Below are 57,161 nucleotides of genomic sequence, written 5' to 3' on the forward strand. Positions count from 1 at the left end.
GTAGTCGGCGTGGTTGTCGGCCTCGCTGGTGTGCCCGACGCACTCGTGCACGGCGATGGCTGCCATCAGCGGTGTCATCACCACGGGCACGGCGGTGCGGGCCGGCAGCGGGCGGGCGGCCCGGACGGCGTCCAGGTCGGTGCGGAGGGAGTGCAGGCCCTCCGACAGCAGCGCCGTCCGGAGGCCGTACGGGCTGGGCGCGCGGGCGCCCCATTGGACAAGCCCCCCGCCCTCGTGCGTGACCAGGACGGCCCATCCCGTGGCGTCCGCCTCGACCGTGACCCGCATCCCGGGCAACCCCTCGCACAGCGCCGCCAGTTCGGCGGTCAGCGAGCGCGTCGTCACCGCCGTACTCATTCGGCCTTGCCGCCCCCGGCGGCAGCCGTCTGCCCGGCGGGGTCCGGCTCCGGCGCTTCGGTGCCGGCGGCGCCAAGGGTCGCCACGTCCCGTACGGCCAGCGGCAGTACGGAGGTGACGAAGACGACGGCACCGGCCACGGCCATCGCGGTGACGGCCTGCCCGGCGCCCGCCACCAGCAGACCGGCCAGCATCTGCCCGGCCGGCATCCCGACGAAGGAGGCGAAGAAGTCGAGGGCGAAGACGCGCCCGAGAAGCGCGCGCGGGACATGCCGCTGGATGGCGGTCGTCTTGAGTACGTCGAAGAACTGCACGCCCGCGCCGCCGAGCGCGAACAGCGCGACCAGCACGGGCAGGGACGAGGTCGCCGCGAACGCGAGGCAGGCGACGCCGAACAGGCTGATCGCGGCCAGCGCCCACAGGCCCGGCCGCCGGAACAGCCTCTGCGTCAGGCCCGCGACGGCCGCACCGCCGATGCCGCCGAGGGCGAACGCCGACAGGACGAACCCGTATCCGGCCGGGCCGCCGAGACGGTCGTCGGCGATCAGCGGGACCAGGACGAACCAGGGGCCCACGGCGAACAGCACATGGATGACGGCCATCGCCTCCAGTGCCATCAGCCACCGCATCCGTACGACCACCCGGATCCCGGCGACGGCCTCCGCGAACATCGACTCCTCGTCCCGGGGCGCGGGCTTTCGCCGCTCGCCGAGCCGCCGTCCGACCACCAGCAGGGTGAGCGAGGAGACGGCGAAGGTCGCTGCGTCCACCCACAGCGCGCTGCGCGGGCCGACCGCGGCCACCAGCAGGCCGGCCCCGGCCGGGCCGACGACCTGGCCGGTGTTCTTCAGCATGTTCGTGGCGGCGTTGGCCTGTTCCAGCGTCCGCTCCGGGACGAGGGATGGCACGACGGAGTCGTAGGCCGGCTGGAAGATCGACTCGCCGGCGCCCATCAGGAAGGTGATGAGGGCGAGCGCCCACAGGGGCGCCCCGTTCCCCAGCGCGATGAGCAGCAGGACGGCGGAGAGCCGGACCACGTCGCTGGACATCATCAGGCGGAGCTTGTCCATCCGGTCGGCGAGCACACCGCCCACCAGGATGAGCAGCGCGAGCGCGCCGAACCGGGAGCCGAAGACGACACCGAGCGAGAAGGCGGACTCCTCCCGGCCGAGCGCCAGGGCGACGACGGCCATGGGGAACAGCTGATCGCCGATGATGCTGACCAGCTGACCGGACCACAGCCAGCGGTAGCCGGCATGCGAAAAGGGCCCACGCCCCACGATTCCCCCCAGTGACGGATCGCCCAGGCGGTCGGCAGGCTCGCCGCGCCGGAATTCCAGCCACGTGAGGACTGTTTTCGGTCGGTGCTTTCGGGACAGTCGCTCACGTGATGGTGCCGAAGAAGCTTACGGGGCGGTGCGCGCATCTGTCACGGTGCTCATCGATTCCGCTGTCGCCGTGCTCCGGGAATTGCCGTTCATTGCCGTCCGGGGTGTGCTTCTGGAATTGTTGAATCCTGATCCACTGGCCTAAACTAATTGTTGACAGGCTCGGGAAAGGCTCTTTAGCCTCGCTGTGTCGGAAGCCCGGGATCGGGCTTCACGGGGGCATCGCCTGACGCCGCGATGCGTGACCACGGGGGCTTTACTGTGACGTCTGCCGTTCGTGCGGGGCCCTGCCACGGCGCTCCTTCCTGTTCTCTCTGATCCTTTCCTCCATTCCCGCCGCAGCGCGGTCCCTTTCCTCTCTTTCCGTGCGCCGGGTGCGCCGGCGCGGTGAGAGGCGCCCGGACCCCACGCCCGGTGGGATACGCCAGGCCGCGGCATGCCCGGGAGCAAGGAATTCCCCTGGCATCGGCGGGCCTGTGGCGCCCTGTGCCTCCCCGGGTTTCTCCGAACGTGAATTCATGCCGGAGTTCCGCCGAGGAGAAGGAAAAAACTCCGTTGTGGGGTCCGGTGTGTCCGCACGCTGTCCCTCGCCTGTCGAGAAAGGAATTGCCATGAACGAAGAGCAGATCCAGACGGACGTGAACGAGGACCTGCTGACCGAGCTGGACGGCCTGGAGGTCGTCGAGGCCGCCGAGCTCCAGGACGGCGCCGCGTTCCACGCCTTCCGCTTCGCGGTCTGACGCACGCCCGTCGCCGGCGAGCGGAGCCCCGCCCGGGACCCCGCTCGCCGGCCTCGGCGCCCGAACCGAACCCCGCCGGCCCGACGAGGAGAAGCGGTGCCTCACCGGACACCTCCCACAGCGGTGCATCTGGTCTTCCCCGGGGTGACCGAGGCCCGCCTGTTCCCCTATCTCAGCCTCCCCATGCTCGTCGCCTATCTGCGCCGGCACGGGATCGCGGCGGCCCAGAGCGACCTCAACATCGCGCTGACCCACCGGCTCCTGGAGCCCGTGGCGCTGAAGGAGCGCCTCCGGCTGGGCGGACTCGACGAGTTCGACGAGACCCTGCTGTCCTTCGCGGAACAGCAGCACGACCTGCTCCACCGGACCGTCGTCCGCAAGGAGACGACGTCGCTGCCCTGGGACGTGGGCTTCCGTCTGGTCAACAACGTCCTCGACATCATGCTGCGGGGCAGCGCGCTGACCCGCACCGTGACCAGCCTGCCCGAGGTCTTCCACCTTGCCGAGCAGCAACCGGCGGCCGACGACCTCGCCGCCCGACGGTACGACGACCTCACCCTCGCCGCGCTCCACGACCGCCCGGCCCGCGTCCTCGGCCTCTCCATCGCGTACTTCAGTCAGCTCGCGCCCGCCCTCCGCGTGGCGAGACTGGTGAAAGAGCACGCCCCCGGCACGATCGTCGTCCTCGGCGGACAGCAGCTGATGATGCGGGGCGCCGAACTCGCCGCCCGGCCCGAGACGTTCCGCCACGTCGACGCGCTCGTCACCACCCAGGGTGAAGCGGTGCTGCACCGGCTCGCCGAAGCGGTCGAGGCGGACCGCCCCCTCGACGCCGTACCGGGATTCATCACCGCGCGGGGCGGCGGCGCCCCCGCGCCGGAGCACCACCTCGCGGACAACCCGCCGCCCGACTTCGACGGCCTGCCCTTCTCGTCGTACCTCAGCCCCGAGCCGCAGCTCCCGCTCATCTCCTGCGTGGGCTGCTACTGGGGCCGCTGCACCTTCTGCTCCTACGGCAACCGCAGCCGCGGGCGCTACCAGCAGCTCACCCAGGAACAGCTCGCCGACCACGTGGAGCACAGCCTGCGCCGCACGGACGCGCGCTTCGTGGCGTTCGTCGACGAGAACTGCAACCTGCGGCTCGTCCTCGGCGCCGCCGAGCTGGTGCGGGCCCGCGGGCACACCTTCACCTGGTCGACCCGCAACCGGCTGGAGCCCCTGCTCGCCGACCGGGACTTCGTGCGGCGGATGTACGACGCGGGCTGCCGGCTGATGAGCGTCGGCTACGAGACCAACTCCCAGCGGCTGCTCGACCTCGTCGACAAAGGGGTACGGGCCGACCTGTACGAGCGGATCGTCGAACTGCTCGACGAGGTGGGCATCGTGCTGCGGCTCAGCGTCATGGGCGGGCTGCCCGGCGAGACGGCCGAGGAGGCCCGGGAGAGCCGGGAGTTCCTCGTCCGCAACTCGGCCCGGCTCGGCATCGACGCCGCCCAGATGATGATCGCCGAACCGACCTCGCTGCTCGCCTCCGAGCCCCGCCACCGCGTCGGCCTCACCCTGGCCGACGGGGACGCGCTCCAGTCCAACAGCGGCTTCAGCTACCTGGCCGGACGGCACGGCAGAGCCATCGCCTACGAGGGCACCTCGCGCGAGGAACGGGCCGACTGGCTCCGCGAGACCGTCCGCGTGGTGCTCCCCGGCAAGAACGACGAGAAACACCCGAGGTGGAAGAAGGCCGGCGGCGCACGGCCGATGGACGAACTGGTCCTGCACCCCTGGATCGTCCCGCTGGAGGGACGCCTGATCGACCTGCGCTGGCGCATGCGGTACGGCATCGGACCCGGGCACGTCACCCTCCGCTCGTCCGGCGCCGTACGACGCCTGACGGCCCGTACCGAACAGGGCCGCAGACTGCTGGGCCTGCTGAAGGAGGCGGATGTCGGTGACCACGGCTGAACCCCTGCCCCGCCCCGGCCGCACCGGCCGCCCCGCACGCCGGGGGCTGGGCGCCGGAATGGACCTGCCCTGGGGAGCCCCGATCGGCTTCGACCCGGACGAGGCGGGCCCCAACGAACGCGTCCGCAACTTCCTCGCCCGGCACGGCGGCGACTACGCCTACTACGCCTTCGCCTTCCAGCCCCGCGGACCGGTGCCGCTGCACGCCGCACACTACGTGGAGCCGTACCGGCGCCTGATGGACCAGCTCCCCGCCGGCACCCCGGTCGCCCTGCACCAGACCATGCTCAACCTCGGCACCGTCGAACCGTACGACCGCGGCCCCGTCTACGCGTTCACCAACGAACTGCACCGGCACTTCGAGTGGCAGTGGGTCGTCGAGGACCTCGGCATGTGGTCCCTGGGCGGCATCCCGATGCCCTATCCGCTGCCGCCCTACCTCGTCGAGGAGAACGTCGCCCACGTCGCCGGCGCCATCCGCGAGGCGATGCGGGAACTCGACCCGGTGCTGCGCGTGGAGTTCCCGGGCTTCACCGACGGCGTCACCGTCGTCGTCGGCGACATGGACGCCTACGACTTCTTCCGCCGGGTCGCCGAACTCAGCGGCGCCGACGTCACCCTGGACGTCGGGCACCTGATCAGCTGGCGATGGTGGCGCGGCGAACGGGGCGCCGGCCTCTACGCCGACCTGGACCGGCTGCCGCTCGACCAGTGCACCGAACTCCACCTCTCCGGCTCGGCGATCAGCCGTGACCGCTTCCTCGACCTCCACCACGGCGTGCTCCTCGACGAGCAACTGATCCTGGCGGAACGGCTCCTCGAGCTGTGCCCCCGGCTGGAGGCGGTCACCTACGAAGACCCCAACTACGACAGGACCGGCGTGCTGGTGCCCAAGAGCCTCCCCAACCTCGAACGCCTGCGGAAGGCGGTGGACCGGTGGGCGGCGGCCAACTGATGGAATTGAATCGGGCGTTCAAGCAGCGCCTCACCTACCCGAGCCCCCGGCGCACCGGCGGCGTCGACGGCGTCGCCGCCATGGACCCGGCCGCCCCGGCCGCGCTGCGCGCGGTGGACGCCGAACAGCTCGCCAGGGTCGCGCACGAACTCACCCAGGGCATCTCCCAGGGCGCCATCGGCGGCGTCCCCCTGCGCGACTACTTCGCGGACAGCCTGCGCGCGCTGTACCCGGACCGGCACAACGCCGGACAGCGCGCGGTGGCGGAGTTCCTGCGCGGCCCCCACTGCTCCGACGTCGACATGCTGGGGCTGAGCCGCGGCCGGTCGGTGACCGAGGCGTTCGGGGATTTCCTGCTCGACAAGGCCGGACCTCGCACGGACACCGCGCCGCTGATCGAGCGGGAACTGCTGGCCGCCCTGGTCAAGACCCTGGCCCGGCACCCCGAACCGGGCTATCTGATCCGCCACCCGCATGTGTGCCGCACCGGGGAGGGCTCCTGGGCCGCCTGGACGGACGGCACCCGCCCGCGGCGCGACCCGGACCGCGCGCCCGCGGCACCCGCCGTCTTCGTCGCCTGCGGCGGCCGGTACTTCGCGGGCCCGCTGAGCACCCCCCTGACCGCCGCCCTGCTGGGGGAGGCGGAACCCCGGCCGGGCTGGGTCGCCGCCCGGACCACCGGCGGACGCGGCGACGCCGTCGGCCGCGCCCGCGACGCCCTCCGGAGGAAGGGACTGATCCCGTGATCGCGCTGCACGAGGAACACGGCGAGGTCGTGGCGAGCTGGACGCGGCTGGGCTACCGGGCGGAGTCCGTCGTCTGCTTCGACCGGCACCTCGACCTCAAACCGCTCACCCGCGCGGCGGCCGCGCGGCTGACCCGTCTCACCGGTGAACACCCCGTCGAGGCCGAGAACCGCAAACTGCCCATCAGGGAGGTCGACGGCAGCTACGGCCTGGACGACTTCTACGCGGCCGGCGCCACCCTCGGCCTGGTGTCCAGACTGACCTGGGTCCGCGCCACGCGGGAAGCGGACTCCCCGGCCGCCCGGCGCCGGCTGCTCGCCGCGCTCAGCGTGATCGCCGCGGAACCCGACGCCCTCGACACCACCCGCTTCGACGAACACGGCGCGCTGCACACCCGCGTCTGCGGTCTCGACCTGGCCGTCCACACCCCGGCCAGCTTCGGCGCCACGCCCCAGGACCCGGCCAGCCGGGTCGACCTCGACCTGGACTGGTTCGCCGACGTACGCACCGGCCAGGACCACCAGCCGGACGAACTGCTGCGCCTGCTGGACCGGCACGACCTCCTCGGCAACGTCGACTCCATGACGTACTCGGTACGCAGCGGCTTCCTGCCGGAGTCCCGACGCGACCTGGCCCCGCTGCTCGCCGGGGAGCTGGGACGCGGCACACGGCAGCGCGAGCGGGACGCCCTGCCCCTGCCGCAAGCCACCTTCACCGCCCTGCGCGGCGCGGCGGACCCCCTGCCGCCGGAGCGGTACGAGGCCGAACTGGATCCGCTCGGCGCGGTCGGCACCGCCCTGCTGGGCCTGCTGCACCTGCACACCGCGGGCGACCCCGACGAGGCCGGCCGGTGCTGGCACGAGGCGGCGCACGCGGGCTGCCGCTCCTCCTGGCTGGCCTACGGCATCGGCCTGTCCCACTACGGAAGGCGGGCCTTCACGGAGGCGGGGGAGTGGTTCCGGCGCGCGACGGGGGAACGCACGGACACGATCGAGGTGAAGTCCGCCTTCCTCGCCGCCCTGTGCACCCTGCGAAGCGGCGCGTACGAGGAGGCGCACCGCACCCTCCTCGACTTCGCCCGGCGCTATCCGCTGCACGCCGACGCGACACGGCTCGCGACCGGACTCGGCGACCGTCTGGGGATCGAACGGCAGCCCTGGCTCTCGCGGCAGATCGACGCACAGGACCGGCTACTCGGGAACGGAGCGGCAGCATGAGCCCCACCACGGCGCGACGGCCGGAACCGCTGGCCGTGCTCGACGACGGCTTCTTCGACATCCACTGGAGGCGCGCGCCGGTCGTCCTGCGCGGCGCGGCCCCGGACTTCCTCGCCCCGGCACCGGGACGCGAGGAGGTCAGAGCCCTGTCCGACGCCACCACCGGGGTCCGGACGGACGGCCGCTCCATCTGGTTCCTCGAAGGGCTGCGCGAGGGACTGCCCGGCGTGGCCGAGCTGTGCGCGGCGGCCCGGGAGAAGTTCGACTGGGACGACCTGTGGTGCGACGTGTTCCTCACCGAGGGCAGCTCCTCGATCGGCTCCCACATCGACAACAGCGACAACTTCACCGTCCAGCTCGAAGGCAGCAAGCGCTGGCGACTGGCCCGGCCCACCACGCTGGACCCCGAGCAGCGACGGCTGCGCCTGCTCGGCGAACCCGGCGTGGGCGACGCCCCCATGACCGGGGACGCGCGGGAGTTCACCCTCCACCCGGGCGACGTGCTGTACATCCCGCTGCTGTGGCGGCACTGGGGCGTCTCGTCCGGCGACAGCCTCAGCGCCAGCCTGGTGGTGAACGCCAGGACCGTCTGGCAGTCCCTCCACCGCGCCCTCGGCGCCGAACTGCGCCACGAGGAGACATGGCAACGGCCGCTGCCGGTCGGACCCGGGACCGGCGCGGCCCGACGGGCACGGCTCGCCCAGGCCGTCACGGAGCTCGGCGACAGCGGCGCACTGGAACGGACCAGGAGAAAGGCGGAACGGGAAGTGGCGACACGCGCGGCACGAGGACCGGTCGACAGGCTCGACATCGACATGGCGGCGGTGAAGGGGTTCGTCGCCACGGCACCCGCACCCCCGGCGGACGGCTTCGTCCTGCCCGGTGGCGGCACCCCGGACACCGCGGCCCCGCTCAACGCGCTGCTCGCCCGCAAGAACCTGCGCGACCTGCTGAAACTGGTGCTACGGCGCTTCGCGCAGACCTCCGGCGAGACGGAACGCGAGCTGTACCAGGCCACGGTGACCGCCCTGACCACCGCGCCCGCCACCGCGTTGGAGGCGCTGCTCACCGGCCCCGACGTCAGCTCGTGGATCGCGGTGGCCAAGCAGGAGCCGGGCGAACTGCCCGTCCGTCGGCAGGAGGACCCGCTCGCCCACTGGCTCGCCTTCTTCCTGCTGCCCGAACTGGCGGCGTCCGCCGGCACGGTGCCCGTTCCGGAGATCCGCGTCCCCGCCGACCGTGACGGCGGGCTGGCCGTGCCCCGGCTGGGCCGCGCGGTCGCCGTCCGCTCGGGGACCGGCACCTGGTCGCTGACCGTCGCGGGGGACGGATCCGTCCTCGCCCGCGACGGCGCCACCACGGTCGCCCTCTCCGACGGCGGGCCGGACACGAGGTCGCTGCGACGCGTCCTGGACGGCCCCTGGATCGTGCCCTCTCCCTCCCGGTGGCTGGACCGGCATCTGCCCCCGACCGAGGTGCTGCCCTCCGTCGAACGGGCCGACGTGGCGCGTTTCCACGCCGAGTTCACCGAGGCCGCGGAACTGCTGCGCGCGGTGTGGCCCGAGGCCTGGGACGAGACCCGGGTGTGCGTGGAGCGTCTGCTGCCGATGCCGTGGGCCGGTCTGCGGCCGCACAACTACAGCATCCACGCCTTCCGCGGCCAGATCGTCAGCAGCCCACGCCCGGCACTGATGGCGGCGCAGACCATGGTGCACGAGACCGGCCACAACCGGATGAGCACCCTCATCGACCTGATGCCCCTGTGCGCCAACCCCGACGACCGCGCCATCAGCCCTGTCGTCGACGCCGACCGGCCGCTGACAGCGGTCTTCCACGGCTGCTACTCCTTCGCCCGGGAGGTCCACCTGACCGCCCTGCTGATCGACAAGGGCGTCCCCGAGGTGCCCACCACCGACATCCGCGGCTACCTGGCCCAGCGCACCGGGATCGTGCGGGCCGCCTGGACCCTGCTGCACGAGCGGGCACGACTGGAGCCGGCCGGCGCGGCGATCCTCGCGGAGGTGGAGGCCATCCTGGACCGGCTGTCGTGAGACGGGGCCGGGGCAGGGGCCATGCGAACCCGGCGCCCCGGAACCGGCGGCCCGCAGGTCGCCCCTCGCGCCGGGCCGCGCCGGTGACGTCGGGACCGAGCGTCCCCGCCGGGTGACCGCCGCCCGGGTGACCCGGCCCCCGAGGAGGCCGGGTCCGGGGGCTCAGAGCTCCGACACGAAGTACCGCTCCACCGTCATCCGGGCGTTGGCCGAGGCGCCCGCGCGGGTGCCGGTGGTCTCGCGGGCCAGGGTGTAGAAGGAGTCGACGTAGTCCGGGTCGTCGGTCCACCACGAGGTGGGCATGGCGTCGACGATCGCGTCGACCAGCGGGATGTACGCGCCCTGGTCCGTGATCGTCAGCAGGGCCGCGGCGAGTGCCTTGGCCAGCGACGAGTAGTTGGTGTCGCCGTCGTCCTCCATGAGGACGGCGTCGGCCAGGTTGTACTTGTAGTTCGACCAGTTGACCAGGATCTGGCCCGGGTGGTAGGTCGTGTTCGCGCTGTCGACGTACGGCATGGTGACCGTGTCGACGCGGACCTTGCCGTCCGTGCCGAAGCCGGTGACGAGACCGAACACCTCGGCGTCGCCCTTGAACCAGGGCTCCATGACGTCCGCCACGCTGATCGACGTGATCCGGGTCGTCCAGAAGCCGGAGGCCGCGGCCGGCGCGCCGGCGGAGCCGGAGGCCGACGCGTCCGGCCGGGACAGGCCCCGGGCGGCCAGTTCCCTGTCCATGACCTTCAGGCCCGCGGCCAGCGCCGCCTGCCCGTCGACGCCGACGACGTACACGGGCCGGTCCGGCGCCCCGGCCGCGTCCAGCTCGTGCGCCCTGCCCGCGCTGTCGTAGGCGACGACGACCTCGGCGTCCTCGGCCGGTGCCGACGCGACCAGCGGGGTGGTGCGGGCGAGGTCGGCCGCGCTCACCGACCGGCCGGCGAGGCTCACCCTCAGCAGGGACGGCACGTCCTTGCCGAGCCCCTTCGCGCGGGCGACATCCGTCTCGGCCCCGGCGAGCGTGCTCCGGAAGGCCTTCACGGACGCCGTTCGGGACGTCGCCGTCAGGGCCAGCAGGTCCACGTCCTCGTCGGCCAGCGCCGCCGCCGCGACCTGCCTGCGCCAGGCGGGCTCGGCGAGGGTACGGGCGAGTGCGCGCGCCGTCGTGTCCTCGATCGAGGCGACGGGCGAGTTCTTGGTGGAAGGGGCCGGTGCGGCGGGGGCGGCGGCCGCCCCCGCGGTTCCCTGAAGGGTGGTCAGGGCCAGCCCGCTCAGCGCGAGCGCGGTCAGAGCCGCGCGGAGCCGTCTCTCAGCGAACAACTTGTCCTCCATGCAAGGGCGTTGCCCGGGTGGGGGCATGCCGGAAGTACCACCGTGCGGCGCACGGCGGCCGTGCTCGTGCGAGTGCGGCTTCAGTGTGGAGGCTCTTCGTCTACGCGGATAGACGGCCGGACGGCGATTCATGGCCAAAGGTGATCGGGTGCCGGGAAGATTCCCGCCGCCAGACGCCGGACAGGGGCGCGGGCGAGTACCTCAGCGGCCCGCGCGGCGGATACGGAGGGGGCCGCGGGCCTCGGCCTCCGTGACGGGCTCGCCGCCCTGGGTGACCTCGACCCTGCCCTCCGCCACGAGCCGCCACGCCGCCCGGCGGGCCGGTTCCATCAGGGCGCGCCAGCCCGCGCTGTCACCGTCGTACACCGCGCGGGCGGCGTCGGACGGGCAGATCGAGGACGTGGCCGCGCGGCGCTCCAGCAGGCCGATGATGGCCTGTTCCAGCCGCCGGTCGAGCTGCCGGTCCGTCCCCGTCACGCCCTCCAGTGTGGCACCGGCCCGTCCGTCGCGGGTCGAGGGTGGGTGTGGCCGACAGCCCCCCGGGAGACGCAGGCGTACGACCCGCCGGGCGGTGCGCCGATGCCGTCCAGGTGCTCCGGCTCGCCGTCCAGGAGGACGATCTCGCAACCGCCGCACACCCCCTCGCGGCGACCGGACGGTCCCCGGGGACCGGCGTGGTTCAGGGCGTCCAGCAGGGCGTCCTCGTCCGGCGCGAACCCCTTCGGCGCCGGCCGGAACCGCTCGACGCACAGGCGGTCCGGCGGGAACACCGCTCGGAATCCCCCGTGGCGGGGACCGTGCGCCTTGACCTTGACACGGTGACAAGGTGTCCCCTGGGTGCAGGAGGTGGTTCCGATCGACCCGACCCACACGACCCCGCGCGACGCCCGCCTGACCGGTGCCCTGGGCGCCGAGGACCCGTCGGTCCGGCTCCAGGCGGCCCTGACGGCCGGTTCGGCGCCCGACCCCGGCCTGCTGGACGCCCTCGTCGAACGCTGCGCGGTCGAACCGGACTTCTTCGTACGGGACATGCTGTCCTGGGCCCTGACCCGCCTGCCGCCCGGGCCGGCCCTGGCCAGGATCCGGCGGGAACTCGACGCCGACCGCGCCCAGGCCCGCGCGCAGGCCCTGCACACGCTCTCCAAGATCGGCGACCGGAGCGCGTGGAACTGGATCCCGCGTGCGCTGCTGCACGACCGGGACGACGAGGTGGCCCGGACCGCCTGGCGGGTCACGGTCGCCCTCGCGCCGGACGACGAGGAGACCCGCGCCGACCTGGCCGGTGAACTGGTCCGGCAGCTGGGCCGCGGCGACCGGGCCGTACGGCTGAGCCTGAGCCGGGCGCTCGTCGACCTCGGGGACGTGACCCGGACGGCCCTGGAGGGGGCCGCCGCCGACCCCGACCCGGCGGTGGCCACGCACGCCGCGGCCACCGAGGTGCTCCGGCAGCGGCCGGAGACCGGCTTCGACGCGGCGGTGGACGAGGCCAGGCGGATCGTCGCTCTCGACCCGGAGAGGGCCCCGCGGCCCGCCCCGGCCCCGGCGGCCCCGGAGACCGGCCCATGCTGATCGGTGAGGTCGCCCGGCGCTCCGGGGTCAGCGCGCGGATGCTCCGGCACTACGACGCACTCGGTCTGGTGCGGCCCACCGGCCGGACCGTCGGCGGCTACCGCGAGTACTCTGCCGAGGACGTCCGCCGGATCTTCCACGTGGAGAGCCTGCGGTCCCTCGGCCTCTCGCTCCACCAGGTGGCGCAGGCGCTGCGGGACCCGGCCTTCACCCCGGCGGCCCTGGTCGGCGACCTCATCCGGTGGACGCAGGAGCGGCTGGAGCGGGAACGGGAACTGCTCGAACGGCTCCGCGCGATCGACGCCGCGGCGCCGGCCGGCTGGCAGGACGTCCTGCGCGTCGTCGAACTCATGCAGGGCCTGGACTCGCCCCACGCCGCGCGCCGGCAACAGGCCGTCCTGGCCCGGCAGGACGACGTCCCCGTGCCCGCCGAGCTGCTGGCCAAGGCCGTCCTGGCCGAGCCCGACCCGGTCGTGTCGGGCGCCCTGCGCTGGGCACTCGCCCGAACGGACGACGCCGGGGTGACGACCCTGGCCGCCGCTGTGCGCGACGGGGACCCCGAGGTCCGGCGGCGGGCCGCGCGGGCGCTCGCCGACCTGGCCGAGCTCCCCGCGGCGGCGGCCGCGCTGGAGGACGCGCTCCAGGACCCGGACCCGGCGGTCCGCCGCCCGGCCGCCCTCGCGCTGGGCCGGCGGGGCGCGACCGCGGCCGTACCCGTGCTCGTCGGCATGGTGGTCGACGGCGTCAACGACGTCGACGCGGCAGAAGTCCTCGGCGCGCTGTCCGGGGCCCCGGACAGCGCCGACCGCGTCCTGGCCGCCCTCACCGGCGAACTCGACGCCCCGGACGCCGACTCCGCGACGCGCATCCGTCTGACGCAGGCGCTGGTCGAACTGCCGGCGACCGGGACCGCCGTACGGGAGGTGCTGAACAGGCTGTCCCGGGACGACGACCCCGCCGTGGCCCGCGTCGCCGCGGCCTTCGCCGGGCTCCTCGACGAACGGTCCTGACCGCCGGACCCCGCGTCACGTCACTCCGGCGGCTCCGTCCCCGCCTGCTCCGCGACCATGTACCGCGCGTACCAGTCCGGCCAGTCGGAGTCCTCCGCGCCGGTGCGCGCCTCGTGCTCGCCGTGCGCGGCGGCGGCCCGGCGCAGGGCGCCCGCCAGGTCGTCGGCCGAGGCGTACGCCGTGGTCGCGGGGTCCAGACGGCCCGGCAGCCGGGTGGTGACCTCCTGGAGCACGTAGCCGTTCCCGTCCGGGTCGCTGAACGACAGGAAGGAGCCGTAGCTGCCGCGCTTCGGGTCGGGGCCCGGCACCCGCGCGTCCGTGCCGCCGTGGTGGAAGACGCCCCCGGCGTCGTGGAAGACCTCGCTCGGTTCGGCGCCGTTCCGTTTCAGCTCGGTGTGGGCCGCCTCGATGTCGTCGACCACCAGGTGCAGACCGCGCGCCGTGCCCGGAGCCTGCTCGGTGACGTTCGTGCCGAAGATGACCGACGCGGGTGAGCCCGGAGGGGTCACCTGCACCACCCGGAGCGAATCGTCCGTGGCGAAGTCCGCGTCGAGCCGCCAGCCCAGCGCCGTGTAGAAGTCCTTCGCCCGGTCGACGTCGGACACCGGCACCACGACGACCTCCAGTTTCATGTCCATGGTTGTGTGGCTCCCGTCTCGGAGGGCGGCGGCGCGGGGCGGACGACGGCGCGTGCGGCCGTACGCCGGTACGTCGGGCGCTCAGCGCGCGACGAGCTGCTGACCGCCGTCGATGTCGAAGGTGGCGCCGGTGAGGGCGCCGTTGGCCATGATGTGCAGCGCGAGGGAGGCGATGTCGGCCGGGCCGACGACCCGGCCGATGGGCAGCGTCCTGCGCAACTCCTCGCGACGCGCCTCCAGTTCCTCCCCCAGGAGCGAGGCGGACAGAGGCGTGTCCACGAAGCCCGCGGCGAGGAGGTTCACCCGCACCGGGGCGATCTCCACGGCAAGGTTCGCGGCCAGCGCGGGCAGGGCCGCGGTGAGCGCGCCGACCACGGCCCTGCCGGGGGCGGGACGGCGGGCACCGGTGCCGCCGATGAACAGCAGCGTCCCGCCGGGCCTGACCTTGTCCCCGGAGGCCCGCCCCGCCGCGAGCAGCATCGCCAGCCGCCCCCCGAAGTCCCGTCCGCCGGCGGTCAGGTCGAGGTCGGCGAGCGGCGTGTACGAGGGGCTGCCCGCCGTCACCAGGACGTGGTCGACCTGTCCGGGCAGGTCCCGCAGGAACCCCTCCAGACGGTCGGCGTCCATGGCGTCGAACGCGGCCGTGCTCAACGGCTCCAGTTCCTTCGCCGCCCGCTCCAGGCGGTCCGGATCGCGGGCCGTGAGGATCACGTCGCCGCCGGCCGCCCGCACCTGCCGGGCGGTCTCCAGGCCGATGCCCGAGCTGCCGCCCACGACCACGACCGTCTGCCCGGCGAACCCTCCCGGCACGGGGGCGACCGCGTTCGGCTCGTCGCTCGCTGTCACAGAAACTCACCGCCGTCCGCACGTCCGACCCGAGCCCGGGGCAGCGGGGACATACCGGCGTCATCCATGTGCTCGCTGGAGTTTCCCGACCCTTCCCGGACTCTCCGCCACGCACTGCCCGGCCCGAGACATCAGTCTGGCATCCGTCCGGCGCGGTCGCACGCGGGCCGGGCAAGGGTCCGCCCGCCCCGGATACCCGGGGCGGGCGGACCGTTCCGGCGCCGCCGCCGGACCCGTCCACGCCCGGCGAGGACGGGGGTGATTCCGTCGCGGGCCGTGTCGGTGTTGGGCCGAACGGGTGACTTGGCGTAAGAATTGGCTGGTGCAGGCATTGAGGGCGAGTCAGGTCGGGGTGAGCCGGTGAACAGCTACGACGTCACCGATGAACAGTGGGAGGGGCTCGCCCAGGTCGTGCCTTTGCGGGGGCGTGACGCCTGGCCGTCGGCGGTGGACCACCGTGCGACGCCGGAGGCGGAGACGGAGCCGCGCCGGCGTTTCGTCGTCCTGCGGGTCAACGTGTTCGGGGACGCCCGGGAGGTCGCGGAGACCCTGATGGCGGGCATCCCGGTGCTGCTGGACCTGACGGGCGCCGAGAACGAGGTCGCCAAGCGGGTGCTCGACTTCAGCACGGGCGTGGTCTTCGGCCTGGGCAGCGGCATGCACCGCGTCGACCGGAACGTGTTCCTGCTGACCCCGCCCGGCACCGAGGTGAGCGGACTGATGCAGACGGCCGGTGTCCCCGGCGCGTGAGGCACCGCGCCCGCCACGCGGCGCCGTACCCCGTTCGTAGGAAGCCCGCGAGGGTGGAACGGTTCGCCTGACGACGACGGCTCTACGGTCCCTGACATGGGCCTTTCCTCTGTCTCCGGTGCCGTGTCCGTGCCACCCCAGGGCCGTCGGGCGGGGGTCGCCGCCCCCGCACGCCCGTCCGGACCGGCTGCGCACGCCCCGGCTCCGGCGGAGCAACCCGCCGAGCAGCGTCCGGGCGCCGATCCGCCGGACCCGCCCCGGCCCCACGTCGTCGAACTGCGGCTGTCCGCGTTCGCCGGGCACCGCCGTGCCGTGGTGCCGCTCGGCCCGTGCACGTTCCTCGTGGGACCCAGCGGGTCCGGCAAGACGACCGCGCTGCGGGCGTTCGAGGCACTGGCCGGGCTCGCCGGCGGCCGTACCGTCGGGGAGGCGTTCCCCGATCCCGCGGCCTGCGTGCCGGAGCGGGCGCGCCCGGACGCCCAGCGGCGACGCGGCTTCCGTATCGGCTGCACCGCCGACGGCCCCGAGGGCCCGGTACGGCTCGACGTGGCCGTGCAGGCGGAGCCCGAACCGCGCATCGTCGGGGAACGGTTGAGCGCGGGCGGCGTCGTCCTGCTGGAGACGGCCCTGCGCGACCCGGGCCGGCGCAGTGTGCAGGCCGCCTGGCACACGGCCGGGCAGACCCCGGTGACGCGGGCCCCGCTCCCGGACGACCGGCTCGGCACCGCGCTGCTGCCGCTGCGGGTGGCCGGCACCACGGACGGGCAGCGGCGGGTCCTCGCCGCGGCCGAGCAGCTGGTGGTGGCCCTGCGCTCGGTGTTCGCCTGTGATCCCCGGCCCGAGCGGATGCGGGCCGCGGTCCCGGTCGGCTCGGGCCGGCTGCTCGGCTCCTGCGACAACCTCGCCGACGTGCTGTGGCGCACGCGCTCCGAGTGCGCCCGGCGGCACGCCCGGCTCGTCGCCGCCGCCCGCGCCGGATGCGCCGGCCCGGTGACGGACGTCGCCGCCGAACTGCTGCCGGACGGGACGGTCCGCGGACTGCTCGACCGGGGCGACGGCAACCGCACCGCGCTCGGCCGGCTCGGCCACGGGGAACTGCGCTATCTCGCGCTGTCCCTGGTGCTGCTGACCGGACCCGGCGTCCTGGAGGTCGACCCGGTGTGCGAGGTGCCCGCCGCCCTGCAGACGCTGGGCGTCCTCGCGGACGGCCTCGACCGCGGCCTGGACCCCGTGCAGCGCGCGGAGCTGACCGGGCTCGCGGCACGCATGGGGGAGCGGGGGCACATCCGGCTGGTCGCGTCGGTGAGCGACCCCTCGGGCCTGGCGGAGACCGACGGGGTGACGGTGGTACACCTGGAGCCGTGACGGAACCCCTTGATGTGGCCGGACTCCAGCGCAGGCTCGCGGAGTTCGCCGCCGCGCGCGACTGGCAGCCGTACCACACGCCGAAGAACCTCGTCTCCGCGCTCAGCGTGGAGGCGGCCGAGCTGCAGGAGATCTTCCAGTGGCTGACCCCGGAGCAGTCCGCGCGGGTCATGGAGGACGCCGACACGGCGGCCCGGGTGCGGGACGAGGTCGCGGACGTGCTGGCGTATCTGCTCCAGCTGTGCGAGGTGCTCGGCGTCGACCCGCTCGCCGCGCTGGGCGCGAAGATCGACCGGAACGAGCGGAGGTTCCCGCGCCCCGGCGAGCTGCCGGGTACCCCTGAGTGAATAGTTCCACTTTCACTCTCCGTGGCGATTCAGCGGCCCGTATCCGAAAAGTTGTCCACAGATTTCCGCCTTCCTCTGGCTTTTCGTCTCAACTCCCTTCACTCTGGGTAGTGGACAGGGGAGTTCGGAGTTCAGGTGGACGTGTGGGCAGCGCGTCCAGACGGACGGGGACTGCGATGGACGCGGTGCGGCTGATCGTGAACAGCAGGCGAGCGCTGGCGGGAAGCGGCGGCGCGCCCGACATCATGACCGAGGTGTGGCAGGCCCAGGCGCTCGCCCAGGCGATCGGCAGCCGGCTCGCCGTCTACGGCCCGCCCGAACTGCGCGGGGAGGCCATCGGGTTGACCGAGCTCGCGGGCCGCGGCTGCGGCGTCCTGGAGGTTCCGGACCTCGCGGAGGGCGCGTTACGCGCCGCCCAGCTCACCGAGTTGGGCGACGCGCGGCAGGCCCTGATGAACCTGGGCAGCCTGCTCGGCGAGGCCGGAATCGCGCTGGTCGGCGTGGCCAGCTCGGCCGACGACGAGGCGACGTACTGGCGCTGCATGGAGGCCATCGACGCCGCGGACGAATCCCGCGACCGGGTCATGGAGATGCTCCGCAGACTCGCGGACCGCGATGAGGTCCTGGCGGAACGGGAGGCGGGCTGACCCGGTGACGCCCACCGGTGCCGGCCCCCGGCAGGCTCCGTCAGACGGTTCCGCCCTCCGCCCCCGGTGACGCACTCCGTACGCCGCCCCGTCGCCTGGAGGTGGGCGTCCAGGGCCGACGGGTCGGCGTTCAGCCCCGCCATCAGTTCCTCCATCTGCTCCAGCAGCCCTTTCGGGCGACCGGTCCCCCCGCCACCCGCCGGTGGCTCGAACTCCTCGGACACGACGGCCTCCTCCGGCCCGCGGCCCCCAACGGCAGTGGGCCGGCACAGGACACCCCGGCGCCGACAGGCCGGTGAGGGAGCCGGGCGGTCCGGCTCCGGCCGAGCCGACGATCATCGTCCGGGCCGGTCGCCGGCCGGGCGCCGGACGTCCACGATGCCGACGGGATTCACCCGGCCGCGACCGGGGAGCGCGCCGGGCCCCGGGCGGCCGATGGGCGCGCGGGCGTGCAGGATGGAGACATGGATCTCCGCATCTTCACCGAGCCCCAGCAGGGGGCGACCTACGACACGCTGCTGACCGTGGCGAAGGCCACCGAGGACCTCGGGTTCGACGCCTTCTTCCGGTCCGACCATTATCTGAAGATGGGCTCCGTGGACGGGCTGCCCGGCCCCACCGACGCCTGGATCACGCTCGCCGGCCTCGCCCGCGAGACCCGGCGCATCCGCCTCGGCACCCTGATGACCGCCGGCACCTTCCGGCTGCCCGGTGTGCTCGCCATCCAGGTCGCCCAGGTCGACCAGATGTCCGGCGGACGCGTGGAATTCGGCCTGGGAGCGGGATGGTTCGAGGAGGAGCACAAGGCGTACGGCATCCCCTTCCCTAAGGAGAAGTTCGGGCGTCTGGAGGAGCAGCTCGCCATCATCACGGGGCTGTGGGAGACCAAGCTGGGCGAGACCTTCGACTTCCAGGGCGAGCACTACACGCTCACCGGCTCGCCCGCCCTGCCCAAGCCGGCCCAGGACCGGATCCCGGTGATCATCGGAGGCCATGGCGCCATCCGCACGCCGCGCCTCGCGGCCCGGTACGCCGACGAGTTCAACATGCCCTTCGCCTCGATCGAGGACTCCGAGCGTCAGTTCGGCCGGGTGCGGGAGGCCGTCCGCGAAGCCGGCCGTCGCCCCGAGGACCTCGTCTACTCGAACGCCCTCGTCGTCTGCGTCGGCAGGGACGACCAGGAGGTCGCCCGCCGCGCCGCCGCCATCGGCCGCGAGGTGGACGAGCTGAAGCTCAACGGGCTCGCCGGTTCGCCCGCCGAGGTCGTGGAGAAGATCGGCCGCTACCAGGAGGCCGGCTCGCAGCGGATCTACCTCCAGGTGCTCGACCTGCACGACCTGGACCACCTGGAGCTGATCTCCGCCGAGGTCCAGTCGCAGCTGTCGTAGCGGCCACGGACCGTCGCGTCCGCACGCCCCGGGGACCCGGTCCCCGGGGCGTCGTCGTGCGCCCGAAATTCCCGGGTGCCGCCGGCGCCCGCTCGATACGGTGTGCGTATCCGCAGTTCAGACCACTACGTCAAGGTCATCCACCGTGTTCCTGACCCTCACCACCACCGGCACCCCGGAGCGCCCGGCCACCGATCTCGGCTACCTGCTGCACAAGCATCCCGAGAAGTCCCAGGCGTTCTCCACCTCCTTCGGCACGGCCCACGTCCTCTACCCCGAGGCGGACGCCGAGCGCTGTACCGCGGCGCTGCTGCTGGAGGTCGACGCCGTGGCGCTGGTCCGGCGCGGCAAGGGCAAGGGGCGCGGCGGCGCCCCCGACGCTGCGCTCGCGCAGTACGTCAACGACCGTCCGTACGCGGCCTCCTCCCTGCTGGCCGTGGCGCTGAGCGCGGTGTTCTCCAGCGCGATGCGGGGCGTGTGCACCGCCCGCCCGGAGCTGGCCGCCCGGCCGCTGCCGCTGCGCATCGAGGTGCCGTCGCTGCCGGCGCGGGGCGGCGCCGCCCTCGTACGGCGCCTGTTCGAGCCGCTCGGCTGGGACGTCACCGCCGAGCCGGTGCCCCTGGACGAGCGGTTCCCCGAGTGGGGCGACTCGCGCTACGTCCGGCTGGTCCTGGAGTCGGCCACCCTGACCCTGGCCGAGGCCCTCAGGCACCTGTACGTGCTGCTCCCCGTCCTCGACGACGCCAAGCACTACTGGGTGTCCTCCGACGAGGTCGACAAGCTGCTGCGCGCCGGTGAGGGCTGGCTGCCGGGCCACCCCGAGCAGAAGGTGATCACCAGCCGCTACCTCTCGCGCCGCTGGTCGCTGACCCGTGAGGCGATGGAGCGGCTGGAACTGGTGCGGCTCGCGGAGGCCGACGACAGCGAGGTCGAGGACATCGACAACGCGGTCGCCGACGAGACGGAGGCCGAGGAGAGGCCGGCCCCGCTCGCCGTGCGGCGCCGCGAGGCCATCCTCGCCGCGCTGCGCGCGGCCGGTGCCACCCGTGTGCTCGACCTGGGCTGCGGGCAGGGCCAGTTGGTGCAGGCGCTGCTCAAGGACCCGGCGTACACCGAGATCGTCGGGGTCGACGTCTCCGTACGGGCGCTCACGATCGCCGGGCGCCGGCTGAAGCTGGACCGGATGGGGGAGCGGCAGGCCGCGCGGGTGAAGCTCCTCCAGGGCTCGCTCGCCTACACCGACAGCCGGCTCAAGGGGTACGACGCGGCCGTGCTCAGCGAGGTCGTCGAGCACGTCGACCCGCCCCGGCTGCCCGCCCTGGTGTACGCGGTGTTCGGGGCGGCCCGCCCCCGCACCGTCCTCGTGACCACCCCGAACGTCGAGTACAACGTCCGCTGGGAGAGCCTGCCCGCCGGGCACGTCCGGCACGGCGACCACCGCTTCGAGTGGACGCGCGAGGAGTTCCGCACGTGGGCCGCGGCCGTCGCCGAACGGCACGGCTACGGCGTGGAGTTCGTCCCGGTGGGACCCGACGACCCCGAGGTGGGGCCGCCGACGCAGATGGCCGTGTTCGCACGTGACGTGACCGACGGGAAGAAGGAGGCGAAGGCCGCATGACCGAGACCACGCAGGGGCGGGTGCTGCCCGTCACCGACCTCTCCCTCGTCGTCCTCGTCGGCGCCTCCGGCTCCGGCAAGTCGACGTTCGCCCGCCGGCACTTCAAGCCCACCGAGGTGCTCTCCTCCGACTTCTGCCGGGGCCTGGTCGCCGACGACGAGAACGACCAGAGCGCCAGCCGGGACGCCTTCGACGTCCTGCACTACATCGCGGGCAAACGCCTGGCGGCCGGCCGCCGTACGGTCGTCGACGCCACCAGCGTGCAGCAGGACGCGCGACGGCAGCTCGTCGAGCTCGCCAAGCGGTACGACGTGCTGCCCATCGCCATCGTGCTCGACGTGCCCGAGGAGGTGTGCGCCGAGCGCAACGCGGCCCGCACGGACCGCGCCGACATGCCGCGCCGCGTCGTCCAGCGGCATGTGCGCGAACTGCGCCGCTCCCTGCGGCACCTGGAGCGCGAGGGCTTCCGCAAGGTGCACGTCCTGCGGGGCGCCGAGGAGGTCGAGCACGCCACCGTCGTCACCGAGAAGCGCTTCAACGACCTCACCGACCGCACCGGGCCGTTCGACATCATCGGCGACGTGCACGGCTGCGCGTCCGAACTGGAGGCGCTGCTGGGCAAGCTGGGCTACGTGGACGGCGTGCACCCGGAGGGCCGCACCGCCGTCTTCGTCGGCGACCTCGTCGACCGCGGCCCGGACAGCCCGGGTGTCCTGCGGCGTGTGATGGGCATGGTGGAGTCGGGTGCCGCGCTGTGCGTGCCCGGCAACCATGAGAACAAGTACGGCCGTTTCCTCAAGGGCCGCAACGTCCAGCACACGCACGGACTCGCCGAGACGATCGCGCAGATGGAGGGCGAGAGCGAGGAGTTCCGCGCCGAGGTGCGGGAGTTCATCGACGGGCTCGTCAGCCACTACGTGCTCGACGGCGGCAGGCTCGTCGTCTGCCACGCCGGCCTGCCGGAGAGGTACCACGGCCGCACCTCCGGGCGGGTCCGCTCGCACGCCCTGTACGGCGACACCACCGGCGAGACCGACGAGTTCGGGCTGCCGGTGCGCTACCCGTGGGCGGAGGACTACCGGGGCCGCGCGGCCGTGGTGTACGGCCACACCCCGGTCCCCGAGGCCACATGGCTGAACAACACCATCTGCCTGGACACCGGTGCCGTCTTCGGCGGCAAGCTGACCGCGCTGCGCTGGCCGGAGCGCGAACTGGTCGACGTGCCCGCCGAGCAGGTCTGGTACGAGCCCGCCAAACCGCTGCGCACGGAGGCACCCGGCGGGCAGGACGGCCGGCCGCTCGACCTGGCGGACGTGCACGGGCGCCGCGTGGTGGAGACCCGTCACCACGGGCGGGTCGCGATCCGCGAGGAGAACGCGGCGGCGGCCCTGGAGGTCATGAGCCGCTTCGCGGTCGACCCGCGGCTGCTGCCGTACCTGCCGCCGACCATGGCGCCGACGGCGACCTCGGCGGTCGAGGGCTACCTGGAGCACCCCGCGGAGGCGTTCGCGCAGTACGCGGCGGACGGCGTCGAGCGGGTCGTGTGCGAGGAGAAGCACATGGGCTCGCGGGCCGTGGCCCTGGTGTGCCGGGACGCCGAGGCGGCGCGCCGGCGCTTCGGGGTGGAGGACGGCGTGACCGGCTCCCTCCACACCCGCACGGGCCGCCCCTTCTTCGACGACCCGGCGGTGACGGAGTCGGTCCTGGACCGGATCCGCACGGCGGCCGGCGAGGCCGGCCTGTGGAGCGAGCTGGAGACCGACTGGCTGCTGCTCGACGCCGAGCTGATGCCGTGGTCGCTGAAGGCCGCCGGGCTGCTGCGTTCCCAGTACGCGGCGGTCGGCGCCGCGGCCGGAGCGGTGTTCCCCGGTGCCCTCGCCGCGCTGGAGCGCGCCGCCGGGCGGGGCGTCGACGTCTCCGCGCTGCTGGCGCGCCAGCGGGAGCGGGCCTCCGACGCGGCCGCGTTCACCGAGGCGTACCGCCGCTACTGCTGGACGACGGACGGCCTGGACGGCGTACGCCTCGCGCCCTTCCAGCTCCTCGCGGTCCAGGGCCGCAGCCTCGCCGCGCTCCCGCACGACGAGCAGCTCGCGCTCCTCGACCGTCTCGTGGAGCACGACGGCAGCGGCCTGCTGCAGACCACCCGGCGCCTGTACGTCGACACCGGTGACCCGGAGTCGGTCCGGGCGGGCGTCGACTGGTGGCTGGAGATGACCGGCCGCGGCGGCGAGGGCATGGTCGTCAAGCCGCTCGGCGCGCTGGTGCGCGACGAGCGGGGCCGGCTGGTCCAGCCCGGCATCAAGTGCCGGGGACGCGAGTACCTGCGGATCATCTACGGTCCGGAGTACACGCGTCCGGAGAACCTGGAGCGGCTGCGCAGGCGGTTCCTGAACCACAAGCGCTCCCTCGCCCTGCGCGAGTACGCGCTCGGCCTGGAGGCCCTGGACCGGCTGGCCGGGGGCGAGCCGCTGTGGCGGGTGCACGAGGCGGTGTTCGGGGTGCTGGCGCTGGAGTCGGAGCCGGTCGACCCGCGGCTGTGACGTTCAGCCGGCGAGGCGCAGACGGTCCGGGCATACCCCGACCCGGACCGTCTGCCCCCACGTCAGCTCCACGGCGTCCGACTCCATGCCGTCCCCGAACGCCACCAGCCGCTCGGACTCGACGGTCAGGGCGAGCCGCCCCGCGCCGGCCAGTTCCCCCGCCACCAGGGACGTCCCGGTGGCGGGGGACGGCCAGGCCTCCCGCACGAACCAGAGCAGGCGCTCCTCCGCCGGGGAGGGCAGCGCCGGCCGCCCGCCCCGCTCCTGCCACACAGACCGGAGCCAGCCGGTCGCCCCGGTGCCGGTCCCGACGATCACCCCGGACGAGGCCTGGGCCTCGACGACACCCCCGTCGTCCTCCAGGCCCAGGCGGTAGCGGGCCGTCTGGTGTCCGGCGGCGCCCAGGTAGATCTCGTTCAGCGCGACCAGGCGCTGTGTGTCGTCGGTGACGGCCTCGACCATGGTGAGCTCGTCGCAGCGGGCCGTGCGGGCCTGCGTGGCCGCCAGCAGGGCGGCCGCGTCCTTCGGGCGGTGCCGCACCAGCACGCCGGGGTTGCGGCCGGGGTCGGTGTCGATGCCCACCACCGGCTGGCCGGCCAGGTACTTGGCCACGTTCGCCACCAGCCCGTCCTGCCCGACGACGACCACCACGTCCTCCGGCGCGAACAGGAAGCGGTCCAGGTCGGCGCGTTCCACCCGGGCCTGCCGCCAGGTCAGCGGAACCGCCGCGGCCACCTCGGCCAGCGCCCGGCGGGTGCGGTGGTGACGGTCCGCGATCTCCTCGATGTCCCGGCCCCGGGAGGAGAGGAAGAAGGCGGCCTGGCCGTGGGTGCCGTGCCGGGCCACCAGCTCCTGGTACTCCGTGGTGCGGTGGACGAGGACCACCCGCGGGGCGAGGCTCACTCCCGTGCTCCGAGCCGGCTGAGCAGCCCGGTCAGCAGGTCCGGTGTCACGGTCACGCTGTCGATCCGCGGCAGGTTCTCCGCCAGCCGGGTCCCGGTGAGCGCGTGCAGCGTCGCCACGTCCACGTCGGCGTGCACCCGCAGCCAGGCCGCCTGGGCCTGCGCCCGCGCCGCGCCGACCTCGCGCGCCCCCTCGGCCTCCGCCCGCGCGAGGCGTACGGACCGGGTGGCCTCCGCCTCCGCGAGCCGTACGGTCCGGGCCGCCTCCGCCTCGGCGCGCACGGCGTCCGCGGCGGCGCCCTCCTCGGCCTCGCGGCGCGCGTTGGTGCCGCGCTGGTCGACCAGCTGCTCCTCGCGGCGGGCGAGCTCGATCCGGCTGGCCAGCTCGTTCTCGGCGATCGCCCGCTCCCGCTCGACGGCCACCGCCCGCCGTTCGTACGTCGCCCGGTCCGCCTCCTGCTGGATCTGCTCACGGGCCGGGGTGCGCAGCGCCCGCTCCACCTCGGGTTCGGGACGCAGGGCCACCACCCGGACGGCGACCACCTCGATGCCCGTCCCGGGCAGGCGGGGCTCGCCGGCCAGGCCGGCCGCGATCCGCTCCCGCACCGCGGTGACCCCGTCGGCCAGGGCCGCCGCCAGCGGCGTACGGGCCAGGACGTCCAGGGCGTGCTGCTGGGCCGTCTCCGTGAGGAGCGTCCCGAGCTGCTCCAGCGGAGCGCCCCGCCAGACGCCCGTGTCCGGGTCGATGGAGAAGTCCAGACGGGCCGCGGCGACCGCGGGGTCGCTGATCCGGTAGGTGACGGTGGCCTGCACGGCCACGTCCTGGAAGTCGGAGGTGCGGGCGTGGAACGTCATCGCCAGCTCCCGGTCGTCGACGGGGACCTCGGAGAGCGCGGCGGTCAGCGCCCGGTACCAGAAGCTGAGGCCGGGGCCGTCGTGCAGCAGCTTTCCGCCGCGGTGGTGGCGGATGTGCGCGGTGGGCGCACCGCGCAGATGGCGCCAACCGAGGCGCCGGGTGATGTCGGCCATGGAGCCTGCCCCCTCTTTCTCGTCATGACGACGATAAGGGCCGACGCGGCTTGTCGTCAACAGGACGAGAAGAAGTCGTCGGCAAGGAGGGGGTGAACGCGGCTCCCTTTGGTCAGGATGGAGGCATGGGACTGCATGTCGACTCCGAGGCCGGGCGGCTGCGCCGCGTCATCCTTCACCGGCCCGATCTGGAGCTCAAAAGGCTCACCCCCAGCAACAAGGACGCCCTGCTCTTCGACGACGTGCTCTGGGTGCGCAGGGCGCGCGCCGAGCACGACGGGTTCGCGGACGTGCTGCGCGACCGCGGGGTCGAGGTCCACCTGTTCGGCGACCTGCTCACCGAGGCCCTGGAGATCCCGGAGGCCCGGCGGCTCGTCCTCGACCGGGTCTTCGACGAGAAGGAGTACGGGGTGCTCGCCACCGACCACCTCCGTGCGGCCTTCGAGGGGCTGCCCGCGCCCGAGCTCGCCGAGGCGCTCGTCGGCGGGATGACCAAGCGGGAGTTCCTGGACGCGCACGCCGAGCCGATCTCGGTGCGCTTCCATGTGATGGAGCTCGACGACTTCCTCCTCGCACCGCTGCCCAACCACCTGTTCACGCGGGACACCTCCGCCTGGATCTACGACGGCGTCTCCGTCAACGCGATGCGCTGGCCCGCCCGGCAGCGCGAGACCGTGCACTTCGAGGCGATCTACCGGCACCACCCGCTCTTCCGGGACGAGGACTTCCACGTCTGGTCCGAGGGGCAGGCCGACTACCCGTCCACCATCGAGGGCGGGGACGTCCTGGTCATCGGCAGGGGCGCGGTCCTCATCGGCATGAGCGAGCGCACCACCCCGCAGGCCGTCGAGATGCTCGCCCACAAGCTGTTCGCCGCCGGATCGGCCCGCACGATCGTCGCCCTCGACATGCCCAAGCGGCGGGCCCTGATGCACCTCGACACCGTGATGACCCAGGTCGACGGCGACGTCTTCACCCAGTACGCCGGGCTCGGCATGCTCCGCTCCTACACGATCGAACCGGGCGCCGGCGACAAGGAGCTGAAGGTCACCGACCATCCGCCGGAGCACATGCACCGCGCGATCGCCGCCGCCCTCGGCCTCAGCGAGATCCGGGTGCTGACCGCCACCCAGGACGTCCACTCCGCCGAACGGGAGCAGTGGGACGACGGCTGCAATGTGCTGGCCGTCGAGCCCGGCGTCGTCGTCGCCTACGAACGCAACGCGACCACCAACACGCATCTGCGCAAGCAGGGCGTCGAGGTGATAGAGATCCCGGGCAGCGAGCTGGGCCGGGGGAGGGGCGGGCCGCGCTGCATGAGCTGCCCCATCGAGCGCGACGCCGTCTAGGTGTGCTGTCCGGGCAGGTCGGTGACGCGGCTGGCGGGTGGGGCGGTCGTGACGGCCGTGCGGGGAGGGCGCCGTATATTAATTCTGGAGGTCGTATAGACTTCCATTACCTTTGTTCCCCGCACCTCTGGAGCGCCCCCATGGCGACTGTCCCGACCGCCCTCGCCGGCCGCCACTTCCTCAAGGAGCTCGACTTCACCGGGCAGGAGTTCCTCGGGCTCGTGGAGCTGGCCGCCGAGCTGAAGGCGGCCAAGAAGGCCGGGGACGAGACCCGGTACCTGCGCGGCCGGAACATCGCGCTGATCTTCGAGAAGACGTCGACGCGCACCCGCTGCGCCTTCGAGGTCGCCGCCGCCGACCAGGGCGCCTCCACGACCTATCTGGACCCCACGGGCTCCCAGATCGGCCACAAGGAGTCCGTGAAGGACACCGCGCGCGTCCTCGGGCGGATGTACGACGGGATCGAGTACCGGGGGGACAGTCAGGCCAAGGTCGAGGAGCTGGCCGCCTGCGCGGGCGTGCCCGTCTTCAACGGCCTCACCGACGACTGGCACCCCACCCAGATGCTGGCCGACGTGCTCACCATGACCGAGCACTCCGCCAAGCCCGTCACCGGCATCGCCTTCGCCTACCTGGGCGACGCCCGCTTCAACATGGGCAACTCCTACCTGATCACCGGCGCCCTGCTGGGCATGGACGTCCGGATCGTCGCCCCGCAGGCGTACTGGCCCGCCCCGTCGGTCGTCGAACGGGCCCAGGAGCTCGCCGCGGTCAGCGGCGCCCGCGTCACCCTCACCGAGAAGGTCGACGAGGGCGTCCTCGGTGCCGACTTCGTCGCCACCGACGTCTGGGTGTCCATGGGGGAGCCGAAGGAGGTCTGGGACGAGCGGATCGCCGCCCTCGGCCCCTACGCGGTGACCATGGACGTGCTGCGGGCCACCGGCAATCCGGACGTGAAGTTCCTGCACTGCCTGCCGGCCTTCCACGACCTCGGCACGAAGGTCGGCCAGGAGATCTACGAGTCGCACGGCCTGACGTCCCTGGAGGTCACCGACGAGGTCTTCGAGTCGGAGCACTCGGTGGTCTTCGACGAGGCGGAGAACCGCCTGCACACGATCAAGGCGGTCCTGGTGGCGACGCTGGCCTGAGCCGTCCCGTCCTCACTGGTGCGGCCGGCGCTGGGCGGGCACGACCGCCAGCCGGAACCAGACCGCCTTGCCGGACGCCGTCGGGCGGTGGCCGCACGACGAGCTGAGCGCGCGGATCAGCAGCAGGCCCCGGCCGTGCTCCTGCCACGGGTCGGGCTCCTCCACCAGGGGCCGCGTCAGATGGCCCGGCGGCGCCGGGTCCGGGTCGTGGACCTCGACCTGGCAGCCCGACGGGTGCAGATCGACCACCAGCTCTATCGGGGTGTCCCCGGGCGTGTGCTCCACGGCGTTCGCGACCAGCTCCGCCGTGAGCAGCTCCGCGGTGTCGCTGTCCGCGGCGTGCTCGACATCCGCCAGCGCCGAACGGACCAGGGCGCGCGCCACCGGCACGGCCGCGGCGGAGTGCGGCAGTGCGACGCGCCAGGAGGTGGAGGACGGGGGGCGATCGTGCAAGGTGGATCCGTTCATGAGCAGGCTGTCCTGCCTTCAACCTTATGAATGGTACGGCGCCGTCCGTCCAGGCGTCCGGCGGGCACCGTTCGGGGCCGTCGCCCCGACTGCTGGGCGGCATACCCAGGCCGGCGCCCGCCCCCGCCCGCGGTGCCCCGTCGTTACCCGCGCGTCGACGAGTCGTGACGGATGTGACAGCCGCGGGTCACGGCCGGAGTCGCCGAGCGCGCCTGAGGGCTATCGCGTGGTCGTGACGGCGGTCAAAGACAGGTGATAACTTCGGGAGAGAGCTCGAAGGGGTGAGCTCGCCGAGGCAGTGCCCGCCGTCCGTCCTGGGGAGGCCGCACGTCATGAGTCCCTTCACCGGCTCCGCCGCCCGCACCTCCGACTGGGAGCATCTGCGGGTCGAGCACGCCGACGGAGTCGCCACCGTCACCCTGGCCCGCCCCGAGAAGCTCAACGCGCTCACCTTCGGCGCCTACGCCGACCTGCGCGACCTGCTCGCCGAACTGTCCCGGGAGCGGGCGGTACGCGCCCTCGTCCTGGCCGGCGAGGGCCGCGGCTTCTGCTCCGGCGGCGACGTCGACGACATCATCGGCGCGACCCTGTCCATGGACACCGCCCAGCTCCTCGACTTCAACCGCATGACCGGACAGGTCGTCCGGGCCGTACGCGAGTGCCCGTTCCCGGTGATCGCGGCCCTGCACGGGGTGGCCGCCGGGGCCGGCGCCGTCCTCGCGCTCGCCGCCGACTTCCGGGTCGCCGACCCCAGCGCCCGGTTCGCCTTCCTCTTCACCCGGGTCGGCCTCTCCGGCGGCGACATGGGCGCCGCCTATCTGCTGCCCCGCGTCGTCGGGCTCGGACACGCCACCCGGCTGCTCATGCTCGGCGACCAGGTCCGCGCCCCCGAGGCCGAGCGGATCGGCCTGATCAGCGAGCTGACCGAGGAAGGGCGGGCCGACGAGGCGGCCCAGGCCCTGGCCCGCCGCCTGGCCGACGGCCCCGCCCTCGCGCACGCCCAGACGAAGGCGCTCCTCACGGCCGAACTGGACATGCCGCTCGCGGCGGCCGTCGAGATGGACGCCTCGACCCAGGCCCTCCTCATGAACAGCGAGGACTACGCCGAGTTCCACGCCGCCTTCACCGAGAAGCGGCCCCCCAAGTGGCGGGGGCGGTGACCATGGCCGTCCCGGACAGCCCCCTGCGCGTCGCCGTCGTCGGCGGCGGCCCCGGCGGCCTCTACGCGGCGGCGCTCCTCAAGCGCCTCGACCCCGCCCGCCAGGTGACCGTCTGGGAGCGCAACGCCCCCGACGACACCTTCGGCTTCGGCGTGGTCCTCTCCGACGAGACCCTCGGCGGCATCGAGCACGCCGACCCCGTGGTGCACACCGCCCTCCAGGAGCACTTCGTCCGCTGGGACGACATCGACATCGTGCACGCCGGCACCCGCCAGACCTCCGGCGGGCACGGGTTCGCCGCCCTCGGCAGGAAACGCCTCCTGCAGATCCTGCACGACCGGTGCCGCGACCTCGGCGTGGAACTCCGCTTCCGCTCGAAGGCCCCGGACGTGGACCGGCTGGCCGCGACCCATGACCTCGTCGTCGCCGCGGACGGTGTGCACAGCACCATCCGCGACACCTACAGCCATGTGTTCCGCCCCCATGTGGCCATCCACCGCTGCCGCTACATCTGGCTGGCCGCCGACTTCGCCTTCGACGCCTTCCGCTTCGAGATCGCCGAGACCGAGCACGGCGTGATGCAGCTGCACGGCTACCCCTACGCCGCCGACGCGTCCACCGTCATCATCGAGATGCGCGAAGAGGTGTGGCGGGCCGCCGGGTTCGACGAACTCGACGAGCAGGAGTCCCTCGCGCGCTGCGCCAAGATCTTCGCCGACGCCCTCGGCGGACGCCCCCTGCGGTCCAACAAGTCGGCCTGGACCGGCTTCCGCACCGTCGTCAACGAGCACTGGTCGCACGGCAACGTCGTCCTCCTCGGGGACGCCGCCCACACCGCCCACTTCTCCATCGGCTCCGGCACCAAACTCGCCGTCGAGGACGCCCTCGCGCTCGCCGCCTGCCTCACCGAACAACCCGACGTCGCCGGCGCGCTCGCCGCCTACGAGGCGGAACGCAAACCCGTCGTCGCCTCCACGCAGCGCGCCGCCCGCGCCAGCCTCGAATGGTTCGAGAACATCGGCCTCTACCTCGACCAGCCGCCCCGCCAGTTCGCGTTCAACCTGCTCACCCGCAGCCGCCGCGTCACCCACGACAACCTGCGGCTGCGCGACGCGTCCTTCACCGAGGCCGTGGAACGCGACTTCGGCTGCCCACCCGGCACACCCCCCATGTTCACCCCGTTCCGGCTGCGCGGGCTGACCCTGCGCAACCGGGTCGTGGTGTCCCCGATGGACATGTACTCCGCGACCGACGGGGTCCCCGGCGACTTCCACCTCGTCCACCTCGGCGCCCGCGCCCTCGGCGGCGCCGGCCTGGTGATGACCGAGATGGTGTGCGTCAGCCCCGAGGGGCGCATCACCCCCGGCTGCGCGGGCCTCTACACCGGCAGGCAGGCCGAGGCGTGGAAACGCGTCGTACGGTTCGTGCACACCCGGGCACCCGGCACCGCCATCGGTGTGCAGCTCGGCCACAGCGGCCGCAAGGGCTCGACCAAGCTGATGTGGGAGGGCATGGACGAGCCGCTGGAGGAGGGCGGCTGGCCGCTCGTCGCCGCCTCCCCGATCCCGTACCGGCCGGACTCCCGGACGCCGCGCGAGCTCACCCGCTCCCAGCTCACCGACATCCGCGAGCAGTTCACGGCCGCCGCCTGGCGGGCCGCCCGCGCCGGCTTCGACCTCCTCGAACTGCACTGCGCGCACGGCTACCTGCTCTCCGGCTTCCTCTCCCCGCTCACCAACCGGCGCACGGACGCCTACGGCGGCTCCCTCGACCGCCGGCTCCGCTTCCCGCTGGAGGTCTTCGACGCCGTGCGCGCCGTCTGGCCCGAGGAACGGCCCATGACCGTCCGCATCTCCGCCACCGACTGGGCCGAGGGCGGCACGAGCGCCGAGGACGCCGTGGACATCGCCCGCGCCTTCGCCGAGCACGGCGCCGACGCCATCGACGTCTCCACCGGGCAGGTCGTCGCCGACGAACGGCCCGAGTTCGGGCGGTCCTACCAGACGCCGTACGCCGACCGGATCCGGCACGCCACCGGCCGCCCGGTGATCGCCGTCGGCGCCATCTCGTCCTGGGACGACGTCAACTCCCTGATCCTCGCGGGCCGCACCGACCTGTGCGCCCTCGCCCGGCCCCACCTCTACGACCCGCACTGGACCCTGCACGCCGCCGCCGAGCAGGGGTACGACGGTCCGGGCGCCGTCTGGCCGGCCCCCTACCGGGCGGGCAGCCGCCGCCCGCAGACCGGACGCACCGACGCCCCGAAACCCCGCCTCACCCTCGGCGGCTGAACCCGCCGGGGGCCGCACGGACCGGCGTACGCGGCCCCCGCGTCACAGACCGGCGTACGCGGCCCCCGCGTCACGCAGCCGCTCGTGCAGCCCGCGGAAGACGGCGGCCGACCGCGCGCCCGGCCAGTCCGGCGGCAGCAGCGGGGCGGGGAGCCCCGGATCGGTGTACGGCAGGTGCCGCCAGGAGTCCAGGGCGAGCAGATAGTCGCGGTACGCCTCCTCCGGATCGGTGTCCGCCCGCCGCTCCCAGGCGTGCAGCACGCGCGCGTGCCGGTCGAGGAACGCCTCGTGCTCCTTGGCGATCGCGGCCAGGTCCCACCAGCGGGCGACGGCCTCGGCGGTCGGCGAGAAACCGAGGTGCTCCCCGCGGAAGAAGTCCACGTACGTGTCGAGCCGCAGCCGCTCCAGACTGTGCCGGGCCTCCTCGTGGAGCCGGGCGGGCGCGATCCACACACCCGGCGCCGCCGTGCCGAAGCCCAGCCCGGCCAGCCGGGAGCGCAGCACATGCCGTTTCTGCCGCTCCGACTCCGGCACCGAGAACACCGCCAGCACCCAGCCCTCGTCCTCGGGCGGTGCCGTGGCGTAGATACGGCGGTCGCCGTCCTCCAGCAACTGGCGCGCCTCGGGCGACAGTTCGTACCCCGCCGCGCCCCGGTCCGTCCGGGCCGGCAGCAGCAGGCCGCGCCGCTTCAGCCGGGACACCGACGAGCGGACGGAGGGCGCGTCGACGCCCACCGCCGCCAGCAGTCTGATCAGCTCGGCCACCGGTACCGGGCCGGGCATATGGCGGCCGTAGGCGCCGTAGAGCGTGACGATGAGAGACCGTGGTGCATGCTGGTCGGACACGTTGATCATCTTAGGTCGTGCGGATCACTGCCGGTCGCCGGGCGGGTCGCCGGCGCCGCGCAGCCGGAACCGCTGGAGCTTGCCGGTCGCGGTGCGCGGCAGCGCCTCCAGGAAGACGATCTCCCGCGGGCACTTGTACGGCGCCAGCTCGGCCTTGACGAACGCGCGCAGCGCCTCCGCGTCCGGGCGCGCCCCCTCCCTGAGCACGGCGTACGCCACGACGATCTGGCCGCGTGCCTCGTCGGCACGCCCCACGACCGCCGTCTCCAGCACGTCCGGGTGCCGCAGCAGGGCCTCCTCGACCTCCGGGCCCGCGATGTTGTACCCGGCTGAGATGATCATGTCGTCGGCGCGCGCGACGTACCGGAAGTAGCCGTCGCCGTCGCGGACATACGTGTCGCCCGTGACGTTCCAGCCGTGGCGCACGTACGCGCGCTGGCGGGGGTCGCCGAGATAACGGCAGCCCACCGGCCCGCGCACGGCCAGCAGCCCCGGTTCCCCGTCCGGCACCTCCCGGCCCTCGGCGTCGACGACGCGTGCCTGCCAGCCGGGCACGGCGACCCCGGTCGTCCCGGGCCTGATCCGCTCGTCGGCCGCCGAGATGAAGATGTGCAGCAGTTCGGTGGCGCCGATGCCGTTGATGATCCGCAGCCCGGTCCGCCCGTGCCACGCCCGCCAGGTGGCGGCGGGCAGGTTCTCGCCCGCGGAGACACAGCGCCGCAGCGAGGAGACGTCGTGCCCGTCGAGCGCGTCGAGCATCGCCCGGTACGCGGTCGGGGCGGTGAACAGCACGGACACCCGGTGCTCGGCGATCGCCGGCAACAACTGCTTGGGTCCTGCCTGTTCCAGCAGCAGGGCACTGGCGCCCGCCCGCATCGGGAAGACCACGAGTCCGCCGAGCCCGAACGTGAACCCCAGTGGGGGACTGCCCGCGAAGACGTCGTCCTCATGGGGACGGAGCACATGGTCGGAGAAGGTGTCGGCGATCGCGAGCACATCCCGGTGGAAGTGCAGACAGCCCTTGGGGCGTCCGGTGGTCCCGGAGGTGAAGGCGATGAGCGCGACGTCGTCGGCGGCGGTGTCGGCGGCCCGGTACGGCGTGTCGGGCGCGGGCCGGCGCAGCAGGTCGTCGGGGCCGTCACCGCCGTAGGTCGTGATGCGCAGTTCCGGCACCTCGGCCTTGGCGAGGTCGTCGACGGCCCGGACGTCGCACAGCGCGTGCCGGACCTCGGCGATCTCGCACATGGTCCGCAGCTCGTGCGGCCGCTGCTGGGCCAGCACCGTGACGGCCACCGCGCCCGCCTTGAGCACCGCCAGCCAGCACGCCGCGAGCCAGGGCGTGGTGGGGCCGCGCAACAGGACCCGGTTGCCGGGGACGACCCCGAGGTCACCGGTGAGCACATGGGCGATCCGGTCGACACGGGCGCGCAGTGTGGCGTACGTCCATGGGGCGCCGGCCGGGGTGTGGAACACGGGCCGGTCGCCGTCGGGCCCCGCCAGCAGTTCCGCGGCGGCGTTGAGCCGGTCGGGGTAGTGCAGCCCCGGCAGGTCGAAGACGAGCTCCGGCCACTGGTCGGGCGGCGGCAGATGGTCCCGGGCGAAGGTGTCGACGTGCGCGGAGCGGTGCAGACCGGCCATGGCGGTTTCGCCCCCTTGCCTCGTGGGCTTCGTGTGGGCTCGCCCCAGGAGCGTATCGTGTTGGTGACGGCAGTCAATGGGGCGCGATATCGTCGAGGTGCCCGTCGAGAAGGTTCGCCGGGGCCCGTCGAGAAGGGTCCGCCGGGGGCGGCCCGCAGGAGGTCGGCAATGCCCGCATTCTCGCTCGATCCACCCCAGACCGCCTGGTGCGCCGAACTGCGCACCCTCGCCGCCGAACGGCTGCGCCCCCTTGCGGAGAAGGGTGAACCCGGGCACGTCAACCGCGCGCTCGTCGCCGAACTGGGGCAGCTCGGGCTGCTGGAGCGCCTGTTCACCTCCGGCGCCGTCGACCTGTGCCTGATGCGCGAGTCCCTCGCCTACGCCTGCACCGAGGCCGAGACCGCGCTCGCCCTCCAGGGCCTGGGCGCCCACCCCGTGCACGCCCACGGCACACAGGCCCAACGGGACCGCTGGCTGCCCCGCGTGGCCGAGGGCACCGCGATCGCCGCCTTCGCCCTGAGCGAGCCGGCGGCCGGCTCGGACGCGGCAGCCCTGGAACTACGGGCTGAGAAAGGGCCGGTGACGGAGACGCCCCCGGCTGCGCCCCCACCGGCCGCCGAGCCCGACGGCGCCGCCCGCTGGCGGCTCACCGGCGAGAAGTGCTGGATCTCCAACGCCCCCGAGGCCGACTTCTACACCGTCTTCGCCCGCACCACGCCGGGCGCCGGCGCCCGCGGCGTCACCGCCTTCCTGGTCCCCGCGGACCGCCCCGGCCTCGGCGGGACGAGCCTCGACATGCTGTCCCCGCACCCCATCGGCGCCCTCACCTTCGACGCCGTGCCCGTCACCGCCGACGACGTGCTCGGCGAGGTCGACCGCGGCTTCCGGGTCGCCATGGGCACCCTCAACCTGTTCCGGCCCAGCGTCGGCGCCTTCGCCGTCGGCATGGCCCGCGCCGCCCTCGACGCGACGCTCGCCCACACCGCGGAACGGGACGCCTTCGGCGGGAAGTTGAAGGACCTCCAGACCGTCGCCCACCAGGTCGCCGAGATGGCCCTGCGCACCGAGGCGGCCCGCCTCATGGTGTACGCGGCGGCCACGGCGTACGACGAGGGTGCCGAGGACGTCCCGAAGCGGGCGGCGATGGCGAAACTCCTCGCCACCGAGACCGCGCAGTACGTCGTCGACCAGGCCGTCCAGCTGCACGGCGCCCGCGCCCTGCGCCGCGGCCACCTGCTCGAACACCTCTACCGCGAGGTGCGCGCCCCACGCGTCTACGAGGGCGCCAGCGAGGTGCAGCGCGGCATCATCGCCAAGGAGATCTACGCCGGCAAGGAGGCCGCCCAGTGACCGCCGAGCGCGTGAACCCGCCCGACCTGTCCCCGCCCACGGGCTTCTCGCACGCGGTCGTCGCCACCGGCTCACGGGTGGTGTTCCTGGCCGGCCAGACCGCGCTCGACGCCGACGGGAAGGTGACGGGGCAGACGCTGCCGGAGCAGTTCGAGCGGGCGCTCGCCAATCTCCTGACGGCGCTCGTGGCGTCCGGCGGCACCCCGGCCGACCTCGCCCGCGTCACCGTGTACGCCACCGACGTCGCGGCCTACCGCGACCAGGCCCCCGAACTGGGCCGCGTCTGGCGGCGCCTGGCCGGACGCGACTACCCGGCGATGGCGGTCGTCGAAGTCGTCCGGCTGTGGGACGAGCGGGCACTGGTGGAGCTGGACGGCTTCGCCGTCCTGCCGTAGCCGCCGTCCTCCTCCCGGACCGCGCCGATCCGCCGGCTCACGCCGCCTGCGCCAGCCGGGCGGCCGGCACCCGGTGCGGCGCCACCACGCTGCCGTCGGGCAGCAGCGCACCGCTGTCGTCGAACACGATCGAGCCGTCGCACAGCAGGCTCCAGCCCTGCTCGGGGTGTGCCGCGACCACATGGGCGGCAGGGACGTGGGCCGCGGCCACATGTGCGGAGCCAACCTGGGCGGACGGGCACGAGGACCGGTGAGAACACATGGCGCACCTCCACATGGTCCGGACGAGCCGTGAGGGCCGTCCGTGTGGTTCGACCATGCTCCCGTCGCGCCCGCCCCGGAACGGCCCGTCGCGAATCGTGACACCCCGCGGACAACTCCCTGACCGCCCCGCGACGGTCGGGGCGGACTCGCCACCGAAGGGGTGACGATCACGTCCCCGGACCCTCTCGCCGGGTACGAGTGGAACCCCCCACTCCGCCCACCCGGGAGGTCATCCCATGCCCCTGCGCCCCGCGCTCGCCGCCACCGCCGGCGCCGTCCTGCTCCTGCTGGCCGCCGCTCCCTCGGCCCCCGCCGCCGACACCGACTCCACCACCGAGGTGACGGAGTCCGTGACCGTCGACAAGAAGATCCGCCTGGCCGCCGACGGCACCGTCACGGTCTCGGGCACCTACCGCTGCGCCGACGCCGAGGGCCCGGTCTTCGTCAGCGCCTCCGTGGCCCGGCGGAAGTCCGACACCCGCCACGCCATCGGCGGCACCCTCGCCGAGTGCGACGGCAAGAAGCACCGCTGGGTGAACGAGGGCACCCCCACCCCGTCCACGCTCAAGGCCGGCAAGGCGGACGTCGAGGCCACCCTCGTCGAGCTGCGCCCCGTGGACATGCTGGGCGGGCTGCCCCTGCCGTACTTCCACGCGAAGCTGAAGAAGAACGCGACCCTCGTGAAGGCCTGACGGCCACCCGGCCCGCGCCCGCGGGAGCCCGCCCGGCCGCGCCCCGCCGACCCGGCGGGCGCGGCGCGGGCCGCGGGCCGCGGGCCGCGAGGACGCCGCGGAACTCCTACGCGGACGGGGGAAGCCCGCCCCCGTACCGCCGATCGGGTGGCGCCCTGTCCGGCGAGGGGCCTCTCGCGCACCACCCCGGTCTGAGACGGCGGCCCGAGCGGCGTACCGTCGTCTGTGTGGATTCCTCGGCCGGCCAACTTCTCTCGCGAGCGGCACAGGAGCTCGGGCGGCACGCCGGCGAGCTCTCCGCCGAGGTGGAGCAGTGCCTGCGGCGCGAACTTCCGGCCCTCTACGAAACGCCCGACGTCGCCCGCGCCGTCTCCCAGAGCATCTTCGACCACATCACCGCCGCGCTCTCCGGCCTCGAACGTCAGATCGAAGCGAGCCGGATCGAGTTGCCGGCCGCCGACACCGCCCGCTCCCTGGGACTGGCCCGCCACGGCATCCCGCTGAGCACCGTCCTGCGCGCGTTCCGCCTGGCCCAGGCTATCGTCAACGACCGGCTCCTGGAAGAGCTGCCCCTGCTCAGCGGCGACGCCCAGCAGGTCAGCGCGGCGGCCCGGGCGCTGACCACCGTGTCGACCACCTACGTGGACCGCGTCTCCGAACAGGGCGTGGAGGCGTTCCAGGAGGAGCGGGACCGCCGGCTGCGCTGGCGGTCGAGGCTGGTGAACGAGGCGAGCATGCGCATCGGGACCACCCTCGACATCGATCGCACCGTGCAGGAACTGGCCGACCTCGCCGCCGAACGCCTCGCCGACGTCGTCACCGTGGACCTCCTCGACCCCCTGCTGCGCGGGGAGGACGCCGTCGTGGAGATGCCCTTCCTGCTCCGCCGGATGGCCCAGGTGCCCGCGGACGCCGAGGGCCCCGAACCGGGCGTCCGGCCGCAGGAGGTCCACCATTGCCGTGACGGCTCCGCCACCGAGCGTGCCCTGGTCACCGGGCGGCCCTCCCGGCACCAGCACGACCGGTCCGAGGACCCGCGGGGCATCCACTCCACGCTGGTGGTGCCGCTGCGCGCCCGGGGCACCACGCTGGGTCTCGCCGAGTTCCATCGCGGCGGCACCCCCGTCCGCTACGACGACGAGGACCTCCTCGTCGCCGAGGAGATCGCCGCCCGGGCCGCGGTCGCCGTCGACAACGCCCGCCGCTACACCCATGCCCGCGCCACCGCCCTCACGCTCCAGCGCAGCCTCCTCCCGCGCAACGCGCCCCAGCAGTCGGCCGTGGACGTCGCCTACCGCTACCTGCCGGCCGGCTCGGACGCCGGGGTCGGCGGCGACTGGTACGACGTCATCCCGCTGTCCGGAGCGCGGGTGGCCCTCGTCGTCGGGGACGTGGTCGGCCACGGCATCCGTGCCGCCGCCACCATGGGCCGGCTGCGGACCGCCGTACGCACCCTGGCCGACATCGACCTGCCGCCCGACGAACTTCTCACCCATCTGAACGACGTCGTGCTGCGGCTGTCCGCCGAGGAGTCCGGCGACCAGGACGGCTCCGGCGACGGCGACATCGGCGCCACCTGCCTGTACGCGGTCTACGACCCGGTCTCCCGTCGCTGCACCCTGGCCCGGGCCGGTCATGTGCCCCCGGCCGTGGTGGTGTGCGACGGCAGGGCGGAACTCCTCGACCTGCCGCCCGGCCCGCCGCTGGGCCTCGGCGGCCTGCCGTTCGAGACGGTCGAGATCGACCTGCCGGAGGGCAGCCTCATCGCCCTCTGCACCGACGGCCTGATCGAGGCCTTCGCGCACGGCGCCGAGGCCGGGCTCGCCGCCCTCCGGGAGGTTCTCGCCCGGCCCGCGCCCAGCCTGGACGCGGCCTGCGACACCGTCCTGGCGGCCCTGCTGCCCTCCACCAAGCCGGACGACGACATCGCCCTGCTCCTCGCCTGCACCCACGCCCTCGGGGCCGACCGCGTCGCCACCTGGGACCTCGAGCCCGACCCCTCGGAAGTCGCCCGCGCGCGCGGCGCCGTCTCCCGCCAGCTCGCCGCCTGGGGACTCGGCGACATCGACTTCATCGCCGAGCTGGTCGTCAGCGAGCTGGTCACCAACGCCATCCGCTACGGCCGCGCCCCGATCAGCCTGCGCCTCATCCACGACCGGGGCCTGCTGCTGGAGGTCTCCGACGCCAGCAGCACCACCCCGCACCTGCGCCGCGCGCGCGTCTTCGACGAGGGCGGCCGCGGCCTGCTCCTGGTCGCCCAGCTCGCCGAACAGTGGGGCACCCGCCACGCCCGCCACGGCAAGACGGTGTGGGCCCAGCTGAGCGAAACGGCGGAACTGCCGCCGCCGATCCTGTAGGCGCGACAGGTCACCGGCGACGCGACCGTGCAGGGCGCTGGTCACCCGGTGCTCTTCGCTCAAATAATTCTCATATGCATCCAAAGAACGCATTCAGGGCGAAAAACGGGCATGAAGCTCAAGGACGAACTGCCCGTCGATCACCATCTGGCCACCGTCTACCGCTACGGCGCAGGCTTCTGCGGCCTCGTCCTGCTGGTCTTCGCGGGACTCGGCTTCGCCGACGCGCTGAGCCCGTTCGACACGGCCGGCGACACGATCGTCGGCATGACCACCAACGTCGCCCTCAGCATCATCTCCACCGTCGTCGGTCTCGCTCTGCTCGCCGGCGCGGCGGTCGGCGGCAACTTCGCCTCCGTCCTGAACATGACGGTCGGCGCGCTCTTCGTGCTGAGCGGCTTCGCGCACATCTTCGTACTGGACCGGCCCGCCAACATCCTCGACTTCGGCATGACCAACGTGATCTTCAGTTTCGTCATGGGACTGATCATCGCCACGTTCGGGATGTACGGGCGGGTGTCCAGCAAGCTGTCCCACGACAACCCGTACTGGCAGCTCCGGCACCCGAAGCAGGCGGCACGCGAACGCGAGGCGGTCGCCGCCCTCCCGGACTCAGGGCGGGAGCGGCACCTGCTGCCCGCCACGCAGGGTCCCGAGGGTACTGGCGACGGGCGGGCGCCCGAATGGCGCCCGCCCACGAGAGGAAAGAGGTGAGCAGAGTGACCGAACCACTCAACAGGCCGACTGAGACGCCTCCCGTGGAGGGCTCGATCGCCGAGGCGCACGAAGAGCGTCCGGACGGTGGCGTCTGGGAGCACCCGTACTTCTGGCTCGTCCTCGTCCTGATCGGATCCGTGCTCATCGCCGGATTCTTCCTGCTCCGCTTCCTCGATCTGGTGGCACCGGTGTTCTGAGATCCCTCAGATGTCCCGGAAGATCTCGATCTGCGCGCCGATCGAGTTCAGCCGCTCCGCCAGGTCCTCGTAACCGCGGTTGATGACATACACGTTGCGCAGCACGGACGTGCCGTCCGCCGCCATCATCGCCAGCAGCACGACCACGGCGGGGCGCAGGGCCGGCGGGCACATCATCTCGGCGGCGCGCCAGCGGGTCGGGCCCTCCACCAGGACGCGGTGCGGGTCCAGGAGCTGGAGGCGGCCGCCGAGGCGGTTGAGGTCGGTCAGGTAGATGGCGCGGTTGTCGTAGACCCAGTCGTGGATCAGGGTCTTGCCGGACGCGGAGGCCGCGATGGCGGCGAAGAACGGCACGTTGTCGATGTTCAGGCCGGGGAACGGCATCGGGTGGATCTTGTCGATCGGCGCCTCCAGCTTGGAGGGACGGACCGTCAGGTCGATCAGCCGGGTGCGGCCGTTGTCGGCGAAGTACTCGGGAGTGCGGTCGTGGTCGAGGCCCATCTCCTCCAGGACCGCCAGCTCGATCTCCAGGAACTCGATCGGTACCCGGCGCACCGTCAGCTCGGACTCGGTGACCACGGCGGCGGCCAGCAGGCTCATCGCCTCGACCGGGTCCTCGGACGGCGAGTAGTCCACGTCGACGTCGATGGTCGGCACACCGTGCACGCTCAGCGTCGTGGTGCCGATGCCGTCCACCCGGACGCCGAGCGCCTCCAGGAAGAAACAGAGGTCCTGGACCATGTAGTTGGACGAGGCGTTGCGGATGACGGTGACGCCGTCGTGCCGCGCGGCGGCCAGCAGCGCGTTCTCCGTCACGGTGTCGCCGCGCTCGGTCAGCACGATCGGCCGGTCGGGTCGCACGGACCGGTCGACCATGGCGTGGTACTGGCCCTCGGTCGCCGCCACGTCCAGGCCGAAGCGGCGCAGCGCGATCATGTGCGGTTCGATGGTGCGCGTACCGAGGTCGCAACCGCCCGCGTAGGGCAGCTTGAAGTGGTTCATGCGGTGCAGCAGCGGGCCGAGGAACATGATGATCGACCGGGTGCGCACGGCGGCCTCGGCGTCGATCGCGGCCATGTCCAGCTCGGCGGGCGGCACGATCTCCAGGTCGACGCCGCCGTTGATCCAACGGGTGCGCACGCCGATGGAGTTGAGGACTTCGAGGAGGCGGTAGACCTCCTCGATCCGGGCCACCCGGCGCAGCACTGTGCGCCCCCTGTTGAGCAGGGAGGCGCACAGCAGCGCCACACACGCGTTCTTGCTCGTCTTGACGTCGATGGAACCCGACAGCCGACGTCCGCCGACGACCCGGAGATGCATCGGACCGGCGTATCCCAGGGACACGATCTCGCTGTCCAGGGCCTCGCCGATACGGGCGATCATCTCAAGGCTGATGTTCTGGTTGCCGCGCTCGATGCGATTGACGGCGCTCTGAGAGGTGCCGAGCGCCTCGGCGAGCTGCGCCTGTGTCCAGCCACGGTGTTGCCGGGCGTCACGGATGAGCCTGCCGATGCGTACGAGGTAGTCGTCTGCCATGAGGCTGAGGCTATCTCACATATGAGATGGCACCTCTCAGGGGGTCCATTCGGGTGACGGGCCGTCAACGCCCCTTGGCGGAACGGGTGCGCCGCCATCCGAAAGGTCCGGGCAAATCCATCGATGTCGTACGACGCCCGGTGCTGCTGTGGGTGTGTCGCGGGCCGTTCTTGGCGCCCGTGGTGATGGACCAGGAGCGGCGGTTGATGTTCAGCCGTACGCCCGGAAGGATCTGGAAGCTCTTGCGGAATGTGAGGGGCATGCGCGCCTCCCTTTCCAGTCGGTCTTCGGTCGGTCAGGTGTTCACCCGCTTACCCCGACTTGGCGCGCTGAGGCATGCCCGGTTCCATGGAGAAGCGCACGGGAAGGGCCCGGTACGACGCAGGCCGCGTCGTACCGGGCCCTTCGCGGGTCCGTCCCCTCGTGCCGGTCGGTCCGTGCCGGTCAGTCCGTGCCGGACTCCATCGCGGCGCGGTCCAGCAGCGCGTCCTCCTCGGACACCTCGCCGCGCGAGGCGATCGCCTCGGCGCCGCCCTCGGGCAGCTCCGGCATGGTGCCGATGAGGCCCGTCGCGGCGGCCTGGGAGGCGCCGATGGTGGGGCTGCCGGTGCCGATCAGGCCGAGGCCGGCGTACTGCTCCAGCTTGGCGCGGGAGTCGGCGATGTCGAGGTTGCGCATGGTCAGCTGGCCGATGCGGTCGACGGGGCCGAAGGCGGAGTCCTCGGTGCGCTCCATGGAGAGCTTGTCCGGGTGGTAGGAGAACGCGGGGCCCGTGGTGTCGAGGATCGAGTAGTCCTCGCCGCGCCGCAGCCGCAGCGTCACCTCGCCGGTGATCGCGGCGCCGACCCAGCGCTGGAGCGACTCGCGGATCATCAGTGCCTGCGGGTCCAGCCAGCGGCCCTCGTACATCAGCCGGCCGAGCCGCCGGCCCTCGCTGTGGTACTGGGCGAGGGTGTCCTCGTTGTGGATCGCGTTGACCAGCCGCTCGTACGCGGCGTGCAGCAGGGCCATGCCCGGCGCCTCGTAGACGCCGCGGCTCTTGGCCTCGATGATCCGGTTCTCGATCTGGTCGGACATGCCCAGGCCGTGGCGGCCGCCGATGGCGTTGGCCTCCATCACCAGGTCGACGGCGGAGGCGAACTCCTTGCCGTTGAGGGTGACCGGGCGGCCCTGCTCGAAGCCGATCGTCACGTCCTCGGCGGCGATGTCGACCGACGGGTCCCAGAACCGGACGCCCATGATCGGCTCGACGGTCTCGATGCCGGTGTCCAGGTGCTCCAGGGTCTTGGCCTCGTGGGTGGCGCCCCAGATGTTGGCGTCGGTGGAGTACGCCTTCTCCGTCGCGTCCCGGTACGGCAGGCCGTGGGCGACCAGCCACTCCGACATCTCCTTGCGGCCGCCGAGCTCGGTCACGAAGTCCGCGTCCAGCCAGGGCTTGTAGATCCGCAGGTGCGGGTTGGCGAGCAGGCCGTAGCGGTAGAACCGCTCGATGTCGTTGCCCTTGTAGGTCGAGCCGTCGCCCCAGATCTGGACGTCGTCCTCCAGCATCGCCCGCACCAGCAGGGTGCCGGTGACGGCGCGGCCCAGCGGCGTCGTGTTGAAGTACGCGCGCCCGCCGGAGCGGATGTGGAACGCGCCGCAGGTGAGCGCGGCCAGCCCTTCCTCGACGAGGGCCGCACGGCAGTCGACCAGACGCGCGACCTCGGCGCCGTAGGTCTTGGCGCGGCCGGGCACCGAGGCGATGTCGGGCTCGTCGTACTGGCCGATGTCGGCGGTGTAGGTGCACGGGACGGCGCCCTTGTCGCGCATCCAGGCGACCGCGACCGAGGTGTCGAGACCGCCGGAGAAGGCGATGCCGACCCGTTCGCCGGTGGGCAGGGAGGTGAGGACCTTGGACATAGGAAGAGTATGCATCATCTCGCATGGTCATGCAATGAGGGCCCGCGTGGCCCCGGGCGCACGGGCTCGCCGCACCCCAGGGCATGACCATCCGGGCCCCATGTACTAGAGTTATCTCGACATCGAGATATCTGCCGAGGTGCACCGCAGCCGCGCGGCGCGGCCGTCCTGCTGGTAAGGGTTACCTAACTTAGCCCTACCTTAGTGGATCGGCCGACAGGTCGTCGCGGCAGGATCGTGGTGGTACGCGCACATCAATGAAGGAGACTGTCGTGTCGGCGAACAGCTTCGACGCCCGCAGCACGCTGCAGGTGGGCGACGAGTCGTACGAGATCTTCCGGCTGGACAAGGTCGAGGGCTCCGCGCGCCTCCCTTACAGCCTGAAGGTGCTGCTGGAGAACCTCCTCCGCACCGAGGACGGCGCGAACATCACCGCCGACCACATCCGCGCCCTGGGCGGCTGGGACTCCCAGGCCCAGCCGTCGCAGGAGATCCAGTTCACGCCGGCCCGCGTGATCATGCAGGACTTCACCGGCGTGCCCTGTGTCGTGGACCTCGCGACCATGCGTGAGGCCGTCAAGGCCCTCGGTGGCGACCCGTCGAAGGTCAACCCGCTCTCGCCGGCCGAGATGGTCATCGACCACTCCGTCATCGCCGACAAGTTCGGCACGTCCGACGCCTTCAAGCAGAACGTCGACCTGGAGTACGGCCGCAACAAGGAGCGCTACCAGTTCCTGCGCTGGGGCCAGACCGCCTTCGACGACTTCAAGGTCGTCCCGCCGGGCACCGGCATCGTCCACCAGGTGAACATCGAGCACCTGGCCCGGACGATCATGGTCCGCGGCGGCCAGGCGTACCCCGACACCCTCGTCGGCACCGACTCGCACACCACCATGGTCAACGGCCTCGGCGTCCTCGGCTGGGGCGTCGGCGGCATCGAGGCCGAGGCCGCCATGCTCGGCCAGCCGGTCTCCATGCTGATCCCGCGCGTCGTCGGCTTCAAGCTGACCGGCGAGCTGCAGCCCGGCACCACCGCCACGGACCTCGTGCTCACCATCACCGAGATGCTCCGCAAGCACGGTGTGGTCGGCAAGTTCGTCGAGTTCTACGGCGAGGGCGTCGCCGCCACCTCCCTGGCCAACCGCGCCACCATCGGCAACATGTCGCCGGAGTTCGGCTCCACCGCCGCGATCTTCCCGATCGACGCCGAGACCATCAACTACCTGAAGCTGACCGGCCGCTCCGAGCAGCAGTTGGCGCTCGTCGAGGCCTACGCCAAGGAGCAGGGCCTCTGGCTGGACCCGAAGGCCGAGCCGGACTTCTCCGAGAAGCTGGAGCTCGACCTCTCCACGGTCGTCCCGTCCATCGCCGGCCCGAAGCGCCCGCAGGACCGCATCGTCCTCGCGAACGCCGCCGAGCAGTTCAAGCAGGACGTCCGCAACTACGTCACCGACGAGTACGAGGCCAGCAAGGAGTCCTTCCCCGGCTCCGACGCCCCGTCGACCATCCCGAACGGCGCCCCGTCCAACCCGGTCACCGTGACCGCCCCCGACGGCTCGACGTACGAGATCGACCACGGTGCCGTGACGGTCGCCGCCATCACCTCCTGCACCAACACCTCCAACCCCTACGTCATGGTCGCCGCCGCGCTCGTCGCGAAGAAGGCCGTGGAGAAGGGCCTGACCCGCAAGCCGTGGGTCAAGACCACCCTCGCCCCGGGTTCGAAGGTCGTCACCGACTACTTCGACAAGGCGGGCCTGACGCCGTACCTCGACAAGGTCGGCTTCAACCTCGTCGGCTACGGCTGCACCACCTGCATCGGCAACTCCGGCCCGCTGCCGGAGGAGGTCTCCAAGGCCGTCAACGACCACGACCTCGCGGTCACCTCGGTCCTCTCCGGCAACCGCAACTTCGAGGGCCGGATCAACCCCGACGTCAAGATGAACTACCTGGCGTCCCCGCCGCTGGTCGTCGCGTACGCCCTCGCGGGCTCCATGAAGGTGGACATCACCAAGGAGGCCCTGGGCGTCGACCAGGACGGCAACCCGGTCTACCTGAAGGACATCTGGCCCTCCGAGGCCGAGGTCAACGACGTCGTCGCCAACGCCATCGGCGAGGACATGTTCTCCAAGTCCTACCAGGACGTCTTCGCGGGCGACGCCCAGTGGCAGGCCCTGTCGATCCCGACCGGCGACACCTTCGAGTGGGACCCGGAGTCCACCTACGTCCGCAAGCCCCCCTACTTCGAGGGCATGCAGATGGAGCCCGCCCCGGTCACCGACATCACCGGTGCCCGCGTGCTCGCCAAGCTGGGCGACTCGGTCACCACCGACCACATCTCCCCGGCCGGCGCCATCAAGGCCGACACCCCGGCCGGCAAGTACCTCACGGAGCACGGCGTCGAGCGCCGCGACTTCAACAGCTACGGCTCCCGCCGCGGCAACCACGAGGTCATGATCCGCGGTACGTTCGCCAACATCCGCCTGCGCAACCAGATCGCGCCGGGCACCGAGGGCGGCTACACCCGCGACTTCACCCAGGACGGCGGTCCGGTGTCGTTCATCTACGACGCCTCCCGCAACTACATCGAGCAGGGCATCCCGCTGGCCATCCTGGCCGGCAAGGAGTACGGCTCCGGCTCGTCCCGCGACTGGGCCGCCAAGGGCACCGCGCTCCTCGGCGTCAAGGCCGTCATCGCCGAGTCGTACGAGCGCATCCACCGCTCGAACCTCATCGGCATGGGCGTCCTGCCGCTCCAGTTCCCGGAGGGCCACTCCGCCGCCACCCTCGGCCTGACCGGCGAGGAGACCTTCTCCTTCACCGGCGTCGAGGAGCTCAACAACGGCACCACGCCGCGCACGGTCAAGGTCACCACCGACACGGGCGTCGAGTTCGACGCGGTCGTCCGCATCGACACCCCCGGTGAGGCCGACTACTACCGCAACGGCGGCATCATGCAGTACGTCCTGCGCAGCCTGCTCCGCAAGTAGGCGACGCGCACGATCGGCATCGTCCAGGGCCGCACTCCTCATGTCGGGGTGCGGCCCTGTGGCGTCCCGGACGATCGGCAGCGTTCCCGGTGTCTGCCACCTGGCCGTAGAAGCAGGGAACTTGAGCCAACTCCGGCCGAAGTCGGTTCCCCACGCGGCCAAGTGGGGTACGCATGGACAGGTCGTCCGGTCAGTGGGAGACGTGTGTCATCGCCCGGGTGCCGCGTGCGGTCTCCCGGTACCGGCGTAGGGGGTTTGCCTGCGGTGGTGCACAACCGTCCACTAACATGGATGGGCACCATCCAGGCGCATCGGGGGGCAGGAGGCTGAGGTGGTGCATAAGGGGAAACCCTTGTGGCGCAAGAGCAGCTTATGCGGCAACGAGAACGAGTGCGTGGAGGTCGCCGTGGGGGAGGGCCGGGTGCTTGCGCGTGACTCCAAGAAGCCGGGACGCCCGCCGCTGAGCTTCGCAACCCCCGCCTGGGCGACCTTCCTCCGTGCATTGGCGCAGGGGGAGCTGGACGGCTTGTGACGTACCTGATCCGCCATCGGCAGTAGGTAGGGGGCCTCTATGGGTGCCGAGGCATCTGCAGTGCAGCATTCGGGGAAGGGCGGCCGGAAGTGGCCGGCGCTGAGAGGTGGAGTCGTCGCCTACTCGCTCGGCGCCGGGGCGGCGGCGACGCTGGCCGCTGCGCTCGCGTCCGTGCTCGTCGACAGCGTCCTGGCCAAGAGAATCCTGTGGATCGCGGTGGCGGTCGCCGTCGCGGTGGGGGCCGGGCTCTGGCAGGCCAACCGGCCGGCTATGGCGTCCCCACCTGGTTCTGATCGCCATCCGCAGGAGACGCGGTCTGGTTTCCCGCGTTAGCCGCAGCCTCCTGACGGCGCCTCAGCAATCGCTTGCGTATCCGGGCCACCACGGCGGTGACACCTGACGCGCCGACCAGCGTGGCGAGGGCCGTCCCGATCCGCGGCCACGGCAGCTCCAGTTTCCCCGCTTGGTGGACGACGAAGACGACGGTGCCCAGCAGCAGCGCGAGTGCGACGACCGCGAACACCGCGAGCCGGGTCACCAACTGGAGCTTCACATCGCCGCGGGCCCTCTCTATCGCTATGAGGTTCTGTGTCTGCGCCGGATCCTGTATCGCCTGCGCCTTGACGTCCTCGTCGTTCATACCGCCGCCGAGTGCGCTCTGCAGGCCCTGCCATATCGACCTGAAGACCACGTTTGGTCCTCCCCCTGGCTACACCACCAGAAATGGCACCGCGGTTCTAGCGGCTTCCGAGGTCTTGCTTGATACGAGTGATCAGGTCGAGTGACTCGGTGTCGCCGAGCGCCAGGTCCATGATCGTGTGGAAGCACTCCTGGTAGCGGGCCAGCAGCTCCAGGTCCTCGCCGCTGGTCATGCTGCCGGCGGCGTGCTCCAGGTACAGCAGATCGTCGTCGTCGGGAAAGCCGAGGAGCACGAAGCTGCCGAGTGTGCTGTAGTGCGCCCCCGCCTCGAACGGCAGAACGCGCAGGGTGATGTCGTCGCGCCCGCTCAGTTCCAGGAGGTGCTGCAGCTGCTCGTCGAGCACCGCGTCCCCGCCGATCCGGCGGCGTACGGCGGCCTCGTCCAGGACGACGGTGATCTCAGGGCCGGTGGACCCGAGCAGCCTTTCCCGCCGCTCCATCCGCAGGTCCACCACCCTCTTCATCCGCTGGGGTTTCAGACCTCGGGGGGCGAGAAGCGCCTCCGCATAGGCGCGGGTCTGCAGATGACCGGGCACGACGATGGGGTGGTAGCTCCGCATGGACGTCGCCGCACCCTGGTATCCCAGATACTGGGCGTACTGCGGGGTGACGACGTCGTGATACTTCGACCACCAGCTGGGGCCCTTGCTGCCCCGGGCCGCCTCGACCAGTTCGTCCACGGTGGACTGGTCGGTGACCTCGTACAGGCGCAGCAGCGCTCGCAGGTCGGACACGGAGACTCCGACGGTGCCGGTCTCCACACGGATGAGTTTCGATTGCGACCACTCGACAAGCTCGGCGGCCTCACGCTGAGTCAGGCCGGAGCGTTCGCGGGCACGCCGCAGGGCGAGACGCAGCTTGCGCCTGTTGAGGCTGGGGTCCACCGGGGATGTCATCGCCGCTCCTTCGACCGTGCGCCTACCCTGAAGCCGGTCGGCCATGCACAGAAAGTTCCTAGCAATCTGCTCTGTCCATTATGCAACTAGCCAAAAGGATAGAGCTGATTGACATGAGCGGAACGCACGCTGTGTCCAGGCGGTGCGGGCGGCGGCTGATGCGGTGTCAAGTGCACTGATGCCAGATCTCCTCACCCGTCACGAGAACGTTCCGGCGACCGCTCATGCTCCCGATGCCGGCGGTCCTTTCCCGTCGGTGGGTGCGAGGGCGCTCAAGGGGCGCACAAAATACCCAGGGGCTTGCGTGCGTGCGCCCCGCGCACTACGAGGGGGCCTTGGCAGACCAAGGGCCGCACAACACACGCGGGGTGCCGGTCCGGTCGGACCGACACCCCGCGTGCGTTCCCCTGAGACCCCGCTCAGCCGAGCAGTTCGACCTCCGCGAGGGTCGCCTCACCGGTGAGGACCAGGCGGTACTTCGCGTACGTGCCCGGCGACTTCACCGAGAAGGCCCGGGTCTGCCGGTCCCAGGTGAAGGTCTCTCCGGTGCGCTCGTCCAGGGTCCGCCACTCGGTGCCGTCCTTCGACGCCTGCAGCGTCCACCCGGTGGGTGCCTTCGTGCGGTCCGACGGCGACGTCAGGGTGTACTGCACGGCCTTGGCGGCCTTCGCCACCGGCAGGTCCACCGAGGTGACGGCCGCCTGCGTGGCGGACGTGTCGTCGAACAGCGCGCCCTCGCCCTTCACCAGGTCGGCGCGGGGCGTGGGCACCTTGTCGTCCTGGGTGATGGAGACGGGCGCCGCGTTCTTGCCGCTGCCCCACGAGGACGGCTTCGCGCCCATGTCGAACTCCAGGACACCGCCCTTCGCGATCACCGAGTGGGGGAGCGACGTCGACTTCCACGGCACGCCGTTGACCCGCAGGCCCTGGACGTACACGTTGCGGGCGCTGTTCCTCGGCGCCTTCACGACCAGCTTGCGGCCGTTCTCCAGGTGGACCGTCGCCTTCGTGAACAGGGGCGAGCCGATCGCGTACTCGCCGCTGCCCATCACCAGCGGGTAGAAGCCCAGCGCGGAGAACAGGTACCAGGCCGACTGCTCGCCGTTGTCCTCGTCGCCGTGGTAGCCCTGCCCGATCTCGCTGCCGACGTACAGCCGCGACAGCACCTCACGGACGTTCCGCTGCGTCTTCCAGGGCTGACCGGCCGCGTCGTACATGTAGTTCACGTGGTGCGCGACCTGGTTGGAGTGCCCGTACATGCCCATCCGGACGTCCCGCGCCTCCGTCATCTCGTGGATGACCCCGCCGTAGGAGCCGACGAAGTCGGGTGAGGCCGTCTCCGGGGTGGCGAAGTACGTGTCGAGCTTGTCCGCGAGACCGCCGCGGCCGCCGTAGAGGTTCGCGAGGCCCCGGCTGTCCTGGGGCGCCGTGAACGCGTAGCCCCAGCCGTTGGTCTCCGTGTAGTCGTGGCCCCACACGCGCGGGTCGTACTTCGAGGACTCGACCCGCCAGTCGCCCTTGGCGTCCCGGCCCTGGAAGAAGCCGGCCTTCGCGTCGAAGAGGTTGACGTAGTCCCGCGCGCGGTTCAGGAAGTACTCGGACTCCTCCTTGTACCGCTTGTCGCCCGTCTTCTTGTAGAGCGCCTGGCCCATCCTCGCGATGCCGTAGTCGTTGAGGTAGCCCTCCATCGCCCACGACAGGCCCTCGTGCGTCTCGGTGCTGGTGTAGCCGAGGAAGGGCGACGTCGTCATGCCCTTGCGGCCCACGCCGGACGACGGCGGTACGACGGTCGCGTTCTTCACGGCCGCGTCGTACGCCGCCTTTGCGTCGAAGCCGACGCCCTTGACGTACGCGTCCGCGAACGCCACGTCCGAGGAGGTGCCCGTCATCAGGTCCGCGTAGCCCGGCGAGGACCAGCGGGAGGTCCAGCCGCCGTCCTTGTACTGCTGCACGAAGCCGTCGACCATCTCGCCCGCCTGGCCCGGAGTGAGCAGCGAGTACGCCGGCCAGGTGGTGCGGTAGGTGTCCCAGAAGCCGTTGTTGACGTACACCTTGCCGTCGACGATCTTCGCGCCGGTGTGCGTCGGGGTGTCCGGGTTCGGCATCTTCGAGAACGGCGACGCGTACTGGTACTTCGAACCGACCTTCTCGAAGCCGGAGTTCGGGTACAGGTACAGCCGGTACAGGCTGGAGTACAGCGTGGTCAGCTGGTCCGGCGTCGCGCCCTCCACGGTCACCTTGCCGAGCAGCTTGTCCCACTGCCGCTGGGCGCGCGCCTTCACGGCCTCGAAGGAGGCGCCGTCGACCTCCTGGCGCAGGTTGTCCTCGGCCTGGTCGATGCTGATGAGGGACGTGGCGAGCCGCAGGGTCACGGTGCGGTCGTCCCCGGCGTCGAAGCGCAGGTGCCCCTTCACACCGCTGGAGGCCCCGTCGGTCACGGGCTTGTCGAAGGTGCCGTAGACGAAGAGGCGGGTCGCGCCCGTCGACAGCCCGGACTTCACGTCCGAGTAGCCGGTGACGACGCCGTTCTCCTTGTCGAGGGTCAGCCCCGCCTGGTCGGTGACGTTGTCGAACAGGACGCTCGCGTCGTCACCGGGGTAGGTGAAGCGCAGCACCGCCGCGTGGTCCGTCGGCGCCATCTCCGCCTTCAGCCCGTTCTCGAACCGCACCCCGTAGTAGTACGGCCGCGCGGTCTCTTTCTCGTGCTGGAAGGCGAGCGCGCGCGCCGAGCGCCCGGTGTCCGGGGTGCCGGAGGCGGCCGACGGCATCACCTGGAACGTCTGGCGGTCGCCCATCCAGGGGCTGGGCTCATGGCTGGCGCTGAACGCCTGGATCGTCGGCAGGTTGTCCGCGTTGTTGGCGCGGGCGTAGTCGTACAGCCAGCTCAGCGAGCCCGCGTTGGTCACCGGGGTCCAGAAGTTGAAGCCGTGCGGCACGGCGGCCGCCGGGAAGTTGTTGCCCCGGGAGAAGCCGCCGCTGGACAGGGTGCCGCGGGTGGTGAGCGCGTAGTCGGACAGGTGCGCCTTCGGCTTCTCGGGCGCGACCTCCTTCAGCGTCACGTCGTCCAGCCAGCCCCGGAACTTCGCCGGGCCCTTGGGGGAGTCGTACGCCACCAGGATCCGGTCGACGGTCTTGCCGCGCGCGACCGAGCCGATCCGGGAGGCGACGTGGTTCCACTGGTTGACGTACAGCACCTTGGCCTCGCCCTGACCGCGCGGCGAGAGGGGGAAGCCGTGCTGGTCGGCGGCGCCGAGGTCGCTGAGGTAGGTGCCGTCGGTGAAGGCCAGGTCGACGGAGACGTTCGTGGCGTCGTAGTCGCGGTCGCGGTCCGCCATCGCCGGGAAGACCCGGTAGGACAGCTGGGTGTCGCGGCCGACGGCCACGTCCACGTCGTAGACCTTGTTGTACGAGTAGCCGCGTCCGTCCGCCGTGTGCCGCCCCGCGTAGCGCAGGGCCCGCTTGCCGGTGAAGCCGGCGCCCGCCTTGGCGGTCGGCGAGCCGCTCGGGCCGCGGTCGACGAGGGAGAGCATGTCCTGCGGCACCGGGCCGTCGTCGCCGCCCGTGGAGAACTGGACGTCGGCCAGCTGCAGGACGCCGGAGGCGCCGTTGTTCCTGGTGATCTCCAGCCGGAAGTGCCGGTACTCGGCCGGTTCCGCGAGGTCGTACGTCTTGGTCTGGAACCGCTCGGAGAAGGTCTGATCCGAACGGGTGTCGACCGTCTTCCACTCCTTGCCGTCGGAGGAGCCCTTCAGGGTCCAGTCCCGCGGGTCGCGCTCGGCGAAGTCGTTCGCCGACGTGAGCGCGTACTTGGTGATCCTCGCCGGCTTGTCGAGGTCGAACTCCACCCATCCGGTGGCCTCGAACACCAGCCACTTGCTGCTGGGCTCGCCGTCGGCGAGGTTCTCCTTCACCTCGCCGGCTCCGGAGTTCTCCCCGTTCGCCCGTACGTCCGTGACGTGGTCGGTCACATTGCCCGGGATGCCGCTGCTGTACCCGCCGTCCACCCCGGACGCGCGTTTCGCGCCGCCGGGCCCGGTGTCGACGGTATTGAGCCAGTCGGGTGCCGGGTCGTCCGTCTCGAACGAGGACGCGAACTCCCGGTCGGCTGCCGCGGGGGCCTGGGGCAGGGCCACCGCGGCGCCCTGCGAGCCCACGGTCAAAGCGAAGGCGGTCGCCGACACGACCGCCGTACCCCATCTGTGCCGAGCTCTCTGCTGCTTCACCAGGTACCCTCCCTGCGCGCGGGACAACGTTGTCAGATTCGCTGCGCAAGGAACAGTAGTGGCTCAAGTAGCAGGCATTGTCAAGGGTGTTGAGTGTGCCGTTCGGGGCTTATGGAGTGGATTTTCCCGGCAAGCCTCGCACAGGCCCCGCATATTTCCGTGAGGTCTCAACTCGGAAAAGACCACCGGTGAACCTTGCATTCGATCTTGCTCCGCTGGCGGGAAGTGGACTATACCTGTCGGCACTTCACAAGATTCCGCACTTCCTGCACGACCCCAGCTTGACCCGATCGCGGTGCCGGGGAGGATCCGGTTCACCGCCTGAGTCCTGGAGAAGGCGAGGACTTGAGCATGGGATCCACTTCTGCCCAGAATCCCGAGAACGGTGGTACCACCGCGGGAGTCGGCCGCCGCGATCTGATCAAGCGGTCCGCCGCACTGGGTCTGATCTCCGTTCCGACCATGAGCTTCCTGTCCGCGTGCGCGAGCGGCGGCGGGGACGATTCCGGCAATGACTCCGAGGGCGAGACGTCCAAGTCGAACCCGTTCGGAGTGAAGGACGGCAGCAAGCTCGACGTCGTCATCTTCAAGGGCGGCTACGGCGACGACTACGCCAAGGCCTGGGAGGCCAGCTTCAAGAAGAAGTGGGGCGTCACCTCCGTCCACACCGGCACCCAGGAGATCACCGGCAAGCTCCAGCCCCGCTTCAACGCGGGCAACCCGCCGGACATCGTCGACGACTCCGGCGCCCAGCAGATCCCGATCGACGTGCTGTACAAGAACGGGCAACTCGTGGACCTCGCCGAGGTCCTGGACGCGCCGTCCGTGGACGACCCGAGCAAGAAGGTCCGCGACACCCTGATCCCGGGCACGCTCGACGCCGGCATGCAGGGCGGCAAGGTCGTCGCGCTGAACTACATCTACACGGTGTGGGGCCTGTGGTACTCCGGCAAGCTCTTCAAGGAGAAGGGCTGGACGGAGCCGAAGACCTGGGACGACTTCCTCGCCATCTGCAAGGAGGCCAAGGCCGACGGCATCGGCGGCCTCGCGCACCAGGGCAAGTACCCGTACTACATCAACGTGGCCATCATGGACCTCATCGCCAAGACCGGCGGTCTGGACGCCATGAAGGCGATCGACAACCTCGAACCCAACGCGTTCGTCGGCTCGGACGCGGCGACCGCCGCGATCGAGGCCGTCTACGAGGTCGTCGAGAAGGGCTATCTGATGCCCGGCACGAACGGCCTGACCCACACCGAGTCCCAGACCCGCTGGAACCAGTACAAGGCCGCCTTCATCACCAGCGGCTCCTGGCTGGAGAACGAGCAGCTGAAGACGACGCCGGACGACTTCGACATGAAGTTCCTGCCGATGCCGCTGCTGCCCGACAGCAAGCTGCCCTTCGAGGCCATCCGGGCCGGCTCCGGCGAGCCGTTCATCATCCCCTCCAAGGCCAAGAACCTCGCGGGCGCCAAGGAGTTCATGCGGATGATGCTGTCCAAGGAGTGGTCGACGCTGTTCGCCAAGGAGGCGAACTCGCTCACCATCCTCAAGGACGGCGTCGACCCCGGCGTCCAGCTGCGCCCCGGCACCCAGTCCACCGTCGAGGCGTCCAAGGCGGCGGGCAACAACACCTTCCGGTACCTCTACACCGAGTGGTACAGCGAGATGGGCACGGCCATCGAGAACGCCTCCAACGAGCTGATGGCCAAGCGCATCCAGCCCAAGGAGTGGCTGAAGCGGGCCCAGGCGGCCGTCGACAAGCAGGCCAAGGACCCGGAGTCCAAGAAGAACCGCCGGGACTAGTCGGATCGGGACCCCGTGGGGTGCGGGTGACGCGCGAGTCGCCCGCACCCCGCCGGGCGTCGCAGCAGCGCCGTCGGGAACACAGGGCAGGAAGACGCCAATGCGTAAAGGGCAGTACCGGTTCGTCGCGGGATTTCTGTTCGCTCCCGTGGCGCTCTACGTGACCTTTGTGATCTGGCCGTACATCCAGACGTTCGGGTACTCCCTGACCGACTGGAAGGGGCAGTCGCAGACCTTCGATTTCGTCGGGCTCGACAACTACAAGGCGTTGTTCCAGGACGACGTCTTCATGGGAGCCATCTGGCACAACATCCTGTTCCTGATCTTCATCCCGGTGATCACGATCCTGATCGCCCTGTTCTTCGCGTTCATGCTGAACGCGGGCGGACGCGGCAGGTCGGGAGGGGTCTCCGGGGTCGCCGGATCGAAGTACTACCGGGTCGTCTATTTCTTTCCGCAGGTGCTCTCACTGGCGATCATGGCGGTGCTCTTCGGGGCCGTCTACCGCAGTGACGGCGGCGGCATGCTCAACGGCCTCCTGATCAAACTGGGACTGGTCGACAAGAACAGCCCGGTCGAATGGCTCAACGAGCCGAACATCGTCCTGTGGGCCCTTCTGGTGGTCGTCGTCTGGCACGGCGTGGGCTTCTATCTCGTGCTGTTCTCCGCGGCCATGCAGTCCATTCCGAAGGACATCTACGAGGCGGCGCTCATCGACGGCGCCGGCCGTTCGCAGTCCTTCTTCCGTATCACGCTGCCGCTGCTGTGGGACTCCGTGCAGACCGCCTGGGTCTATCTCGGCATCGCCGCGATGGACATGTTCATCCTGGTCTCCACCATGACGTCCGGGGACTTCGGCGGCGGCCCCGACCACCACAGCGAGGTCATGGCGACCGTGATGATGCGGAACTTCCAGCTGTACGGGAGGAGCGGCTACGCCTGCGCGATGGGCGTCGTGATGCTCGTCCTCACCCTGATCGTGTCCGTGTTCACGCTGCGTGCCACCCGCCGCGAGCGCATCGAGTTCTGAGCGGGAGAGAAGACGACGATGAGCGCACCCCTCAAGGAGACCCCCGCGGCGAGCGGCACGGTCCCGGCCCAGTCCTCGGTCCGCACGAACCCGGTCCGCCCCGGCGACCAGCGCGGCGAAGGCGTCGTGCTGAACGTCTTCTCGCACGGCTTCCTCGCCCTGTGGGCGCTGCTGATCGTGCTGCCGCTGCTGTGGCTGGTGCTGAGCTCCTTCAAGACCGACGCCCAGATCGGCGGCTCGGCCTTCGGCTGGCCGCAGAACTGGTCGCTGGACGTCTTCGCCCGCGCCTGGGAGAAGGGCATCGGCGACTACTTCCTCAACACCGTCATCGTGCTGGTCTTCTCGGTGCCGCTGACGATGCTGTTCGGCTCGATGGCGGCGTACGTGCTGGCCCGCTACGAGTTCTGGGGCAACCGCTTCCTGTACTTCTTCTTCGTCGCGGGCGCGATGTTCCCGGTGTTCCTGGCGCTGGTGCCGCTGTTCTTCATGGTCCGGCGCCTGGACATGCTGAACACGTACCAGGGGCTGATCCTGGTGTACGTCGCCTACTCGATGCCGTTCACCGTGTTCTTCATGCACTCCTTCTTCCGGACGCTGCCCACGGCCGTCTTCGAGGCGGCGATCCTGGACGGGGCCTCGCACAGCCGGACGTTCTTCCAGGTGATGCTGCCGATGGCGAAGCCGGGTCTGCTCAGCGTCGGCATCTTCAACACCCTGGGCCAGTGGAACCAGTTCATCCTGCCGACGGTCCTCATGCAGCCGCAGAGCGGTGACGACCCCGAGCGCTACGTCCTCACCCAGGGGCTGATCCAGCTCCAGCAGCAGCAGGGGTACGCCTCCGACCTTCCGGTCCTCTTCGCCGGCGTGACCATCGCCATGATCCCGATGCTGGTCGTGTACCTGTCCTTCCAGCGGCAGGTACAGGCGGGTCTCACGTCCGCGACCTTGAAGTGAAGCACGGGTAGCGCTCCGGAGCCGAGCGTGCGCACGCCGTTCCCCGCCCAGGGAGCGGCGTGCGTCCCTGTGCCCCCGCACCCGGATCCGGCTCAACCTCTTGACGGGAGGCGACCCGAACGGCTCAGCTTAGAGTTCACTAGTTGGACACGAACGGGGCCTCACCGAAGCGGTCCCGCGCGCAGGAGGTCGTCGTGGAGACTCCGGGGTCGCAGTCGTCGCTGCACCGAGCCAACCTGGAACGGGTGGTCCGGGCCGTTCGGCTGGCCGGATCACTCACCCAGGCCGAGATCGCGAGGACCACGGGTCTGTCCGCGGCGACGGTCTCCAATATCG

General features: G+C 71.9%; 50 protein-coding genes (2 of these 50 cut by a window edge). 31 read left to right on the top strand and 19 right to left on the bottom strand.

Annotation, left to right across the window (positions count from 1 at the left end):
- Positions 1–345, bottom strand: the 5' end (the start) of a protein-coding gene (locus ABZ899_RS17725; protein WP_361346547.1) for a metallopeptidase TldD-related protein. Its footprint begins 615 nt before the window's first position; 345 of the gene's 960 nt are visible here — the first part of the coding sequence; its start codon is at positions 343–345; the stop codon falls past the left edge of the window.
- Positions 346–353: 8 nt separating this feature from the next.
- A complete protein-coding gene (locus ABZ899_RS17730) occupies positions 354–1,637 on the bottom strand; it encodes an MFS transporter (protein WP_361346549.1) in 1,284 nt (427 codons plus the stop codon).
- A 719-nt stretch (positions 1,638–2,356) separates the two neighbouring features.
- Between ABZ899_RS17730 and ABZ899_RS17735 the strand changes: the two genes are divergently transcribed.
- The 6 genes from ABZ899_RS17735 (at position 2,357) to ABZ899_RS17760 (ending at position 9,413) form a co-directional block, all read left to right on the top strand.
- Entirely contained in the window at positions 2,357–2,485 is a 129-nt protein-coding gene (locus tag ABZ899_RS17735; RefSeq protein ID WP_258872951.1) for a hypothetical protein, read from the top strand.
- Between the two features lie 96 nt (positions 2,486–2,581).
- Positions 2,582–4,444 (top strand): radical SAM protein, encoded by a 1,863-nt coding sequence (locus ABZ899_RS17740; protein ID WP_361346552.1) that lies wholly within the window; start codon positions 2,582–2,584, stop codon positions 4,442–4,444.
- Complete coding sequence (locus ABZ899_RS17745) at positions 4,431–5,399, top strand: DUF692 family multinuclear iron-containing protein (protein ID WP_361346555.1); 969 nt, start codon at positions 4,431–4,433, stop codon at positions 5,397–5,399. The genes ABZ899_RS17740 and ABZ899_RS17745 overlap by 14 nt, the downstream gene beginning before the upstream one ends.
- Positions 5,399–6,145 (top strand): hypothetical protein, encoded by a 747-nt coding sequence (locus ABZ899_RS17750; protein ID WP_361346558.1) that lies wholly within the window; start codon positions 5,399–5,401, stop codon positions 6,143–6,145. The genes ABZ899_RS17745 and ABZ899_RS17750 overlap by 1 nt, the downstream gene beginning before the upstream one ends.
- Positions 6,142–7,362, top strand: a complete 1,221-nt coding sequence (locus ABZ899_RS17755) for a hypothetical protein (RefSeq protein ID WP_361346561.1) — start codon at positions 6,142–6,144, stop codon at positions 7,360–7,362. Before ABZ899_RS17750 ends, ABZ899_RS17755 begins: the two co-directional genes overlap by 4 nt.
- Positions 7,359–9,413 carry a cupin domain-containing protein gene (locus ABZ899_RS17760; RefSeq protein WP_361346563.1) on the top strand — a complete coding sequence of 685 codons (2,055 nt, stop codon included), beginning with the start codon at positions 7,359–7,361 and terminating at the stop codon, positions 9,411–9,413. The genes ABZ899_RS17755 and ABZ899_RS17760 overlap by 4 nt, the downstream gene beginning before the upstream one ends.
- A 162-nt stretch (positions 9,414–9,575) precedes the next feature.
- Here the strand turns inward: ABZ899_RS17760 and ABZ899_RS17765 are convergent, their stop codons facing one another.
- The 3 genes from ABZ899_RS17765 to ABZ899_RS17775 form a co-directional block, all read right to left on the bottom strand.
- Positions 9,576–10,727 (bottom strand): DUF3103 family protein, encoded by a 1,152-nt coding sequence (locus tag ABZ899_RS17765; RefSeq protein ID WP_361346566.1) that lies wholly within the window; start codon positions 10,725–10,727, stop codon positions 9,576–9,578.
- Positions 10,728–10,940: 213 nt separating this feature from the next.
- Positions 10,941–11,216, bottom strand: a complete 276-nt coding sequence (locus ABZ899_RS17770) for a DUF3253 domain-containing protein (RefSeq protein WP_361346569.1) — start codon at positions 11,214–11,216, stop codon at positions 10,941–10,943.
- Positions 11,213–11,509: a 2Fe-2S iron-sulfur cluster binding domain-containing protein gene (locus tag ABZ899_RS17775; protein ID WP_361346572.1), complete on the bottom strand. Its 297-nt coding sequence runs from the start codon at positions 11,507–11,509 to the stop codon at positions 11,213–11,215. The genes ABZ899_RS17770 and ABZ899_RS17775 overlap by 4 nt, the downstream gene beginning before the upstream one ends.
- Before the next feature lie 67 nt (positions 11,510–11,576).
- On the opposite strand from ABZ899_RS17775, the gene ABZ899_RS17780 reads away from it, so the two are divergent.
- Complete coding sequence (locus ABZ899_RS17780; RefSeq protein ID WP_361346575.1) at positions 11,577–12,308, top strand: HEAT repeat domain-containing protein; 732 nt, start codon at positions 11,577–11,579, stop codon at positions 12,306–12,308.
- Positions 12,302–13,318 carry a HEAT repeat domain-containing protein gene (locus tag ABZ899_RS17785; protein WP_361346578.1) on the top strand — a complete coding sequence of 339 codons (1,017 nt, stop codon included), beginning with the start codon at positions 12,302–12,304 and terminating at the stop codon, positions 13,316–13,318. Before ABZ899_RS17780 ends, ABZ899_RS17785 begins: the two co-directional genes overlap by 7 nt.
- A gap of 20 nt (positions 13,319–13,338) precedes the next feature.
- Here the strand turns inward: ABZ899_RS17785 and ABZ899_RS17790 are convergent, their stop codons facing one another.
- Complete coding sequence (locus tag ABZ899_RS17790; protein WP_361346581.1) at positions 13,339–13,956, bottom strand: VOC family protein; 618 nt, start codon at positions 13,954–13,956, stop codon at positions 13,339–13,341.
- An 81-nt stretch (positions 13,957–14,037) separates the two neighbouring features.
- Positions 14,038–14,802: an SDR family oxidoreductase gene (locus ABZ899_RS17795; protein ID WP_361346582.1), complete on the bottom strand. Its 765-nt coding sequence runs from the start codon at positions 14,800–14,802 to the stop codon at positions 14,038–14,040.
- A gap of 360 nt (positions 14,803–15,162) precedes the next feature.
- Here ABZ899_RS17795 and ABZ899_RS17800 point away from each other — a divergent pair, with 360 nt between their 5' ends.
- The 7 genes from ABZ899_RS17800 (at position 15,163) to ABZ899_RS17830 (ending at position 23,457) form a co-directional block, all read left to right on the top strand.
- Positions 15,163–15,552, top strand: coding sequence for a cell division protein SepF (locus tag ABZ899_RS17800; RefSeq protein WP_361346585.1), 390 nt, complete (start codon positions 15,163–15,165; stop codon positions 15,550–15,552).
- A gap of 96 nt (positions 15,553–15,648) precedes the next feature.
- Positions 15,649–16,917: an ATP-binding protein gene (locus tag ABZ899_RS17805; RefSeq protein WP_361346588.1), complete on the top strand. Its 1,269-nt coding sequence runs from the start codon at positions 15,649–15,651 to the stop codon at positions 16,915–16,917.
- Positions 16,914–17,264 (top strand): nucleotide pyrophosphohydrolase, encoded by a 351-nt coding sequence (locus tag ABZ899_RS17810; RefSeq protein WP_361346591.1) that lies wholly within the window; start codon positions 16,914–16,916, stop codon positions 17,262–17,264. The genes ABZ899_RS17805 and ABZ899_RS17810 overlap by 4 nt, the downstream gene beginning before the upstream one ends.
- A 176-nt stretch (positions 17,265–17,440) precedes the next feature.
- A complete protein-coding gene (locus ABZ899_RS17815) occupies positions 17,441–17,911 on the top strand; it encodes a DUF6099 family protein (protein ID WP_361346593.1) in 471 nt (156 codons plus the stop codon).
- Between the two features lie 464 nt (positions 17,912–18,375).
- Positions 18,376–19,299: an LLM class F420-dependent oxidoreductase gene (locus ABZ899_RS17820; protein ID WP_361346596.1), complete on the top strand. Its 924-nt coding sequence runs from the start codon at positions 18,376–18,378 to the stop codon at positions 19,297–19,299.
- Between the two features lie 145 nt (positions 19,300–19,444).
- Positions 19,445–20,917, top strand: a complete 1,473-nt coding sequence (locus ABZ899_RS17825; RefSeq protein WP_361346598.1) for a 3' terminal RNA ribose 2'-O-methyltransferase Hen1 — start codon at positions 19,445–19,447, stop codon at positions 20,915–20,917.
- Positions 20,914–23,457 carry a polynucleotide kinase-phosphatase gene (locus tag ABZ899_RS17830; protein WP_361346601.1) on the top strand — a complete coding sequence of 848 codons (2,544 nt, stop codon included), beginning with the start codon at positions 20,914–20,916 and terminating at the stop codon, positions 23,455–23,457. The genes ABZ899_RS17825 and ABZ899_RS17830 overlap by 4 nt, the downstream gene beginning before the upstream one ends.
- A gap of 3 nt (positions 23,458–23,460) precedes the next feature.
- Here ABZ899_RS17830 and ABZ899_RS17835 read toward each other — a convergent pair whose 3' ends face one another.
- A complete protein-coding gene (locus ABZ899_RS17835; protein ID WP_361346603.1) occupies positions 23,461–24,360 on the bottom strand; it encodes a hypothetical protein in 900 nt (299 codons plus the stop codon).
- A complete protein-coding gene (locus ABZ899_RS17840; RefSeq protein WP_361346606.1) occupies positions 24,357–25,388 on the bottom strand; it encodes an SPFH domain-containing protein in 1,032 nt (343 codons plus the stop codon). The genes ABZ899_RS17835 and ABZ899_RS17840 overlap by 4 nt, the downstream gene beginning before the upstream one ends.
- 125 nt (positions 25,389–25,513) lie before the next feature.
- Between ABZ899_RS17840 and ABZ899_RS17845 the strand changes: the two genes are divergently transcribed.
- Both ABZ899_RS17845 and argF read left to right on the top strand, forming a co-directional pair.
- Positions 25,514–26,737, top strand: a complete 1,224-nt coding sequence (locus ABZ899_RS17845; protein WP_361346609.1) for an arginine deiminase — start codon at positions 25,514–25,516, stop codon at positions 26,735–26,737.
- Between the two features lie 140 nt (positions 26,738–26,877).
- On the top strand, positions 26,878–27,885 hold the full coding sequence (gene argF, locus ABZ899_RS17850) for an ornithine carbamoyltransferase (RefSeq protein ID WP_361346612.1): 1,008 nt from the start codon (positions 26,878–26,880) through the stop codon (positions 27,883–27,885).
- Positions 27,886–27,897: 12 nt separating this feature from the next.
- Here the strand turns inward: argF and ABZ899_RS17855 are convergent, their stop codons facing one another.
- Positions 27,898–28,353 (bottom strand): ATP-binding protein, encoded by a 456-nt coding sequence (locus ABZ899_RS17855; protein ID WP_361346615.1) that lies wholly within the window; start codon positions 28,351–28,353, stop codon positions 27,898–27,900.
- 332 nt (positions 28,354–28,685) lie between these two features.
- Between ABZ899_RS17855 and ABZ899_RS17860 the strand changes: the two genes are divergently transcribed.
- Both ABZ899_RS17860 and ABZ899_RS17865 read left to right on the top strand, forming a co-directional pair.
- Positions 28,686–29,513 (top strand): enoyl-CoA hydratase family protein, encoded by an 828-nt coding sequence (locus tag ABZ899_RS17860; protein WP_361346618.1) that lies wholly within the window; start codon positions 28,686–28,688, stop codon positions 29,511–29,513.
- Between the two features lie 2 nt (positions 29,514–29,515).
- On the top strand, positions 29,516–31,804 hold the full coding sequence (locus tag ABZ899_RS17865; protein WP_361346713.1) for a bifunctional salicylyl-CoA 5-hydroxylase/oxidoreductase: 2,289 nt from the start codon (positions 29,516–29,518) through the stop codon (positions 31,802–31,804).
- A gap of 42 nt (positions 31,805–31,846) precedes the next feature.
- Here the strand turns inward: ABZ899_RS17865 and ABZ899_RS17870 are convergent, their stop codons facing one another.
- Together ABZ899_RS17870 and ABZ899_RS17875 are read right to left on the bottom strand one after the other, a co-directional pair.
- A complete protein-coding gene (locus tag ABZ899_RS17870) occupies positions 31,847–32,659 on the bottom strand; it encodes a PaaX family transcriptional regulator C-terminal domain-containing protein (RefSeq protein WP_361346621.1) in 813 nt (270 codons plus the stop codon).
- 15 nt (positions 32,660–32,674) lie between these two features.
- Positions 32,675–34,288, bottom strand: a complete 1,614-nt coding sequence (locus ABZ899_RS17875; protein ID WP_361346624.1) for an AMP-binding protein — start codon at positions 34,286–34,288, stop codon at positions 32,675–32,677.
- 168 nt (positions 34,289–34,456) lie between these two features.
- Between ABZ899_RS17875 and ABZ899_RS17880 the strand changes: the two genes are divergently transcribed.
- Both ABZ899_RS17880 and ABZ899_RS17885 read left to right on the top strand, forming a co-directional pair.
- Positions 34,457–35,638, top strand: a complete 1,182-nt coding sequence (locus tag ABZ899_RS17880; RefSeq protein ID WP_361346627.1) for an acyl-CoA dehydrogenase family protein — start codon at positions 34,457–34,459, stop codon at positions 35,636–35,638.
- The gene (locus tag ABZ899_RS17885; RefSeq protein WP_361346630.1) at positions 35,635–36,033 is read left to right on the top strand and encodes a RidA family protein; all 399 of its coding nucleotides are present in this window, start codon (positions 35,635–35,637) and stop codon (positions 36,031–36,033) included. Before ABZ899_RS17880 ends, ABZ899_RS17885 begins: the two co-directional genes overlap by 4 nt.
- Positions 36,034–36,070: 37 nt before the next feature.
- Here ABZ899_RS17885 and ABZ899_RS17890 read toward each other — a convergent pair whose 3' ends face one another.
- Positions 36,071–36,295: a DUF5999 family protein gene (locus ABZ899_RS17890; protein ID WP_361346633.1), complete on the bottom strand. Its 225-nt coding sequence runs from the start codon at positions 36,293–36,295 to the stop codon at positions 36,071–36,073.
- Positions 36,296–36,533: 238 nt separating this feature from the next.
- Between ABZ899_RS17890 and ABZ899_RS17895 the strand changes: the two genes are divergently transcribed.
- The 4 genes from ABZ899_RS17895 to ABZ899_RS17910 all read left to right on the top strand — a co-directional run bounded on the left by ABZ899_RS17895 (position 36,534) and on the right by ABZ899_RS17910 (position 40,260).
- The gene (locus tag ABZ899_RS17895; RefSeq protein WP_361346636.1) at positions 36,534–36,989 is read left to right on the top strand and encodes a DUF6299 family protein; all 456 of its coding nucleotides are present in this window, start codon (positions 36,534–36,536) and stop codon (positions 36,987–36,989) included.
- Between the two features lie 227 nt (positions 36,990–37,216).
- Positions 37,217–39,346: a SpoIIE family protein phosphatase gene (locus ABZ899_RS17900; RefSeq protein WP_361346639.1), complete on the top strand. Its 2,130-nt coding sequence runs from the start codon at positions 37,217–37,219 to the stop codon at positions 39,344–39,346.
- A gap of 111 nt (positions 39,347–39,457) precedes the next feature.
- Positions 39,458–40,060: a DUF4383 domain-containing protein gene (locus ABZ899_RS17905; RefSeq protein ID WP_361346642.1), complete on the top strand. Its 603-nt coding sequence runs from the start codon at positions 39,458–39,460 to the stop codon at positions 40,058–40,060.
- Positions 40,061–40,065: 5 nt separating this feature from the next.
- Complete coding sequence (locus ABZ899_RS17910; RefSeq protein ID WP_361346644.1) at positions 40,066–40,260, top strand: hypothetical protein; 195 nt, start codon at positions 40,066–40,068, stop codon at positions 40,258–40,260.
- A 6-nt stretch (positions 40,261–40,266) separates the two neighbouring features.
- Here ABZ899_RS17910 and ABZ899_RS17915 read toward each other — a convergent pair whose 3' ends face one another.
- The 3 genes from ABZ899_RS17915 to argG form a co-directional block, all read right to left on the bottom strand.
- On the bottom strand, positions 40,267–41,796 hold the full coding sequence (locus ABZ899_RS17915) for a UDP-N-acetylglucosamine 1-carboxyvinyltransferase (RefSeq protein ID WP_361346647.1): 1,530 nt from the start codon (positions 41,794–41,796) through the stop codon (positions 40,267–40,269).
- Between the two features lie 64 nt (positions 41,797–41,860).
- Complete coding sequence (locus ABZ899_RS17920) at positions 41,861–42,058, bottom strand: DUF4236 domain-containing protein (RefSeq protein WP_361346650.1); 198 nt, start codon at positions 42,056–42,058, stop codon at positions 41,861–41,863.
- 182 nt (positions 42,059–42,240) lie between these two features.
- Complete coding sequence (gene argG / locus ABZ899_RS17925; RefSeq protein ID WP_361346652.1) at positions 42,241–43,695, bottom strand: argininosuccinate synthase; 1,455 nt, start codon at positions 43,693–43,695, stop codon at positions 42,241–42,243.
- Between the two features lie 272 nt (positions 43,696–43,967).
- On the opposite strand from argG, the gene acnA reads away from it, so the two are divergent.
- Both acnA and ABZ899_RS17935 read left to right on the top strand, forming a co-directional pair.
- The gene (gene acnA / locus ABZ899_RS17930; RefSeq protein WP_361346654.1) at positions 43,968–46,685 is read left to right on the top strand and encodes an aconitate hydratase AcnA; all 2,718 of its coding nucleotides are present in this window, start codon (positions 43,968–43,970) and stop codon (positions 46,683–46,685) included.
- 406 nt (positions 46,686–47,091) lie between these two features.
- The gene (locus ABZ899_RS17935) at positions 47,092–47,217 is read left to right on the top strand and encodes a DUF397 domain-containing protein (RefSeq protein WP_361346715.1); all 126 of its coding nucleotides are present in this window, start codon (positions 47,092–47,094) and stop codon (positions 47,215–47,217) included.
- Between the two features lie 268 nt (positions 47,218–47,485).
- On the opposite strand, the gene ABZ899_RS17940 is transcribed toward ABZ899_RS17935, so the two are convergent.
- From ABZ899_RS17940 to ABZ899_RS17950, 3 genes are all read right to left on the bottom strand, one after another.
- Positions 47,486–47,857, bottom strand: coding sequence for a hypothetical protein (locus ABZ899_RS17940; RefSeq protein WP_361346657.1), 372 nt, complete (start codon positions 47,855–47,857; stop codon positions 47,486–47,488).
- A 97-nt stretch (positions 47,858–47,954) separates the two neighbouring features.
- Positions 47,955–48,812, bottom strand: coding sequence for a helix-turn-helix transcriptional regulator (locus tag ABZ899_RS17945; RefSeq protein ID WP_361346660.1), 858 nt, complete (start codon positions 48,810–48,812; stop codon positions 47,955–47,957).
- A gap of 419 nt (positions 48,813–49,231) precedes the next feature.
- Positions 49,232–52,972 (bottom strand): GH92 family glycosyl hydrolase, encoded by a 3,741-nt coding sequence (locus ABZ899_RS17950; protein ID WP_361346718.1) that lies wholly within the window; start codon positions 52,970–52,972, stop codon positions 49,232–49,234.
- Between the two features lie 414 nt (positions 52,973–53,386).
- Here ABZ899_RS17950 and ngcE point away from each other — a divergent pair, with 414 nt between their 5' ends.
- The 4 genes from ngcE to ABZ899_RS17970 form a co-directional block, all read left to right on the top strand.
- Positions 53,387–54,841: an N-acetylglucosamine/diacetylchitobiose ABC transporter substrate-binding protein gene (gene ngcE, locus ABZ899_RS17955; RefSeq protein ID WP_361346663.1), complete on the top strand. Its 1,455-nt coding sequence runs from the start codon at positions 53,387–53,389 to the stop codon at positions 54,839–54,841.
- Positions 54,842–54,941: 100 nt separating this feature from the next.
- Positions 54,942–55,871: a sugar ABC transporter permease gene (locus ABZ899_RS17960; protein WP_361346666.1), complete on the top strand. Its 930-nt coding sequence runs from the start codon at positions 54,942–54,944 to the stop codon at positions 55,869–55,871.
- Between the two features lie 18 nt (positions 55,872–55,889).
- Entirely contained in the window at positions 55,890–56,825 is a 936-nt protein-coding gene (locus ABZ899_RS17965) for a carbohydrate ABC transporter permease (RefSeq protein WP_361346668.1), read from the top strand.
- A gap of 194 nt (positions 56,826–57,019) precedes the next feature.
- Positions 57,020–57,161 carry the start of an ROK family transcriptional regulator gene (locus ABZ899_RS17970; RefSeq protein WP_361346721.1) on the top strand. The gene runs 1,058 nt beyond the window's last position, so 142 of the gene's 1,200 nt are visible here — the first part of the coding sequence; it begins with the start codon at positions 57,020–57,022; its stop codon lies beyond the right edge, outside the window.

Origin of the sequence: Streptomyces sp. NPDC046859 (assembly GCF_040645135.1) — a bacterium.
GTDB lineage: Bacteria > Actinomycetota > Actinomycetes > Streptomycetales > Streptomycetaceae > Streptomyces.

Bases quoted from the DNA above. Each gene is read 5' to 3' on its own strand.
- ABZ899_RS17760 (WP_361346563.1), top strand. From the start codon at position 7,359: ATGAGCCCCACCACGGCGCGACGGCCGGAACCGCTGGCCGTGCTCGAC.
- ABZ899_RS17965 (WP_361346668.1), top strand. From the start codon at position 55,890: ATGAGCGCACCCCTCAAGGAGACCCCCGCGGCGAGCGGCACGGTCCCG.
- ABZ899_RS17875 (WP_361346624.1), bottom strand. From the start codon at position 34,288: ATGGCCGGTCTGCACCGCTCCGCGCACGTCGACACCTTCGCCCGGGAC.
- ABZ899_RS17750 (WP_361346558.1), top strand. From the start codon at position 5,399: ATGGAATTGAATCGGGCGTTCAAGCAGCGCCTCACCTACCCGAGCCCC.
- ABZ899_RS17945 (WP_361346660.1), bottom strand. From the start codon at position 48,812: ATGACATCCCCGGTGGACCCCAGCCTCAACAGGCGCAAGCTGCGTCTC.
- ABZ899_RS17865 (WP_361346713.1), top strand. From the start codon at position 29,516: ATGGCCGTCCCGGACAGCCCCCTGCGCGTCGCCGTCGTCGGCGGCGGC.
- ABZ899_RS17830 (WP_361346601.1), top strand. From the start codon at position 20,914: ATGACCGAGACCACGCAGGGGCGGGTGCTGCCCGTCACCGACCTCTCC.
- ABZ899_RS17845 (WP_361346609.1), top strand. From the start codon at position 25,514: ATGGGACTGCATGTCGACTCCGAGGCCGGGCGGCTGCGCCGCGTCATC.
- argG (WP_361346652.1), bottom strand. From the start codon at position 43,695: ATGTCCAAGGTCCTCACCTCCCTGCCCACCGGCGAACGGGTCGGCATC.
- ABZ899_RS17820 (WP_361346596.1), top strand. From the start codon at position 18,376: ATGGATCTCCGCATCTTCACCGAGCCCCAGCAGGGGGCGACCTACGAC.
- ABZ899_RS17805 (WP_361346588.1), top strand. From the start codon at position 15,649: ATGGGCCTTTCCTCTGTCTCCGGTGCCGTGTCCGTGCCACCCCAGGGC.
- ABZ899_RS17895 (WP_361346636.1), top strand. From the start codon at position 36,534: ATGCCCCTGCGCCCCGCGCTCGCCGCCACCGCCGGCGCCGTCCTGCTC.
- ABZ899_RS17905 (WP_361346642.1), top strand. From the start codon at position 39,458: ATGAAGCTCAAGGACGAACTGCCCGTCGATCACCATCTGGCCACCGTC.
- ABZ899_RS17790 (WP_361346581.1), bottom strand. From the start codon at position 13,956: ATGGACATGAAACTGGAGGTCGTCGTGGTGCCGGTGTCCGACGTCGAC.
- ABZ899_RS17880 (WP_361346627.1), top strand. From the start codon at position 34,457: ATGCCCGCATTCTCGCTCGATCCACCCCAGACCGCCTGGTGCGCCGAA.
- ngcE (WP_361346663.1), top strand. From the start codon at position 53,387: ATGGGATCCACTTCTGCCCAGAATCCCGAGAACGGTGGTACCACCGCG.
- ABZ899_RS17860 (WP_361346618.1), top strand. From the start codon at position 28,686: ATGAGTCCCTTCACCGGCTCCGCCGCCCGCACCTCCGACTGGGAGCAT.
- ABZ899_RS17920 (WP_361346650.1), bottom strand. From the start codon at position 42,058: ATGCCCCTCACATTCCGCAAGAGCTTCCAGATCCTTCCGGGCGTACGG.
- ABZ899_RS17840 (WP_361346606.1), bottom strand. From the start codon at position 25,388: ATGGCCGACATCACCCGGCGCCTCGGTTGGCGCCATCTGCGCGGTGCG.
- ABZ899_RS17785 (WP_361346578.1), top strand. From the start codon at position 12,302: ATGCTGATCGGTGAGGTCGCCCGGCGCTCCGGGGTCAGCGCGCGGATG.
- ABZ899_RS17735 (WP_258872951.1), top strand. From the start codon at position 2,357: ATGAACGAAGAGCAGATCCAGACGGACGTGAACGAGGACCTGCTGACC.
- ABZ899_RS17890 (WP_361346633.1), bottom strand. From the start codon at position 36,295: ATGTGTTCTCACCGGTCCTCGTGCCCGTCCGCCCAGGTTGGCTCCGCA.
- ABZ899_RS17960 (WP_361346666.1), top strand. From the start codon at position 54,942: ATGCGTAAAGGGCAGTACCGGTTCGTCGCGGGATTTCTGTTCGCTCCC.
- ABZ899_RS17915 (WP_361346647.1), bottom strand. From the start codon at position 41,796: ATGGCAGACGACTACCTCGTACGCATCGGCAGGCTCATCCGTGACGCC.
- ABZ899_RS17940 (WP_361346657.1), bottom strand. From the start codon at position 47,857: ATGAACGACGAGGACGTCAAGGCGCAGGCGATACAGGATCCGGCGCAG.
- argF (WP_361346612.1), top strand. From the start codon at position 26,878: ATGGCGACTGTCCCGACCGCCCTCGCCGGCCGCCACTTCCTCAAGGAG.
- ABZ899_RS17815 (WP_361346593.1), top strand. From the start codon at position 17,441: ATGGACGCGGTGCGGCTGATCGTGAACAGCAGGCGAGCGCTGGCGGGA.
- ABZ899_RS17870 (WP_361346621.1), bottom strand. From the start codon at position 32,659: ATGATCAACGTGTCCGACCAGCATGCACCACGGTCTCTCATCGTCACG.
- ABZ899_RS17855 (WP_361346615.1), bottom strand. From the start codon at position 28,353: ATGAACGGATCCACCTTGCACGATCGCCCCCCGTCCTCCACCTCCTGG.